This window comes from Cedecea sp. B1(4), from assembly GCF_059414925.1.
The window spans coordinates 626,977-684,403 of the sequence record NZ_JCAHMZ010000002.1 but is presented as its reverse complement, the minus strand read 5'-3'; the positions used below and the strand labels follow the sequence as shown (position 1 = coordinate 684,403).

Here is a 57,427-nt window from a genome sequence, read left to right as displayed (position 1 = left end):
TCTATCTCTGCCACTTCTGGCGTGCTGTTGTTTACCGTTGTGGCGGGCGGGATTGTCTGCATCGGCACTCACATGGTCGATATGTTTAACCGCGTGTTGTTCAGCGCCAAAATCATTCTGCTGGTAGTCATGCTGGCCCTGATGATGCCGCATATCCACCACACCAACCTGCTTACGCTGCCGATTGAGAAAGGCCTGGCGCTTTCCGCCATCCCGGTCATCTTTACCTCGTTTGGCTTCCACGGCAGCGTGCCGAGTATTGTCAGCTACATGAACGGTAATATTCGCAAGCTGCGCTGGGTGTTTATCGTCGGCAGCGCCATTCCGCTGGTGGCCTACATTTTCTGGCAGATCGCCACCCTCGGCGCCATTGACTCGCCAACCTTTACCGGGCTGATGGCGGAGCATTCCGGGCTGAACGGCTTCCTGCAGGTTGTTCGTCAGGTGGTGGCTACCCCTCACGTTGAGCTGGCGATTCATCTGTTCGCCGACTTCGCTCTGGCCACCTCGTTCCTGGGCGTTTCCCTGGGTCTATTCGACTACCTCGGCGATCTTTTTGCCCGCAGCCGGAAAGCCTCTGGCCGCCTGCAAACCGGGCTGATGACCTTCCTGCCGCCGCTGGTTTTTGCGTTGTTCTACCCGCAGGGGTTTGTGATGGCGCTGGGCTATGCGGGCGTTGCGCTGGCGGTGCTTGCCCTGCTGGTACCGTCGATGCTGGTGTGGCAAAGCCGCAAACAGCATGCGGAGGTGACGTGGCGCGTGGCGGGCGGTAAGCCGCTGCTGGGGCTGGTCTTTGCCTGCGGGATCGCCGTGATTGTTATTCAGTTCCTGATTACCGTCGGCCTGCTGCCGGAAGTCGGTTAACGCTCTTGATATTCACGCGGGGCATTCGTCCCGCGTTCTTCGTTTTTTCTGCTAATTCCCCGCTAACTCTTCAGGATTTTGGATATAAAACCAGTAATTATGTAAGCAGAGTTAATATTGTAAATGCTAATTGTTGTTATTATCATCTCAATTCCCATTATAAAATCGTTTCAGTTCAGATAAACAACATCATGAATCGCATTCCTTTTGGTTCCACTTTCGTTCGCCAGGCTCTTGTTAATTCAAAATTATTAATCATTTCAACCTTCATCGTTGGTGCTCCGGCTTTCGCCGCCGACAAACCGAAGGAAGACACCTTAACCGTGGTCGCTACCGCTAATCCGGACGGCTCACCAACCAGCTATACCCAGGATGACTCCTCCATCGCCTCCCGCAGCAAAACGCCGCGCAGCGAAATCCCTCAGTCCGTTAGCGTGGTCACGCCGCAGGTGATTGACGACTACGCGGTGACCTCGGTCAATGACGCGATGAAGTTCGTCAGCGGCGTCACGCAGAGTAATACCCTCGGCGGCATCGAGGACGGTTTTGTCAAACGCGGCTTTGGCTCGAACAGCGACGGCTCCGTGTTTATTGACGGGGTGCGAAGCAACCAGGGCCTGGCGATGGATTCCAGCATCGACCATGTTGAGGTGCTGAAAGGCTCGGCCTCCCTGCTCTATGGCATCCTGAATCCTGGCGGCGTGATTAACCTCGTTAGCAAGAAACCGCAGTACAGCTGGAACACCCACGTCAGCGGCACAAGTAGCAGCAACGGCGGCGGGTCCGGCATGGTTGACGTCACCGGCCCGCTCGGCAACGGCTTCGCCTTCCGCCTGGTGGCCGAACGCCAGCATGAGGATTACTGGCGGAATTTCGGCACCGACGAACACACGCTGATTGCCCCGTCGCTCAGCTGGTACGGTGACAAAGCCTCTTTCAATATCAGCTACGTAGAATATAAGTTTGATATTCCGTATGACCGCGGCACAGCGTTTATCAACGGCAAACCGCTCAACATTCCTTACGACCGCCGCATTGACGATTACGCCAACCATGCCTGGGGCAAAAACAAACGCCTGACGACCAACTACTCGTACAAGCTGGATGACACCTGGGAAACGAACCTGAACTACGCCTGGATGCAGCGCCGCTACGACAGTAACGAAGTGCGTGCCACGGCGGTCGATCCTAACAGCGGTCTGGTTTCCCGCCGCGCGGATGCTAACCGTGGCTTTAACCACCAGACGGATTACGCGTCCTGGGACATCAGCGGTAGCCCTGAACTGCTGGGCATGACCCACGACATCACGCTGGGCGCGGATTACGAGCAAAACGAAACCTACAAGAAGTATTCGTACCGTGGGAAGGTGACGAAAACCTTCAATATGTATAACCCGGTGTACGGCGTCTCGCCGGTCACAAACAGCAGCACCTATAGCGATTCCAACAGCAACCTGCGCACTAATCTCTACAGCCGCTCCGTGTTTGCGAAAGACAGCATTCATCTGACTGACCAGTGGATTGCCGTATTGGGTGGCCGCCTGCAGCGCTATACCCAGACCTCCAGCGCCGGTTGGGTAAACCCGCAAACCACGTTGGAGGACCGGGGCAATGCCTTCCTGCCGCAGCTGGGCCTGGTGTACAAAATCGTGCCTGACGTGTCGCTGTACGGCAGCTACAGCAAGTCGTTCACCCCTTCCACGCAAACGGACGACAACGGCAACGTAGCTTCCACCGAAAAAGGGACGACATGGGAAGTAGGCGCGAAATGGCAGATGGCACCTCGCCTGACCAGCAGCCTGGCGCTCTACCGCATTGATGAAAAAGACATGTCGGTCTTTATCAACGGCGTGACCCGCAACATCCCGAAAGCGCGCTCCACCGGTGCGGAATTAGAGCTTAACGGCGAAATTGCGCAGGACTGGAACCTGACGGCGAACTACAGCTATGACAAAACTGAGATCGTGGAAGATAACGTCAATCCGGTGAACGTCGGCAACCACCTGGTAAATGCCCCGACGACCATGGGCGGACTGTACCTCAGCCACACCCTGCGTTTCTCCTGGCTGCCGGGTGAATTACGCTTGGGCGGCGGCGGGCGCTATGTTGGCAGCCGCGCGGGTGACCCGGAAAACAGCTTCACCATGCCGGCTTACACCGTTGCGGATGCGTTTGTGGCCTGGGACAGCAAGCTGCTGGGCAAAAATACCGAGCTGAAGCTGAACGTCAAAAACCTGTTCGACCGCGAGTACTATGAATCCAGCGCCGGTAACCTACGCGTTATCGAAGGTGAACCGCGCACCGCTTATCTCTCAGCCAGCGTGGACTTCTGAGATGAAAAAGTCGCTGTTGCTCGCGGCCCTGCTGGCGCTTAGCGCCGGCAGTCAGGCCAAAACGATAACCGATATTCTGCAGCGTAAAGTTGAGGTGCCGGATAACCCGCAGCGCCTGGTCGTCGGCGAAAGCCGGATGATTTATACCCTCGCTCTGGTGGAGGACGGTAACCCGGCGAAGCGCGTCGTCGGCTGGCCTGCGGATCTGCAGCGTCTGGATCCGCAGACCTGGAACCGCTACACCGAAGCGTTCCCGGCAATCAAAGACATCCCGATTATCGGCAACAATAACTTCTCGCAGATAAGCGTCGAGAAGGTTATCGCCCTGCATCCAGACTTGGTGATTCTGCCGATCTACGCCAAAAAAGAGAGCAATCACGATAGCTTTCTTACCCAGCTGACGCAGGCGCATATTCCGGTGATTTACGTTGATTTCCGCGTCGATCAGCTGAATAACACCGTGCCCAGCCTGCGTATTCTGGGCGAAGCGCTAAACGACCAGGCAAAAACGGAAAAGTTTATCGCCTTCTATCAGCAGCACATGGCGAAAATTGCCCAACGCCTGGCTGAGGCTAAACCCGTGAAGCCGACGGTAATGTTGCAGCTGCATTTAGGGGATAAAAGCGACTGCTGCACCACCGTCGGGCGCGGCAACCTGGCGGATCTGCTGAACTTTGCCGGTGGGGATAACATTGCCGTGAGCCGCTTCCCCGGCGTGTATGGCAAGATTTCCCCGGAAGCGCTGCTCACGGTGAACCCGGATATTTACATCGCCACCGGCAGCGCCGGGCCGGATCAAACAGACCGGTTGAAATTAGGGTCGGAAGTCACAGCCGTTCAGGCGCAGCAAAGCTTTACGCAGGTGCTTAGCCAGCAGAAAGTGATTTCTAACCTGAACGCTATCCAGAACGACAAAGCCTGGGCGGTCTGGCATAACTTCTACCTCTCACCGTGGCATTTACTGGACGTTGAGTTCTTTGCCAAAACCTTCCACCCGCAGCTGTTTGCGGATATGGATCCGCAGCAAACGCTGGATGAGATGAACCAGCAGTTCCTGGTGGTGAAAGAAACGGGCACTTACTGGACGAAACTGAAGTAACCTGTGTGCGGGTCAGCCGCTCTGACCCGCCAATTTTACTAGTTGTATCTTTCATCCCTCAGGTAGACAGTAGTGAAAACCTGTTTCTTTACATGAGGTGTCAATGCCAAACTCGTCCCCCGCTCAGCCCACGCTTCATCTTCTCTGCGGCAAAATTGCCGCCGGTAAATCCACCCTAAGCGCAAAACTGATGGAAACGCCCGATACTATTCTGGTCAGCGAAGACAGCTGGCTCGCGGCGCTTTACGGCGAGCAAATGCAAAGCGTGGCGGATTATGTCGCCTGCTCAGGCAAACTGAAAAAAGCGCTAACGCCGCATCTTGTTTCCCTGCTGAGGAACGGGCTTTCGGTGGTGCTCGATTTCCCGGCGAATACGCTGGCGAACCGCCAGTGGATGAAGTCGATTGTGGATGAAGCCGGGGCAGATAATCGGCTGCACTATCTGGACGTGCCTGATGACGTTTGCCGGGAGAGATTACGCGCCCGCAACAGCAGCGGAACTCATGATTTTGCCGCTACGGACGCGCAGTTTGATTTGATTACCCGCTACTTCGTTGCGCCCGATGAGCGCGAAGGGTTGACGATAATCCGCTACTCATAAGGTGACATTGTCACCTTTTAAAATTGACTAAAGGCTGTAACCCGGTTTTTTCAGCAGCGAATCCATCTCTGGCGCAATCTGCGTATCCCACACTTCGGCTTTCCAGTTCGCCTGATCGATCATTTTCAGCGCCACGGACAGCGACTCGTCCTTCGAGCCGAAGTGCTTTTTCAGCACGTCACACATTTCGCTGGCCACGGCCTGCTTTTGCTCTTCGGTCAGCTCACGAGGGAAGCATTTGATTTCGATATGCGGCACGGTGATTCTCCTTTTTGTTGTTGAACAGTAGTTTTACTGCGTCACGAGGGGATCGGGCAAGAGGTGGGTAAAAGAAAGGCCAGTTTCACTGGCCTTGAAGGGTTACTGGATTTTTCTTGCCGGCGATTTTCTGACCGGCGACTGTTCCGCTGTGTAATAGCTGGCGGTACTGCGCGGCATCGGCGCTTTGCCGCGAATCGCATCGGCAATCTTTTCGCCGATCATAATGGTGGTGGCGTTCAGATTGCCAGTAATGATCTGCGGCATAATGGAAGCATCCACCACACGCAGCCCCTGCAGGCCGTGAACCCGGCCCTGCTCATCCACCACGGCCATGTCGTCGTGCCCCATTTTACAGCTGCCGCACGGGTGAAAAGCGGTTTCCGCATGGTTACGCACAAACTCATCCAGCTGTTCGTCCGTCTGGCAGTCAACGCCGGGGCTGATTTCGCGGCCACGGTATTTATCCAGGGCGGGCTGCTGCATGATCTCGCGAGTAATACGAATCGCATCACGGAACTCCTGCCAGTCCTGTTCATGAGACATATAGTTGAACAGTATGCTTGGGTGCTCGTGCGGGTCGCGCGATTTCAGCTTCACACGGCCCCGGCTTGGAGAACGCATAGAGCCGACGTGGCACTGGAAACCGTGCTCTTTCACCGCGTTTGAGCCGTTGTAGTTAATCGCCACCGGCAGGAAGTGATACTGAATATTCGGCCAGCTAAATTCTTCGCGGCTGCGGATAAAGCCCCCCGCTTCAAACTGGTTGCTCGCGCCTACGCCGGTGCCGTTGAACAGCCACTCTGCACCGATTTTTGGCTGGTTGTACCATTGCAGCGCCGGGTAAAGCGACACCGGTTCTTTGCATTCGTATTGCAGGTACATTTCTAGGTGATCCTGCAGATTTTCGCCCACGCCCGGCAGGTCATGAACAACAGGGATCTCAAGGCTTGCCAGGAATTCTGCATCGCCCACCCCAGAGCGCTGCAGAATTTGTGGCGAAGCAATCGCGCCAGCGCTCAACAAAACTTCTTTGCGCGCTTTGGCCACGGAATGCACCGGGCTATCGTTCACCAGGTATTCCACCCCAACCGCCCGCAAATTATCAAAGATAATGCGGTCAGTGGTTGCATGGGTCACGATGGTCAGGTTTTCCCGGCGCTTTGCCTCGTCGAGATAGCCACGAGCTGTGCTGGCGCGACGGCCTTTTGGCGTCACGGTGCGGTCCATCGGGCCAAAGCCTTCCTGCTGATAGCCGTTCAGATCGTCGGTACGCGGATAGCCCGCCTCAACGCCCGCTTCGATCATCGCGTGAAACAGCGAGTTGTTGCCCTGCTTAGGCGTCGTAACGGACACAGGGCCTTCGCCGCCGTGATAATCGTTGGGGCCGATATCGCGGGTTTCCGCTTTGCGGTAGTACGGCAGGCAGTCCAGATAGCTCCAGTTCTCCAGACCCGGCATCGATGCCCAGTTGTCGAGATCCATCGCGTTTCCACGGATGTAGCACATGCCGTTAATCAGGGATGATCCGCCCAGCCCTTTGCCTCGCCCGCACTCCATACGGCGGTTGTTCATATACGGCTCGGGCTCGGTCTCATAGGCCCAGTTGTAGCGCTTGCCCTGCAGCGGGAACGCCAGCGCCGCGGGCATTTGGGTGCGAAAATCAAAGCGGTAGTCCGGGCCGCCTGCCTCAAGCAACAGGACGGTGGTATCGGGATCTTCTGTTAAACGTGCAGCTAAAACATTACCTGCGGAACCAGCTCCAATAATGATGTAATCAAATTCCATTCATCCTCCTCAGGTGGGGTTAAAAGATTGAGTGATAGGTGCCCATCTCCAGTTGGATTGACTTAACTTGCGTATAGCTTTGCAGCGTCATCAGGCCATTTTCGCGACCAATGCCGGAATGCTTGTAGCCGCCCACCGGCATTTCTGCCGCAGACTCGCCCCAGGTATTAATCCAGCAAATCCCAGCCTCAAGCTGGTGAATTACGCGGTGCGCACGAGTGAGGTCGTTAGTGACTACGCCCGCCGCCAGGCCATAATCCGTGTCGTTAGCGCGGCGAATCACTTCCTCTTCTGATTCGTAGCTAAGGATCGACATTACCGGCCCGAAGATTTCTTCGCGGACGATAGTCATCTCATCCCGGCAGTCGGTGAACACCGTGGGCGCAACCCAGGCACCGTTATCAAACCCTTCTCCGCGCAGCTTGTCGCCGCCGCACAATAGCGTCGCGCCTTCTTCACGGCCGGATTCGATGTAGCGCAGGACGTTTTCGCGGTGCGGGAAGCTGACCAGCGGCCCAAAGTTGGTGTGCGGATCCATTACGTCACCGGCGCGAATGCGGCCCACGCGCGCCACAATTTTCTGCTCAAACTCGGCTTTCAGCGCCGCAGGGATGAAAACACGAGTACCGTTGGTGCAGACCTGGCCGGAGCTGTAGAAGTTGGCCATCATCGCGATGTCCGCCGCCAGGTTGAGATCGGCGTCATCAAAGATAACCAGCGGAGATTTACCGCCCAGCTCCATCGTGACCTGTTTCAGCGTCGTACCGGCGGCATTCGCCATTACCTTTTTGCCGCTGGCGACACCGCCGGTGAAGGAAACTTTGGCAATGCCCGGGTGTTCCGTCAGCAGTTGGCCCGTTTCTGCGCCAACGCCCGGTAGCACGCTAAAGACGCCGTCCGGCAGTCCGGCTTCGGTGTAGATTTCGGCAAGCTTAAGCGCGGTAAGCGGCGTCACTTCGCTTGGTTTGAAGATCATCGCGTTGCCAGCCGCCAGCGCAGGGGCAGACTTCCAAAGCGCAATCTGAATCGGGTAATTCCATGCGCCGATGCCGGCCACAACGCCCAACGGCTCCCGACGGGTGTATACGAATGAGGTATCCCGCAGCGGGATCTGTTGACCTTCGAGGGTGGTTGTCAGCCCGGCATAATATTCCAGCACGTCTGCGCCGGTGGCGATGTCCACGCTGGCGGTTTCGCTGAAGGCTTTGCCGGTGTCGAGCGTTTCCAGCTCGGCCAGCTCATCGTTACGCTCGCGCAGAATGTCGACCGCGCGGCGCAAAATGCGTGCACGCTCAACGGGCGTTTTTGCTGCCCATATTTTCTGCCCTTTCTTCGCCGCAGCCACGGCTCGGTCAACGTCTTCCCGGCCAGCGGCCTGAACGACCGCCAGCACTTCGCCGTTAGCCGGGTTGATGGTTTCGAACGTTTTACCGCTGAGCGCATTCACGTAAGCGCCGTCGATATAGAGCTTTTGTTCACCCAATCGGGACATGATTTCTCCTCGCTAAATTAGCTTTTCACCGCAGCAAGATGCTGGTTGATAAATTGCGTAGTCAGTACGCTCGCCGCTTTGCGGTCAAACGGTTTGCCGCTTAGGGCCGCCCGCAGCCAAAGGCCGTCTATCAGCGCCGCGAGGCCATAGCCCGCCAGCCGGGCTTCCTCCTGCGGCAGCTCGCGCCTGAACTCGGCGGTGAGCGTGGATAACAGGCGGCGGCTGCTCACCTGCTGTAGCCGGTAGAGCATCGGCTGGTGCATGCTGCTGGCCCAAAATGCCAGCCAGGCTTTCATCGCCGCGCTGTGCGTTTGTGTCTCGTCAAAATTTCCGTCCACGATGGCGCACAGCCGCCGTTCGGCAGAAGCGCCAGGTAAAGCTTTCAGTCGCCCCACCACCGCATCGCGGAGCTGGGCGGTGACGTCCCGCATGGTGGCCTCCAGCAGGCCGTTTTTATCCTCGAAGTAGTGGCTGATGATGCCGGTCGAGACCCCGGCCCGGCGGGCAATTTGCGCCACCGTGGCATCATGCATGCCGACCTCATTTATGGCGTTTAATGTGGCGTCGATCAGCTGTCTTCGCCTTATCGGCTGCATACCTTTTTTTGGCATCGCCCTGCTCCATTCATCAGTAATTGTTATCTATTTAAGCGTTTATTGATTGAACGTTCAATATAAAATGTGTATTAATTGTTACTCAATGGTGTGAAAACAGAGAAGCATTCGCGTCCCAAACAATAAAAAAGAGGATTTTATTTGAATAAATTCAATGAATTAATTTTAATCATCAATTTAAGACCATAAATTGATTATGGAATTGTTAAAAAGCAATCTCATCTGCATTCACAAGAAAAACTTAACTGCTCATCTGAGTAGTCACCGTTACTTAACCTGAGGTAATCGATGACGAATCCCGTTACTGCTCCTGCTACCAGTGAAAAAGACAAAATCAACCCGGTGGTGTTCTACACGTCCGCCGGGCTGATTTTGTGCTTTTCCCTGATGACCATTTTTTATAGCGATTTCTCCGCGAATCTGATTAGCCACACGCTAAGCTGGGTCTCCTCCCGCTTCGGCTGGTACTACCTGCTTGCCGCCACGCTCTACATCGTGTTTGTGGTGTTTATCGCCTGCTCGCGCTTCGGTTCTATAAAGCTCGGGCCGGAACAGTCCAAGCCCGAATTTAGCGTGCTGAGTTGGGCGGCGATGCTGTTTGCCGCCGGGATAGGCATTGACCTGATGTTCTTCTCCGTTGCCGAACCGGTGACGCAATATATGCAGCCGCCGGAAGGTGCCGGCCAAACCATTGAGGCGGCGCGCCAGGCGATGGTCTGGACGTTGTTCCACTACGGCCTGACCGGCTGGTCGATGTATGCGCTAATGGGCATTGCGCTGGGCTATTTCAGCTACCGCTATAATCTGCCGCTGACGATTCGCTCGGCGCTGTACCCGATCTTCGGCAAGAAAATTAATGGCCCGATTGGGCACACGGTGGATATCGCGGCGGTGATCGGCACGATTTTCGGCATTGCCACCACGCTGGGGATCGGCGTTGTGCAGCTGAACTACGGGCTGAGCGTGCTGTTTGACATCCCGGACAGCCTGGGGGCTAAAGCGGCATTGATCGTTCTGTCGGTGATTATCGCCACGATTTCGGTCACCTCCGGCGTGGATAAAGGTATTCGCGTGCTTTCCGAACTGAACGTGGCGCTGGCGCTGGGCCTGATCCTGTTCGTGCTGTTTATGGGCAATACCGAATTCCTGCTCAACGCGCTGGTGCTGAACGTCGGTGATTACATCAATCGCTTTATGGGCATGACGCTAAACAGTTTCGCGTTCGACCGCCCTGTGGAATGGATGAACAACTGGACCCTGTTCTTCTGGGCCTGGTGGGTGGCGTGGTCGCCGTTTGTCGGCCTGTTCCTGGCGCGTATTTCACGTGGCCGTACCATTCGTGAGTTCGTGTTAGGCACGCTGATTATTCCGTTTACCTTTACGCTGCTGTGGCTTTCGGTGTTCGGCAACAGCGCGCTGTACGAAATCATTCACGGCGACGGCACCTTTGCCCAGGAAGCGATGGCGCACCCGGAGCGCGGCTTCTACAGCCTGCTGGCGCAGTATCCCGGCTTCACCTTTAGCGCTTCGGTGGCGACGATCACCGGCCTGTTGTTCTACGTCACGTCGGCGGATTCCGGCGCGCTGGTGCTGGGGAACTTCACCTCTAAGCTGAAGGACATTAACAGCGATGCGCCCAACTGGCTGCGTATCTTCTGGTCCATTGCGATTGGCCTGCTGACAATGGGGATGCTGATGACCAACGGCATTTCCGCGCTGCAGAACATGACGGTGATTATGGGCCTGCCCTTCAGCTTCGTGATCTTCTTCGTGATGGCTGGGCTGTATAAATCGCTAAAAATTGAAGATTACCGCCGCGTTAGCGCCAGTCGAGACACCGCGCCGTATATGATGACCGCGCAGGATCGTCTTGGCTGGAAAAAACGCCTCTCCCGGCTGATGAACTACCCCGGCACGCGTTATACGCAGAAGATGATGGATACCGTTTGCTACCCGGCGATGGAAGAGGTTTCTCAGGAACTGGAACTGCGCGGCGCGAAGGTCGAACTTTCCGTTGAGCCACCTCTACCGGATGAGAAGCTGGGGCACCTTGAACTGCGGGTGCATATGGGCGACGAACAAAACTTTGTCTACCAGATTTGGCCGCAGAAGTATTCGGTGCCGGGCTTTACCTACCGCGCTCGCAGCGGGAAGTCGACCTATTACAGGCTGGAAACTTTCCTGCTGGAAGGCAGCCAGGGCAATGACCTGATGGACTACAGCAAAGAACAGGTGATCATCGACATTCTCGATCAGTACGAACGCCACCTGAACTTTATCCACCTGCACCGCGAGGCGCCGGGGAACAGCATTACGTTCCCGAATGTGTAGCGGTTAGCACATCTTCTTATACGCGGCGGGCGTAATGCCCATTCGACGCACGAAGGCCCGCCGCAGCGTATCCACTCCGGAAAACCCGCTGGCGGCGGGTATCGCTTTTACCGGCAGCTCGCCGGACTCCAGCAACTGCCTCGCCTTTGCCACTTTTTCGGCCTCCAGCCACTCGCCCGGCGTGATCTGTATTTCCTGATGAAACAGGCGCGTTAAATGCCGCACGCTGAGGTGAATATGTGCCGCCATCTGCTGGACCGTGGTCACCTCCGCTATGTTGGCGAGGGTCCAGCGCTGGAGATCCTGCAGCGCGCTGCGGCCGCTGAGCGAGGTCTTTTGCTCGCGGGTGAAGTGGTTCTGGTTTACTGGCCGCTTGAAGAACATCACCAGATTAGCCGCTACGTCCTGCGCGACTTCCCGGCCCAGATCCTCTTCCACCAGCCTTAACGCGAGATCCAGCCCGGATGTCACACCTGCCGCCGTGCGTAACGCCCCATCCATGATGTACAGCGCGTCGGCGCTGACTTCCGTTTCGGGGCAACGGGCGGCTAAAAGCGATGCAGCTGACCAGTGGGTAGTGACTTTCCTGCCTTTTAATAAGCCCGTTTGTGCCAATAAAAGTGCGCCGGTACAGACTGAGCCAAAGCGGCGGCTCTGGGTACAAAGCGCGATGATTTTTTTGCCCTGTTCGGCGCTAAGCGTTCTGTCTGCCGCATCCGGCGCACCGGCGACCAGAAATGTGGTTTCCCGCCCGCCCGCCGCGCTTTCCAGCACATCGTCAGCCAGCAGTTTAACCCCGGATGAAGCGACAATTGGCGGGGCTTCCAGCGCAACAATTCGTGAGTGATAAACCTCGCGGCACAGCACGCGGTTTGCTTCGGCAAACACGTCCAGCGGCCCGGAAACATCCAACAGTTGAACGCCCGGCACCGCCAGGATCAGGATTTGATGCGCCATTCTCTTCTCCACGTCGCGAACTGCGGTATAAGTCTTAAATCGTCGTTATGCGACTATTCAAGACATTTCAACGGAGGCCTATGCTACTCCAACACCAACATGAGGAGAAAGAGATGAGCTTAAAAATTAACGGCATCGCCATGCCTGACACCAAAATGGCGCGTGAAGCTACCCAACTGGTCCGCGACACCGAATCAGATTTACTGTTCCACCACTCCAGCCGGGTTTACTACTGGGCGGCGCTGGCCGGGCAGCGACGTGAACTTAAGGTTGATCATGAGCTGCTGTACATCGGCTGTATGTTCCACGATATGGGGCTGACCCACGAACACTGCAGCTGCGACAGGCGCTTTGAAGTGGACGGCGCGTTTGCCGCACAGGATTTTATGCGTCAGTACGGCGTTAGCCAGGCCGATATCGACAAAGTGTGGACGGCGATTGCCCTGCATACTACACCGGGTATTCCTGAGTTTATGGCGCCGGAAATTGCGCTGGTCACGGCTGGCGTGGAAATGGATGTGCTTGGGATTGATTACGACAAATTCAGCGCGGAACATCGCGAGCAGGTGGTGAAGCTACATCCTCGCCCTGCGGCATTCAAGGAAGAAATTATTCAGGCATTTTACGACGGGATTAAAAACAAACCAGCCACCACGTTTGGCAACGTGAAGGCCGATGTCATTCGGGATAAAGAGCCTGCGTTCGAGCCGCTGAACTTCTGCAGCATTATTCGCGCTTCCCGCTGGGCGGGTTAAGCAACGTCAGGCGGGTGGCTTAGGGGTCACCTGCCCTGCACGGCGGCAAGCGAATCAAGCCCGGTGCCAGGCTGCGGATCGTGAGCAAAAGCGCCAATAACCATAAGAGAAAGGATAATTGCCAGAAAGATGTTTTTCATAACCTGTATTAACCGCTGAGCCGCCTGATGAGAACCGCCGATATGCTAAAAGAAAAAGGCTCAAATTGATAAAGGAAATTTTCAAAGTAACGTCAATTTTTGAATATTCCTCATATTATTCGGCCTTTTACCCTTGCATTGGTTTTGAAACAAGATATATCCACTATCTACGCGCGTACCGTTGCTATTTTATATTGAGTTTTAGGATGTGATTTTACGATCCAGACGGATCGCCGCAGCGCGCTGGCACGAACTGCGGCGTTAAAGTGGAAAGGTCAGGCTGGTTTTATCACGCCAATCCGTACCAACATCTCTGAAAACTCTTCGAGGCTGATGCCATGGCGCGGATGGTCGAAGCGCAAATTGAAGTTTTTCTGCAGCAGGTCATAAACTTCTTGTGCACAGGTAAAGACCGGTGCGTTTTCCCCGGCGCTGTAGAGCGTATTTTTTTCGCCATTGGCCTTGTACAAACTCAACGTCATGCAGTGGCGGAAGTGCGAGTGCGGCCACGTTGCCACGTAGTGGTTCCCGGCTTCGTAATCAGAGTCGTACTGCGGTTCGAGGCTAAAGCGATACAGGTTAATCACCTTGTCGGCGTCATGGAATTTCAGCAGCCAGTCGTGGTCAACGCGTTCGAAACTGTACACGCCATGCGTCGTCTGCTGCATTTCACCGGCCACCAGACGAACCGGTTCAGGCAGCGTTTTACCGCCGAAGCCGACGTCAGCGATCCAGTCCTGACCCTCGACGGTCACCTTCGTGAGGCGATGCGTCCTCGCGGGCATTTGCGGCGGGTTGGCCAGCAGTACGCGGGCCGCTAAGTTTTCCACCTCAAAGCCAAGCTCGGCGAGAACATTGCGGAACAGGCCATTTTGCTCAAAACACCAGCCGCCGCGCCCGGCCACGACCAGCTTTTCAAAGACGCTTTCGTCGTCGATATGGAGCGTTCTGCCGAGCAAAACGTCCAGATTCTCAAACGGAATAGCGCAGGCGTGCGCCAGATGCAGCGCACGTAACGTTTCTACGGTGGCGCTGCGCGGCCCGTGATAGTTAATGCGGTCGAAATAAAGCCCCAGATCTAATGCCATTTTGCTGATTCCCTGCTGCGAATGAATGGCCTCACTATAAATGCGGTGGCCGGCAGGCAGATGATCGTTCGTGCTCTAAAGCATGCCGTTTCTGCCCAACACTTTATTGAGCTGCGGCAGCGCACGAACCTGATTCGCCACGGCGGCAAGCTTAGGCGTTTGTTGGTCAAACCAGGCCTGCCGGGGCCGCCAGCGGGTCATCGCCGGCAGATACAAATCCAGCAGCGTCAGCCGTTCGCCAAAAATATAGGGGCCAGCACCGAGCTGCGTTTCAAACCACAGCCACAGCGACTCGCGGTAGCGATAAAGGTTTTCGGTGAGAACCGTGGCCTCTTCTTCTACCCAGCGTTCGCCGTAATCGCCGTAGGTGAAGGTGGGATAAACGTTGGCGACAATCCAGATAAGCAGGCGGTAAAACTGCTGCCGCTCAGGCGTGCCAATGGACGGGGCATACTGTGGGTGGCGATCGAGGATCCAGAGCGCGATGGCCGCGCTTTCGGTCAGCACCTCTCCGTTTTCCAGCACAAGCGTTGGCACCTGCGCCAGCGGGTTAATCACCAGCAGCCGATCCCGCATTGGCCCCGCTGTATCAAACCCATCAACGTCGATGAATTTGTAAGGTTCCTCAACCAGCGTTAGCATCAATTCAGTAATGGCCGACCCAAAACTAGACACGCCATACAGTTTGTACATAAGTTTCTCCCGGCTTTCGCGTTATGTGTAGAATAGCCGCCCTACCAGCGTCTGCGAGAAGGAAGCCTGCAATGAAAGCGAAATCTGTGACACTGTACGATGTTGCCGAGCTGGCAGGCGTGTCGTATCAAACCGTTTCACGAGTGATCAACCAGGCTTCGCACGTTTCGGCGAAAACGCGGCAAAAAGTTGAAGCCGCGATGAAAGCGCTGAACTATGTGCCGAATCGCGTGGCGCAGCAGCTGGCGGGGAAACTCAGCCAGACGCTTGGCCTGGCGACCACCACCCTTTCCCTGCATGCCCCTTCGCAGATTGCCGCGGCGATAAAATCCAAAGCCGGTGAGCTGCAGTTCAACGTAATGATTTCGATGGTTGAACAGCCCGGTGTGGATGCGGCCTGCGCTTCCGTGAATAGCCTGCTTGCCCAGCGCGTTGACGGGCTGATTGTAAACATTCCGCTGGAAGCGGCGGAGGTGGCAGCCGTGCAGGCGGCCTGCGGCGATGTTCCCGTGTTGTTCCTTGATGTTTCGCCGGAGGTTCCGGCTAATCATATTGTTACCGACGCCGCTTCAGGAGCCGATCTTGCTGTGGAACATCTGGTCACACTGGGGCATCGCCATATTGCCTTGCTTGCTGGCCCTGAAAACTCGGTCTCAGCCCGGTTGCGGTTTGAAGGCTGGCAGCGAAAGCTAGCGGAGCATCAGCTTGCGCCTGCGGCCTTTCTGCGTGGGGACTGGAGTTCTCTGTCAGGCTACCAGCAGGTTAGCCAGCTTTTACGCGACGGGCAGAAGCCGACGGCAATTCTTGTGGCTAACGATCAAATGGCGCTGGGCACCCTGCGTGCCATTCACGAAGCCGGGTTCGTGGTGCCACAGGACATTTCCGTTATTGGTTTTGATGACACCGAAGATAGCGCCTGTTTTCTTCCCCCGCTGACGACCATCCGGCAGGACTTCCGGCTGCTAGGCGAAGCCAGCGTGAACGGCATGGTGGCGCTTATTCATCGGGGCGGCGAATTAACGGCGCTGCAGCCTGTCAGCCTCGTAGAACGCAAAACGACAGCCGCACCGGGTAGCCTGATGCAGCCCACGGCAATGCAGCTGGCCGACGAGCTTTCCCGCCTCGCGCAGCAGATTTCGCGCCTGAAATAAAACCGGGGTTCTTTGTGAGGCCCATCACCGAATACGGCGTGATGGCTTTACTCCTGAACAACTCACGCTAAATTGTGAGCGAATAACAATTCTATCGCAGGTGCATCACTATGACCAATATTTCACCTTCGCTCCACGCTACGCTGGCCCGCCGCGACTGGGAATCCCCCGGCGTGACCCAGCTTAACTCGCTGGCGGCTCATCCCCCGTTTTCCAGTTGGCGTTCGCTGGAAGATGCCAGGGATGATAAGTGCTCACCGTCGCGGCAATCTCTTAACGGTGAATGGGCGTTTAGCTATTTTCCTCGCCCCGAAGCGGTGCCGGAGAGCTGGCTCAGGGAGGATCTTCCGGAAGCCGACGCTATTCTCGTCCCGTCGAACTGGCAAATGCTGGGCTACGATGCGCCTATCTATACCAACATCACCTACCCGATTCCGGTCAACCCGCCTTTTGTACCGCAGGACAATCCCACCGGTTGTTACTCGCTCACATTTGAAGTCGATAAAACCTGGCTGACGAGCGGGCAAACGAGGATTATTTTTGATGGCGTAAACTCCGCCTTTCATCTGTGGTGCAACGGCATCTGGATCGGCTACGCCCAGGACAGCCGTCTGCCCTCCGAATTTGATCTCAGCGCCGGGCTAAAACCCGGCTGCAACCGTATTGCGGTGATGGTGCTTCGCTGGAGCGACGGCACTTATCTGGAAGATCAGGATATGTGGCGCATGAGCGGTATTTTCCGCGATGTTTCGCTGCTGCATAAGCCGGAAACTCGCCTTGCCGACGTGCAGTTACAGACCGATATTAACGAAGATTTTTCACGCGGCGAGCTGCGCGCTTTAGTGAAGATCGAGGGTCAGAACATCAGCGCCTGCGAAGTGCTGGTACAGCTCTGGCGCGGAGAAACATTGCTGGCGGAGAAACAGCAGGCCATCGGCAGTGAGATTATTGACGAACGCGGGGCTTATCACGACCGCACTAGCCTACATCTGCCGGTTGAACAGCCGCTGTTGTGGAGCGCGGAAGTGCCGAATCTCTATCGCGCCGTGGTTGTCCTGCAGCAAGGCAATGCGCTTATCGAAGCTGAAAGCTATGATGTTGGCTTCCGTAAAGTGGAGATTACCGGCGGGCTGCTGAAGCTCAACGGCAAACCGCTGCTTTTGCGCGGCACCAACCGGCACGAGCATCACCCGGTCAACGGCCAGGTGATGGAGGAAGAAACAATGCGGCGCGATATCCTGCTGATGAAGCAGAATAACTTCAACGCCGTGCGCTGCTCTCATTATCCCAATCATCCGCTGTGGTACAGGCTGTGCGACTTTTACGGCCTTTATGTCGTGGATGAAGCCAATATTGAAACCCACGGCATGGTGCCGATGAACCGCCTGAGCGACGATCCGACGTGGCTGCCAGCAATGGTCGAGCGCGTGACGCGCATGGTGCAGCGCGATCGCAATCATCCGTCCATTATCATTTGGTCGCTCGGCAACGAGTCCGGGCACGGCAGCAATCACGATGCCCTCTACCGCTGGATAAAATCCAACGATCCCACCCGACCAGTGCAGTATGAAGGCGGCGGCGCGGACACGGCGGCCACCGACATTATCTGCCCGATGTATGCCCGGGTGGATCAGGATCAGCCCTTCCCGCAGGTGCCAAAGTGGTCGATAAAGAAATGGCTGGGGCTGCCTGAAGAAAGTCGCCCGCTGATTCTGTGCGAATACGCCCACGCGATGGGCAACAGCCTGGGCGGGTTCACTAAATACTGGGAGGCATTTCGCCATCACTCCCGGCTGCAGGGCGGTTTTGTCTGGGACTGGGTCGATCAGTCGCTGGTGAAACATGATGAAAACGGGCAGTCCTGGGCTGCCTACGGCGGCGATTTTGGCGACACGCCAAACGATCGGCAGTTCTGCATGAACGGCCTGGTCTTCGCCGACCGCACGCCGCATCCAGCGTTACATGAAGCGAAATATGCGCAGCAGTTCTTCCAGTTCCGCCTGTTGCCGGACAACACGCTGGAAGTCACCAGCGAGTACCTGTTCCGCCCCAGCGATAACGAACGGCTGGTCTGGACGCTGAAACTCGAGGGTGAAGTGCTCGCCAGCGGTGAACTGGCGCTGGACCTGGCCCCAGAACAAACCCGCGTGCTTCATCTGCCGCTGCCGGAGATTACGCGCCCCGGGGCTGTCTGGCTCAGTGTCGACGTCCGGCAGGTACAAGCCACCTCATGGAGTGAGGCCGGGCATTGTTGCGCTAGGGCGCAGTGGCAGTTGCCGTCCACGTTAGTCCGGCCCACAACCCTCCCCGGCGGTTCAGCGCCACTGCTGCAAATGGACGACAGACACGCCGATGTGTTCCACGGCGATCAGCACTGGCGCTTTGAGCGTAGAAGCGGCCTGCTTTGCCAGTGGTTTAGCCATCAGCAGCCTACGCTCCTCCAGCCGCTACAGGATAATTTCACACGGGCACCGCTGGATAATGACATCGGCATCAGCGAGGCCGCGCATATCGACCCTAATGCCTGGGTAGAGCGCTGGAAGGCCGCAGGCATGTACGACCTGACGCCGGAACTGCTGAGTTTCGACGTTGACAGGCTGGGCAACGCGGTGCTGGTTCGCACCGTCCACAGCTGGCAGGGCAACGGTAAAACGCTGTTTATCAGCCACAAAAACTATCTCATCGACAGCGAGGGCGTGCTGCATATTACGGTGGATGTGGATATTGCCTTCGGCACGCCAGCCCCGGCGCGCATTGGCCTTTGCTGTCAGCTTGCGGATATTGAAGCTGAGGTGAACTGGTTTGGCCGCGGCCCGCATGAAAACTACCCCGACCGCAAAAGCTCAGCGCTGATGGATCGATGGACGCTGCCGCTGGCGGACATGTACACCCCCTACGTTTTCCCGAGTGAAAATGGCCTGCGCTGCGACACCTCGTCGCTTGAATACGGCAGCCACCGCTGGCGTGGGGCGTTTCACTTCAATCTCAGCCGCTACGGCCAGAAACAGTTGCGGGAAGCCACGCACCGGCATTTATTGAAAGAAGAAGAAGGCTGTTGGCTGAATATCGACGGCTATCATATGGGCGTGGGCGGGGACGATTCCTGGAGCCCGAGCGTCTCGCCGGAGTTTCTGCTCTCCGGCTCGCATTATCACTACGCGGTTAGCTGGCAGAAAAAGTAGTCGAAAAGGCCGCCTGTTGTTCAGGCGGCGTTCAGTGAGAGAGTTAACGTGCCATCGCCGCCGCCGAGAAATTTATCCTAAATAATCAGTAGGATCTCGGTGACAATAATAACCGCGAGACCCAGCAGGATCCCGGCAAGGCCGGTTTCGAAAATGACCTGCAGCTTAATAGCAATGCCGCTCCAGTCAAAAAAACGGTCATTAAAATAGCGAAAAATTATTTGTAATATGCCCCCGGGCATTCTGTTCCATACAATGTTCGGGGGTGAATCAAATTAACGCGTCAGGCCGAAACTTTCGTCGATCAGCCCCAGGATTAATTCATCCGGCACCTTGTCAATTAATACCGTGACCCAATGCTCTTTATTCATATGATAAGCAGGTAAAATACCCGGCTGCATTCTCAGCGAGCCAACGGCGCCAGGCATCACTTTGACGTTGAGAATATCGATGACTTCATCGCTTTCCAGCCCCAGTTTTGTGGCGGAAATACTCAGCACCACGCCAAACCATTTGCGCTTGTAGCGATGGCGCAGCACGGCGTAGTCCTTAAACTTGTCCCACGGATAGTCGGGCTCGACCTGATACCGGTCAAATACCGCAGTGAACAGCGCTTCTCGTTGCATCGTTTTTCCTTCACAGCGTAGCCCGGAAACCTTATCCGGGCTCGCGGCTAGTATAACCACAATTATTCGCAGCCGGTGCCCGGGTTAACTTTTTGCGGTGTGCGTTTTCTTGTCCGGGCTTATGACCAGCCAGACAGAGAAACAAACAATGGCTGCCCCGATGATAAACGCTTCGCTAATGGTTTCGTGCAAAATGAGGTAGCCCCACAACACACCGAACGGTGGAATGAGAAAAGTCACCGTGAGGCTGCGTAACGGCCCGATATCAGCAATTAAGCGGAAGTAAAAAATATAGGCCACGGCGGTACAGAGGATCCCCAGGCCCAGCACGCTGAGCCAGACATCACCCTGCAGCCAGTTTATTTCCGGGCCGGTCGCCACACTCCAGGCAAAAAATGGAAACAGGAAAAGCGTGGCCCCGACCTGGCTGCCGAAGGCGACGATTTTAGGGTCAAGCCCGCCTTTATTGGAGATCCAGCGGCGGGTTAAAAAGCCTGCCACACCGTAGCAACTCGTGGCCACCAGGCAGGCGATAATTCCGGCGATCTTCTCCTCGCTGGAGTGCGCGTCGCCGACCGAAGTAATCACCATTATCCCCGCCAGGCCCAGCACTACGCCCAGCCATTTTCGCGGCGTTAATTTCTCACTAAAGAAGGAGAAGCCAATAATGGCGCCCATTAGCGGCGTGGTGGCGTTTAAAATGGCGGAGTATCCGGCAGGTAACCATTTTGCGGCGAGACAATACATAAAAAAGGGCAGCCCGGAGTTAATTGCGCCCAGAATAAGCGCCGAACGGAATTTCCCTTCAAAGCGGAAGGATGATCTCAGAGTGAACAGAATCACCGCCAGCCCTGTAAAGCCAAAAAACACCCTTAAAAAGGCCGTATTTACCGCCCCGAACTCTGGCGCCGCTATTTTCATAAAAAGGAAGCTGGCTCCCCACACCGCGGCAAGAAATAACAGCCGGATATAATCTGACACACGCATGCCTTCACCCTTCCCTATAAAATATACGGTTGTTTATTATTTTCTGGCTGAACCCCGTTCAGCCAGCAAGAATTTAAACGAGCATCCGCGAAAGAAAAACCGTTTTCTATTTGGGGAGAATTAGTTAGCAAGATTTAGGGGAAAGCAGACGACCCGCCAAACTCGAGATAAATTTTTGCCAGATTCTGGAACTGATTAAAGCGATTTTCATCCAGCAATAGCTCTGCCTGGCGGCGTTTCTCCTGGCCATCTAGCCAGAATGAGATACGCGCGGCGCCCTGCCGGTAACGTACCTCATTCAACCGCTCAGACTTACGCGCAAGATCCAGCCCCTCCTGGAGTCTTATCTCCTGAGCCAGGAGCTGATCGCGCAAGGAGAGTTCATCTTCAAGGCTGCTCATCGCCTTATAAAGCGACTGTTTAAACTCAAGCACTCGCTGCTCGTAATCGTTGCGGGCAATTTTTACCTCCACGCCCCGCTGCCGCCAGTCCAGGAACGGCAACGTCAAGCCAGCCCCAACGGAAGCAATCGGATTATGCAGCACCGTAAGTAACGAGCTGCTGCCGGTGCCGAGAGAGCCTGTCAGGCTAAAGGCGGGATAGTATTCAGTGCGCCGGATATCAACGGTGGCCAGAGCTTCACGAACCCGCCACTCTTTAGCGCTGATATCGGGCCGATGCATCAGCACGCTGGCAGGGATATTCGCATTAACCTGCGGCATCCTGCCTGTGGGTAACGTAGTGGGTTCAACCCTCGGACTGCCCGGCGCGGTACCCAGCAACACGGCCTGCTGATTTAGAACCTGCAGGCGATCGCGCTGCAGGGCGGTGAGTCGGTTTTCCTGTGCCAGCAAACTTTGTTGCGCATCAACCACATCGAGTGAAGAGGCTCCGCCTGCCTGATAGCGTGCGTTGGCCAGGCGGAGCGTCTCTGTCGCATAGCCAATGCTCTGCTGGAGGACGGCAATCTGCTGGTTCACAAAGCCAATATGCCAGTAATTATTACTGGCTTCGGAAAGCAGCGTCAGTTTTGCGGAGCGCAAATCCTCTGCGCTGGCGCGGCTTGCCCACTCTGCCGCATCGCGCTGGCGAGCAATTTTTCCCCAGAGATCCAGCTCGTAGCTGGTGCTAAGACTGGTGGAACTGCTTTTTGTCCAGCCGGATGCGTTGCTCAGCTGATTTTTTCCGTCCACGCCCAGCGAGCCTTTTAGCCCAGGATCGTTAATGATGCCGACTCTTTCCGCATCAAGTCGCGCCCGGTACAGGCGCAACACGGCGAGAGCCACATCGGTGTTGCTGGCCATGACCTGACGCAGCCAGTTATCCAGGTGGGGATCGTTAAACGCTTGCCAGTCAAACGGGGCCAGGTCGCGGGTAGCATCGCTCTTGTCCCAACTGGCGGGATAGCGTACTTCCGGAGCGTGATAGTCGCTTTTAAGCGTATTTGCGCAGCCTGCGCTCAGCGCGGTAGCCAGGCACAAAGCCAAAGGTGATAAAAATTTCATAGGTTACTCGCTGGCCAGTGAAACGACCGGGTCCATCCTTGCCGCCTTGCGGGCGGGGAGATAACCGAAGATCATGCCGATTAATGTTGAACAGAAAAACGCGGCGGCGGCGGCCTGCCACGAATAAATAGCCGTGAACATCCCGCCGGCCAGGGCGGTAAATAGCGCCCCGGCGGCATACGACAGCGCAATACCTAACGCGCCGCCAATCAGGCAGACCAATACGGCCTCAATCATAAACTGCTGCATGATGTCGCTCCGCCGGGCGCCTACCGCCATACGTACGCCGATTTCATGGGTTCGTTCGGTGACCGACACCAGCATGATGTTCATCACGCCGATACTGCCGATCATCAGCGAGATGCAGGCAACCATCAGAATTAAAATGCTGAAGGTCATCGAGGTACGCTCGATAGATTTTCTGATCTGTTCGAAGTTATAGAGCTGGAAATCTTTTACGCCGTGGCGCTGAGTAAGTAGCTGGGAGATAGCGCTCACCGCCGCTTCGTTTGCCACATTGTCTTTCAGACGGACGCTGATGCTGGTCAGCACCGGTTTGCCTACCATGCGGTACATCACCGTGCTGTAGGGCATCCACACGGTAATGCGATTTGGCGCGTAGCTCCGGTTATTGCTTTGGGCAATGCCCACCACCCGTGCCGGCACGGAACCAAGAAAAACAATTTGCCCCAGCGCCTGTAATCCGGCGGCGTCGAACAGCGCTTTGCGGGCATTTTCATCAATGATGACCTCCTGCAGGGCGGTACGGTCGTCCCTGAAGGTGGTTCCTTCCAGAAGCTGAATGCCATTAACGCGGAAGTGATCTCGCCCTACGCCGTTGATAGACGCGGTTGCAGACTTACCCAGAAAACGAATGTTGTCTGAGGCACTTACCTCCGGGCTTACGCTATCGACAAATCCCTGTTTTGCCAGCGCCTCCGCGTCAGCCGGCACCAGAGTACGAATGCCCTCAATACTATCATCAAAGAAATCTCGTCCGGGATAGATACTCACCACGTTGGTGCCCAGATCTTTAATATTCTCCAGCGTCTTTTGCTTCGCGCCCTCGCCCAGTGCCACAACGGTCACAACGGCGGCAATACCAAAAATGATCCCGGTCATGGTGAGCGTGGTGCGTAAACGATGCGCATTCATCGCTTTGAGCGCCATTTGCAGCGATTCACGCGTGCGGTCGAGCATACTTTGCCAGCGGCTTTGGCGGGTACGGTTAGGCGGCGGCAAAGTTTGCGTGGCGGTGACCTTGCTGCCGCTATCGGCGATAATTTCACCGTCCCGCAGTTCGATAATGCGCTGAGCGTGCTGGGCCACCTTCATATCGTGGGTCACCATCACGACCGTATGACCACGCTGGTTAAGTTCGCTCAGGATGGCTAAGACCTCCTGGCCTGACTGAGAATCCAGCGCGCCGGTTGGCTCATCGGCCAGAATAATTTCCCCGCCGTTGATCAACGACCGGGCAATACTCACGCGCTGCTGCTGGCCACCAGACAGTTCGCCGGGCTTATGGTGCTCACGCCCTTCCAGGCCCAGCCTGCCAAGCAGTGCAGCGGCACGCAGTCGGCGCTTGTCACGCTCGCTGTTGGCGTAAATAGCCGGGATCTCAACGTTGCCCAGCGCGCTAAGGTCGGGCATCAGATGGTAGCGCTGGAAGATAAAGCCGATATGCTCCCTCCGAATCCGGGCCAGTTCATCCGGCGAAAGCTGAGCGGCATTTTGCCCGCCAATGTAATAATCGCCGCTGTCGGGTACGTCGAGACAGCCCATGATATTCATCAGGGTCGACTTACCCGATCCTGATGCACCAATGATCGCCACCATTTCTCCGGCGGCGATGGTCAGATCGATATTTTTCAGCACGGTCAGCGCCTGGCCGCCGTTACCGTAGGTCCGGCTAATGCCCTTCAGCTCGATGATGTTACTCACAGAACAAACCCTTCCCCAGGCGCTTTCTCACCCGGCTGTGACAGCACGACATTTTCCCCGACGTTTAGTCCTTCGAGGATCTGAATATCCACGCTGTTGGTGATCCCGGTTTTCACCTTTCGGGCCTCCAGCTTGCCGTCAGCCAGCAGCACCTGCACCTCCTGCTTATTCCCTTCAACTTTATGCACGGCCTGAATCGGGACCAGCAGCGCATCTTTGGCTTCACCGGCCAGCAGCGTGACCTGTGCCGTCATCGCGATACGCAGGCGATTTTCTGGATTAGGCACGTCGAGCAGAGCGTTGTAGTAAACGGAAGCATTTGAGGTGCCAGACCCTGATGCCGAACTGCTCCCGGCAAGAGAGTCATCTTTCATTACCGACTCTGGCGCCAGTTCAACGGTGCGCAGCGTCGCGTCATAGTGCTTGTCCGGCTCAGAGAAAATCGTGAAACGGGCCTTTTGTCCTGGAGAAATACGGGTGATATCGGCCTCAGAGATCTGTGCTTTGATGGTCATCACATCGAGACGAGCCAGCTTGATAATCGTCGGCGCACTCTGGCTGGAGTTCACCGTCTGCCCCTGCTGCGTGACCACGGCAATAACTACTCCGTCCATTGGCGCAACGACTCGGGTATAGCCCAGATCGACTGTTTTCTTATCTACTTCGATTTGCGCCTGGACAAGCTTGGCATTCAGAGAGAGCAATTCCGCCCGTGTTGTGGCGAGCGTAGCCTCCGCAGACTCATAATCCTCGCGCGAACTGGCGTCTTCTCTCAGCATTTGCCGCTGACGTTTGAACCGCAATTCAGACTGTTTCAGTAGCGCTTGTTTAGCCTGCAGATCGGCTTTGACTACATTGAGTGCGGCTTCGGCGTTACGCAGGTCGTTACGCTGCGGCACATCATCAATGTCGGCAATGGACTGCCCTTTGGTGACATGGTCGCCCAACTTCACTTTGAGCGACTTGACCTGGCCTGAAACCTGCGCCCCGACGTTAACGCGTTCGATAGCGTCGATTCGCCCGGTTGCCAGGACAGCGTTTTCGATATCGCCCTTGCGTACAGGAGCCGTGACATAATCAGGTATATCGGGGCTTCTGAGGAAGAAGAACAGAGCGATGGTAAGGGCAATTATCAGCGCCACGGCCACGGCAATGGCACGGCGAGAAAAGTATTTCAATAGCATTGGGCAGGTTTTCCATAACAATAAAAGCGATGATCCCAGAAACTCATAGTGAACGCCCCAGTCTCTACTGGAGCTAAACACGTTTCATCTGTTTGGATTTTATTCAGGTCGGCACAAAAGGCTACCTGTTTACCTCACTGAGACTCATTCCGCTTAGTATTGTTCCTGCGAGCAGAGATTATTCTGCCGTTTTTAAACCGTTTCATGCCGCGGCAAAGATAATGTGAAGGTACTACCTCGCCCAGGCTCGCTGACCGCGCTGATTTTGCCACCGTGCAGTTCCGCAATGGTTTTCACAATCGCCAGCCCCAGTCCGGTGTTTTCCGTGGCGCTGCGGGAGGCTTCTCCCCGGAAAAAGCGATCAAAAATCAGCGGCAGATGTTCGGGTTTGATGCCTTCGCCATCATCACTCACGCTCAATATCACCCGTTCATCGGCAATTTTTGCGCTGAGCGTGATATGCCCTTTTTCAGGCGTGTGGCGCAGGGCGTTAGAGAGCAAATTTGAGAGCGCCCGCTGGATAAGCTGCTGGTCAGCATAGAATGAAACGTCCCCCCGGCTTTCGAGGGTGATCTCTTTTTCTTCTGCCAGAATGTCGTAGAAACCAATCAGTTTTTCGAATTCATGGGGGCTGCTTAGCCATTCGGCATTCAGCACTCCCCGGCTGTTATCTGCCCTGGCAAGGAACAGCATGGAGGAGATCATCCGCGACAGCCGCTCGCCCTCTTCCACAATGGCGGCCAGCGTTTCCTGGTACTCTTCGACGCTGCGATCTTTGGTCTGAATGACGCTGGCGGCAGAGATCAGGTTATTGATCGGCCCGCGCAGCTCGTGGGCAATGTCCGAGGAAAAGCGATTTAGCTGATGGAACGAGGCCTCAAGCCGCATCATCATGCGGTCAAACGACGCCGCCAGCGCGTGCAGCTCTGGCGGCCAGCGCTGATCCAGGATTCGGGTGTGCAAATCGTTGGCGTGAATTTTCTCAATTTCAGTGGTGATCGTGCGCAGCGGCGCTAATCCCCTTCGGGCAAGCCACCAGCCAAAGGCGGCAAACAGCAGAATCGCCAGCGCGGCGAAAAACTGCATTCGCTTGTAATAGGTGTTGATAATTTCGTTGTTGCCGGAGACGTTGAGCGCCGCCTGCACCAGCCATTTCTGGTTATTTTTCAGGGTGAACAGCGTGGACGTAATTAAGTATTTTTGCCGGATATTCTCCGCACGATAATGCCATTCCCGGTAGCTAAACCCGGGGCCCGGCAGCGGAAAATCCTGCTCAGGAATAACCATATTGTTGGATTGCGCGTACACCTTACCTTCCGGGCTGAAGATGCGCAGCGACAGGCGCTCCTGCCGTACCACGGACTCCAGCAGCTCGGTTTGCCACTCTTCCCCGTTGTCCTGCCGCTCGCCAATCGCCGTAGCAATTTCCTGCTGGAACTGAATGGAACTTTGTAGCTCCAGCTCATCTTTATGGTTGAGCTGCTGGCGCATGGTCGAATAAAGCACGCCGGATACGCTGTAAAGCACGATGGCCATCGTGACGGAGAAGTAGAGCGTCAGGCGCGCCGTGATCGACAAATGCGACAGTTTTATCATCCGCGTAATTCCAGCACGTACCCCGCGCCGCGCAGGGTGTGGAGTAATTTATCCTCAAAACCATCGTCAATTTTGTTGCGCAAGCGGCGGATGGCGACGTCTATGACGTTCGTTTCCGGATCAAAATTCATGTCCCACACCTGCTCTGCAATCACCGTGCGGGAGAGCACTTCGCCCGAGCGGCGCATCAGCAGGCTTAGCAGCAAAAATTCTTTTTGCGTCAGCTCTATTCGCACCCCGGCGCGGGACACTTTGTGCCGCAGAAAATCAAGCTTCAGATCGCCCACCTGCAGCAGATTTTCTTCAAGAATGGCGGTGGGCGGCGCGGAACGGCGCAGAATCACCCGCGCACGCGCCAGCAGCTCGCTAAAGGAAAAGGGCTTGATCAGATAATCTTCCGCGCCCAGTTCGAGGCCGTGAACTCTGTCCTCCACATCATCCCTCGCTGTCAGAAACATGATGGGCGTCTGTTTTCCGGCCTGACGCGCCATTTCGATGATTTTCCAGCCGTCAATACCGGGCAGCATCACGTCCAGGATCGCCAGGTCATAGTCCGTAGTCAGGAGATAATGCAGGCCGTCGATACCGTTCCCGGCGACGTCGACCACGAAATCGTTCTCGCGCAGCCCTTTGGCAATGTACTCCGAGGCCATTTTCTGATCTTCCACCAGCAGAATTTTCATCGTCACTCCTTCGTTCCTTGTGGGTTGCCGTCAAACAGCAGGAACAGCACCGGCGTAATAAACAAGGTGATCAGCTGCGAGAACAACAGCCCCCCGACAATCGCCACGCCCATCGGCTGGCGCAGCTCGGCCCCGGCCCCCAGGCCAAGCGCAATGGGGATCGCCCCCATGATGGCGCAAAGCGTGGTCATCATAATCGGGCGGAACCGCTGCAAGCAGGCCTGCATAATCGCATCATGCGGCGTCATGCCGTGTTCACGCTGCGCCACTAACGCGAAATCTATCATCATGATAGCGTTCTTTTTGACAATACCTATCAGCAGCAGAATACCAATCATCGCGATAAACGTAAGATCGAGATTAAACAGCCTGAGCGCCAGCAGCGCGCCCACTGCCGCCGACGGCAGGCCAAGCAGAATGGTCAGCGGGTGGATCCAGCTTTCATACAGCACGCCGAGAATCACGTAAATCACCGCCAGCGCCAGCACAATCAGCCAGATCTGACTGCTCTGGGACTGCTGGAACAGCGCCGCCTGCCCGGCGTAGGTGCCAAACACCGAAGACGGCAGATGAATCGCCTGCTGGGCCTGGGCAATGGCCGCCGTCGCATCCGACAGCGATTTCCCCGGCGCAAGGTCGAACGAAAGCGTAATCGCCGGCAACTGTCCCTGGTGGTTGACCGCCGTCACGCCCTGGGCGCGCGAAATCGTCGTAAAGGTGGTGATCGGCAGCAGCGCCCCACTTGATGACCGGACATAGATTTTCGACAAGTCGCTTTCGTCCTGCCGGAACGGCTCCTGCACTTCCATGATCACTTCATAGCTGTCTTCCGGGGCATAAATCGTGGAGACCTGGTAAGTGCCGAAGGCGTCATACAGCGTGTCGCGAATCTGCTGAATATCCACGCCCATCAGCGAAGCTTTGTTTCTGTCGATGACCAACTGCGCCTGTAGCCCGTTGAGCTGGGCGTCGGTATTCAGGCCGACAAACACCCCGCTTTTTTGCATCTCTGCCATCAGCCGGTTGGCCCAGTCGTTGAGGCTGGTATCGCCGCTGCTGACCGCCTGCAGCGTGTACTGGTAGCTGCTTTTCGCACTGCGGCCTCCCACGCGCAGGTTTTGCACCGGGCTGAAGTAAACTTTTATGCCCGGTAAATAGCCGGTTTCAGAGCGCAGTTGTTTGAGCACTGCATCCAGCGGCGGGCGCTGACCTTGATCTTTTAACGTCAGGCTTAACTGCGTGGTGTCGTGGTCAACGCGGGTCAGTACGTCGCTGACGGCCGGATCTTTCATCAGCGTTTTACCCAACTGCTGCGCCACGCCCAGCCGACCGAGATAGGACATATCCTGCGGCGCATCAATGCTGGCGGTGATCTGCCCGATATCTTCCTGCGGGAAGAAGCCCTTCGGTGAAAACCAGTACAGGCCGATGGTCAGCGCAATCGTGCTGAGCGCGACGCCGATCATAATCACGCGGTGAGACACGGCCCATTCCAGCCCGTTCCCGTACTGGCGGCGCAGCGCTTCGAACCCACGCTCAAAGACCTGGCTCCAGCGCGGTTCAGGTTTGTCTTCCGGCGTGTGCTCGCGAATAAGTTTAGGGACCAGCAAAGGAATAATGGTCAACGATGCTGCAGCCGAAACCAGAATCGTCAGCGACACCACATAGGCAAACTCGTGGAACAGCAGACCTATTGTCCCCGGCATAAAGAAGATCGGAATAAACACCGCCACCAGGGAAAGCGAAATGGAGATAACAGTGAACGCTACCTCTTTCACCCCTTTCAGCGCGGCGCGATACGGCGTTTCCCCTTCTTCCATGTAGCGCATGATGTTCTCCAGCACCACAATCGCGTCGTCCACCACCAGGCCTACAGCAATGGTCAACCCCATTAGCGAGATATTGTCGAGGCTCAGGCCAAAGGCGTACATCAGGCCGAATGCGCCGAGCAGAGAAATTGGCAGGCTGAGCGCCGGAATGATTGTCGCCCGAATATGGCGCAGGAACATCAGGATCACCATCACCACCAGGGCGATGGTCAACAGCAGAGTTAACGTCACGTCATGAATCGCCGCGCGGATCGACAGCGAACGGTCATTCAGAAACTTCACGCTCACCGACGACGGCATTTGCGCCTGCAGTTTAGGCATCAGTTGGCGAATGGCATCGATGGTAGAAACAATGTTCGCACCAGGCTGACGCTGCACGCTGAGTACAATCGCGCGGTTACCGTTCACGGCGCTGTAGCTCAGCGTATTCTCGATGCTGTCCTGCACGGTGGCCACATCTGATAGCCTGACCGGCTGGCCGTTTCGCGTGGCGACAATAACTTTGGCGAAGTCTGCCGCGTTGCGCAGATCGCCGCTGGTTTGCAGCATCACCATCTGGCGTTTACCGTCCAGTTCACCGATCGGCGAGTTGTTATTGGCGTTTGCCAGAGCGGTATGCACATCTTCCAGCGTCAGATTTGTCGCCGCCAGCTTGTCCGGGTTCACCTCCACGCGCACGGCATAGCGTTTCTGCCCCAGCACCGTCACCTGCGCCACGCCGTTCAGTGTGGAAAGCGCCGGTGAGATCAGGTCATCCGAGAAGCGGTTCAGGTCAGACAGCTCCATCGACGGGGAATCGATGCCAATTTGAATGATCGGCGCATCTGCCGGGTTAATTTTTCGAAATGACGGCGGCGTGGTCATCTGCGACGGCAGCTGTTTTAACGCCTGGTACAGCGCGGACTGCACGTCCACCGCTGCCGAATCAATATCCCGGGACGGATCGAACTCAATGACGATAGTCGTGGCGCCCTCGAGGCTGTTGGAGGTCATGTTCACCACGCCGGGAATGGTCGACAGCTTTTTCTCCAGCGGCGTCGCTACCGACGAAGCCATGGTTTCAGGGCTGGCACCGGAAAGCGAAGCGCTGACCTGAATCGTCGGCGTGTCGTAGTTGGGCAGCGCGGCAATGGGCAGTTTAAACCAGCACACCGCGCCGGCGACCATCACCGCCAGCCACAGCAGCATCACGGCAATCGGCCGTTTCAGGCATTGTTCGGCAAATGTCATGATGCAGACCCCGCTGGCGCGTTAACCACCTTCACGGCCATTCCCGGGCGCAGGGCGTTGGCCCCTTCCAGCACCACTTTCATGCCGGGCTGAATGCCGCTCACCACCGCCATTTGCTGCTGGATGCGCAACAATGTGACCGGTTGCGTTGTGGCGTGCATTTGGGCGTCGATAACGTAGACAAAATGCCCGTCGGGGCCGTCCTGTACGGCCTGAGGCGGTAAAACAACGACATTCGGCGTACTCCCTGCGCTCACCGTAATGTTCTGGTAGGCCCCAGGCCAGAGCTGGTTTTCACCATTGGCAAAGCGGGCTTTAAAGTTCACCGTGCCGCTGTCCTGGCTGACGGTGTTATCAATGAAGCTAAGCGTGCCGGTCACCGGTTTTCCGCTGGCGTCGGTCACCTGCACTTCTACCGGCCCCTGATGCTGCGCGGCGACCACCGCGTTGAGATCCTGCTCCGGCAGGGTAAATTCTGCGCCAATCGGGTCAAACTGATTAATACTGATCATCGGTAACGTACTGCCCGGCTGTGCAAGGCTGCCGATGTGCACGTTCAATGCGCCTGTTTTGCCGCTAACTGGCGCGTAAATGCGGGTATAGGCGAGCTGCGCCTGGGCGGTGTGAATATCATCCTGGGCGGACTTGTACTGCGCCGCCGCCTGCTGTTGCGAGCTAACCAGCGCATCCCAGTCTGAAGACGAAATGTAGTGGGTTTTCAGCAGCGGCTGGCCACGGCTGAGGTCGCGAGCGGCTTTATCCAGCTCGGCTTTAATTACCCCCAACTGGGCCTGGGCGTGACCCAGCGCGGCCTGCTCTTCGGCATCATCCAGCACAAACAACAGTTGCCCTTGCTTAACAAAATCCCCTTCGTGGAAGGCAACCTGGCTCACCGGGCTGGTGATTTGCGCGCGAATATCCACCTCATTGAGCGACACGAGATGCCCCTGGGTGGAGAACGTTAGCGGCAGCGTTTGGCTGGCCGCGGCTATCAGGCTAACTTTCGGCAGCGCCGTTTTCTTTTGTGTTGCTGGCGATGAAGCCTGGGAGTACAGCCAAAGTCCCGCCACCCCCGCCAGCACGCAGGCCATCGCCAGCCCTTTTTTTGACCATTTTATGTTCATGATGCAGCGCTTCTCTGAGTCCCGGTATAGCAGGAATGTTACGCCCGTCACACCAACAGAACGCCGCCACTAAAATGACAAGTTTGTAATTTTGCTTCTCATTCAATTTTCTGCCAGGATTCCTCGCCCTCTTTTTCACGGCCTCCGCAGCCAGAATTAACGGGCGGAAAAGGACGGCGCTTTTTAACTCAAAGGCAGACAGGAATCTCAATGAAAACAAAGACTGAAGCGGAACACCGCGCCGCCAAACGACGCTGGTTGAATTCTCAGGACTCGGGGTATCACCAGGCGATGAGCAATCGCCACGTGCAGATGATTGCTATCGGCGGTGCCATCGGTACCGGCCTGTTCCTCGGCGCAGGTGCGCGCCTGCAGGCAGCAGGGCCCGCGCTGGCGTTAATTTATCTGGTTTGCGGCATTTTCTCTTTCTTCATCCTCCGCGCTTTGGGCGAGCTGGTTATCCATCGCCCGTCCAGCGGAAGTTTCGTCTCCTACACCCGTGAATTCCTCGGTGAAAAAGCCGCCTACGTTTGCGGCTGGATGTATTTCGTCAACTGGGCGATGACCGGTATCGTGGACATCACCGCCGTGGCGCTCTACATGCATTACTGGGGCGCGTTCGGCGATGTGCCGCAGTGGGTCTTCGCCCTCGGCGCGCTGGCCGTGGTCGCGGCGATGAACATGATTGGCGTGAAATGGTTCGCCGAGATGGAGTTCTGGTTTGCGCTGGTCAAAGTGTTGGCTATCGTTGCCTTCCTGATCGTCGGCACCATTTTCCTCGGCACCGGGAAACCGATTGACGGTAACAGCACCGGGTTCCATCTGATAACCGATAACGGCGGTCTCTTCCCCCACGGTCTGCTGCCTGCGCTGGTACTGATTCAGGGCGTAGTGTTCGCCTTCGCCTCTATCGAATTAGTGGGTACCGCCGCCGGGGAATGTAAAGACCCGAAAACCATGGTGCCGAAGGCTATTAACAGCGTTATCTGGCGTATCGGCCTGTTCTATGTTGGTTCCGTGGTGCTGCTGGTTCTGCTGCTGCCTTGGAACGCCTATCAGGCAGGGCAAAGTCCGTTCGTGACCTTCTTTTCGAAGCTCGGCGTGCCTTACATCGGCGACGTGATGAATATCGTGGTGTTAACCGCCGCGCTCTCCAGCCTGAACTCCGGCCTGTACTGCACCGGGCGTATTCTGCGCTCGATGTCGATGGGCGGTTCCGCGCCACAGTTCATGTCGAAAATGAGCAAGAATCAGGTGCCGTATGCCGGGATTCTGGTCACCAGCGGCGTGTACGTGCTTGGCGTGTTCCTCAACTATCTGGTGCCTTCGCAGGTGTTTGAGATCGTGCTGAATATGGCGTCTCTGGGCATCATCACCTCCTGGGCGTTTATCGTGCTGTGCCAGATTCGCCTGCGCAAGGCGATTAAAGAAGGGAAAGCGGACGACGTTAGCTTCAAGCTGCCGGGCGCGCCGTTTACTTCCTGGCTGACGCTGCTGTTCCTGCTTGGCGTGCTGGTCTTGATGGCGATGGATTACCCGAACGGGACGTTCACGATTGCTTCTATTCCGGTGCTGGCGATTCTGCTGACGCTGGGCTGGTTTGGCGCTCGTAAGCGCGTGCATGAAGTGGCTCAGCAGGTTCACGATCACCACGAGTAGTGCCCCTCACCCTAACCCTCTCCCGACCGGGGAGAGGGAATACGTGTCCCCGCTATCGCCTTCATCGCCATCACATTCGCAGTAAACTTATTCACAACACCCCGCTGTAGACGACCGGCCCCGTTGGCTGCCCGGTTGGCGAACCGCCCTGCGGCTCCAGGCTGATGGCGATCGTCATACCTCGTGACAATGTCACGTTTCCGTTACTCACCTGGGTCACCGATTTACTGTCCAAAAGTCCAAGCGAGACGGGCTTCGCGCCAACCGGGATAGCCCACAGCTGCAGGCTATTGCTGGCGGAGACGGAGGCCAGCTGCAACGGCGTCAGGCGCAGCGTTTTACGGTCGCTGTCGGCACTAACCAGCCACTGCCCCTGCTGGCTGGCACCGTTAAGCACCATAAGCGGTGCCAGCTCCGGTGCTTTGCTACTGAAGTATGGCACCAGCGCAACCGCAGCAAGCCCGGCGGCGAGCGCCCAGCCAAGATAGTTCCAGTTCCAACGCGAGCGCACAACGGCATTACGTTCGGGCGGCAGGCTAAGCTGAATTTTCTTCCACACCGTTTCCGGCGGAAGCTGCGGCTGAGTCTGGCTTTCCAGCCCACCAAGCAGGGTTTGCCAGCGGCCCACGAGCGCGGCGAGATCCGGCTCGGCATGGAGACGTTCTTCGAAGCGCAACCGGGCACTTCCGCGCAGCGTGCCCAGCGCGTATTCAGAGGCCAGTGCGTTATCTATTTCTTGGCTGCTGTTCATAGTCCGACGCAATCCTTAAGGTGATCCAGCGCCCGGCGGATCCAACTTTTCACCGTGCCGAGCGGCTGCTGTAGCCAGTCGGCAATATCGCCGTGGGACATCCCCTGATAGTAGGCCAGCACCACGCTCTGCCGCTGCTCGCTGGTCAAATTGTCCAGGCAACCGCGCAGACGACCTGCCTGCTGTTCATCGCACCAGCCGTTGTCTCCTTCATTTTCAATGTCGGCCGCGTTGTCGCCGAGTTCGTCTTCCTGATTTGCCGCGCGGGACTGGCCGCTGCGCAGCCAGTCGATACAGCGGTTGCGAACGATGTGGGTCAGCCAGGTTACGGGGGCGCTGATGGACGGATCGTAGCCTGAGGCTTTATTCCATACCGTGAGAAAAGCATCGTGCAGAATCTCTTCGGCCCACGCCCGGCGCTGCACGGTACGCAGCGCCACGGCAAACAAGTGGGGGGACGTGAGGCGATAGAGTTGTTCAAATGCGCGGCGGTCGCCTTCAGCAACCGCCCGCATCAGTTTTACCTGCTGTTCTACCAGAGTTTTATCCATAATTTTCTCGACCAGGCGACGGGCCTGGATCGAGTATAGACACTCACTTCGGCATCAGTACGGTATCAATCACGTCTATCACGCCATTTTTCTGGTTCACGTCATAGGTGCTGATATTGGCGATGTTGCCTTTCCCGTCTTTAATCTGAATATTGTGCGGGCCATTGTTCATGATCCACAGCGGCTGGCCGTTCACCGTTTTTAATTCTGCGCTGCCGCCACCCTGCTGGATTTTTTTCTCCAGCGCTTTCATGTCGTATTTCCCTGCCACCACGTGGTATGTCAGGATGCTGGTCAACGTGGCTTTATTTTCAGGTTTCACCAGGTTGCTGACCGTGCCCGCCGGCAGTTTGGCAAACGCGGCATCAGTTGGGGCAAAGACGGTAAACGGCCCTTTGCTCTCCAGCGTATCCACTAAACCTGCGGCCTTCACCGCCGCAACCAGCGTGGTGTGATCTTTAGAATTCACAGCGTTCTCAACAATATTCTTTGACGGGTACATCGCTGCCCCGCCGACCATTACGGAATCGTTCGTCATTGAGGCAATGCTCAGCGTACTGAAGAAAGCAGAGGCGCACACGGCGGAAGCAAAATACTTGTTCATGTTGAATTCCTCAATTGTAGGGAGCAAGAGAGTTGCTCACAGTCTGATATACGGCTGAGGGTGTGCCGCTGGATGCAGTAAAAATAAAAAATATTTCGCCGTTAATTTCATCAGTCATAACTTATTGTTAACGTTACGTGCGCTAATAATTTTCAAAACTTAAACACAGGAACTAACATATACAGTTCACAATCCTGACAATTGCGCATACCGTAAAACACTCCCCGATGAAGAAACCCCAGAAAAAAACACGTCACACGCATAAAACCGTCCTTTCCCTTCTTCTGATCCCGGCTGTCACTCCCGGTTTTACGCAAGCCGCTGAAACACAGCCCAAAGACGAATCTACGCTGCTGGTCACCGCTAAACCGACAACCGTTTCTGAGCTCGATACGCCAGCTGCGGTCAGCGTGGTGTATGGCGATGATTTGCGCCAGGCCGCCCCACGGATAAACCTGTCGGAAAACCTCGGCAGCATACCGGGCCTGCAAATTCAAAACCGCCAAAACTATGCTCAGGATTTGCAGCTTTCCGTGCGTGGTTTTGGTTCACGCTCGACGTACGGCGTGCGCGGCGTGCGCATGTATGTGGATGGCATTCCCGCCACGATGCCCGATGGCCAGGGGCAAACGTCCAATATTGACTTGAACAGCGTGGACAGCGTGGAAGTGCTTCGCGGCCCGTTTTCCGCGCTCTACGGTAACTCTTCCGGCGGCGTGGTTAACGTCATAACGGAAACAGGCCGCCAGCCGCCGACGATCGAGGCCAGTAGTTACTACGGCAGCTTTGGCAGCTGGCGCAACAGCGTGAAAGCCACCGGCTCCACCGGCGACGGCACGCAGGCCGGGGATGTGGACTATGCGATTTCCGCCTCGCGCTTTACCACTCACGGCTACCGCGATCGCAGTAGCGCGCAGAAGAATCTAGGGAATGCGAAGCTCGGCGTTCGTCTGAATGACGTCAGCAAGCTGACATTGCTGTTCAACAGCGTGGATATTGACGCCAACGATCCCGGCGGCCTGACCGAGCAAGAGTGGCGCGCCAACCCGAGGCAGGCGCCCCGCGCCGATCAGTTCAATACGCGAAAAACAACGAAGCAAACCCAGGGGGGACTGCGCTACGACCGCCAGCTCAGCGAGCACGATGACCTGAGCGTGATGATGTACGCGGGCGTGCGCGAAACAACGCAGTATCAGTCCATTCCCGTGTCAGTGCAAAAAAACGCAAACCATCCAGGCGGCGTGATTCAGTTGGCAAGGCATTATCAGGGCATCGATACCCGCTGGACGCACAACGGCGAACTCGGCAGCGTGCCGGTCAGCTTCACCACCGGGCTCGACTACGAGACGATGACCGAGAAGCGTAAAGGCTACGAGAATTTTGTGACGGTGAACGGCGCCACGGTGCTCGGCGAACAGGGCAATCTGCGCCGCAACGAACGCAATCTGATGTGGAACCTCGACCCGTACCTGCAAACCACGTGGCAGCTCACCGACAAACTCAGCCTGGATGCGGGCGTGCGCTACAGCTCGGTCTATTTTGATTCCAACGATTATTACATCGTCGGGACAAACGGAGACGACAGCGGCAGCGCCAGCTATCACAAGTGGCTGCCTGCGGCCTCGCTGAAATATGCCGTCACCGACGGCTGGAATATTTACACTTCCGCTGGCCGTGGGTTTGAAACGCCGACCATTAACGAGCTTTCTTACCGCAGTGACGGCAAGCCGGGGCTTAACTTCGCCCTGCAGCCCTCCACCAGCACGACGGTTGAAGTGGGCAGCAAAAACCGTATTGGCAATGGCCTGTTCACCGCCGCCCTGTTCCAGACCAACACCGATAACGAGATAGTATCCGATAAAAACGATGGTGGCCGCGCTACCTATAAAAATGCCGGTAAAACTCGCCGCCAGGGGGTAGAGCTCGCCTTAGACCAACAGTTTGCCGCCGACTGGCGGCTGAAAATGGCCTGGACGTACCTGGACGCGACCTACCGCACCAATGTTTGCAAAACAGGCGACTGCAGCGGCAACCGAATGCCGGGCATCGCCCGCAACATGGGTTACGCGTCGTTTGGCTACGCGCCTGAAGACGGCTGGTATGCGGGCGCGGATGTTCGCTACATGAGCGATATCCAGGCGAATGACCAGAACAGCGCCAAAGCCCCGACCTACACCACCGTGGGATTGAACACCGGCTACAAGCTTCACGTGCGGCAAAACTGGTTGTTTGACATCTGGGGACGAGTTGATAATCTGTTCGACCGCGATTATGTCGGCTCGGTGATTGTCAATGAAGGCAATGGCCGCTATTTTGAGCCAGCGCCGGGCCGCAACTATGGCGTGGGCGTCAACGTCAGCTACAGCTTCCAGTAAGCTTTTTCCCTCCGGCTTTTGTCGGGGGGGATTAAAAAGGAATTTTATGTCACCCAACCTGACCCTCCGGGATGCCACCCTGGCAGACATCGAGACCATTTTCACCATCCGAACCAGCGTCAAAGAGAATCATCTGTCGCGCGAAGAAATGGCCGAAATGGGCATCACACCGCAGGCTATTGCCGAGATTATTGCCGAATCGCCATGTATTTGGCTGGCAGACGTGGACGGTGAACCCGCGGGGTTTGCAATGGCAATTGCCGAAGAAGCCTGCCTGTTTGCCATGTTCGTTCTGCCTCAGTTTGAAGGCCAGGGCGTCGGCAGACTGTTGCTGGAAAAAGCCGAGGCGTTCCTGTTTGCCCCACAGTCCATTATCTGGCTTGAAACGGCGGCAGGCAGCCGCGCCGCCGCATTCTATCAGCGTCACGGCTGGCGGCCTGTGGGTGAACAAGACGGCGAAGATATTCGCCTGGAAAAATCACGCCCCGCAGCTGCGAAATAACAACTCCCTTACCCATCGGTGCGCACTGTCGTGATGCGTGCGCTCATGCCAGGCGGCGACTTTGGTAAAACCAGGGATCGCCAGCGGCGGCTGATGGCCGACGATATTCGCTTGTCCGGCAATAAGCCTCGCGGGTACCACGGCCATCAGATCGCTGGTTTTTAAAATCTCGGTTAAAAATAAGAAGCTCTGCACTGACAGGCTAACCCGCCGCGAACGCTTTATTTTTTGCAAAGCGCTGTCGGTAACGCCGCTAAACTCCCCGCCGCTCCACGACACCAGCGCATGATCGCAGGCGCAAAACTGATCCAGGGTGATCCGCTGCTGCCTCGCCAGACTATGCTGCAGCCCCAGCGCACAAACGTATTGCTCCTCGTACAGCGTATGAACGTGGAGGTCAGCCGGCAGCGAAAAAGTCGTCATGATGGAAAGGTCCAGCTCGCCGCTTTCCAGCATCGGCTGAAGCTGGCCGTCAACCGGCGGGCGCACCGAGACGCGCATATTCGGCGCTTCACGCCGGAGTGCATTAATAAAAGGCAGCACGATGGCCTGTAATGCGTAGTCCGTGGCCGCGAGGGTAAACGTCAGCGTAGAAGTTTTAGGGTCGAACTCAGCCGGGCGCAGCAGCAGTTCAACTTCGTGCAGGATGCGTTTCACTTGCTGCTCGAGCTGTAATGCTCGTTCCGTAGGCACAATGCCCCGCTGGCTGCGGATAAACAGCGGATCGTCGAAGCTTTCGCGCAGCCTCGTCAACATCCCGCTGACGGCAGGCTGTGTCAGAGACAGGCGCGAGGCAGCCCGCGTCACGCTGCGTTCCTGCAGCAGAGCGTCGAAGGTTTTCAGTAAGTTAAGATCCAGACTGCGTAAATCGCGCATCGCTTGCCTCCAGATATAAAATTACATTATATCTGAGATTAAATTTGACGATTGGTTTTATATCCAGGGTGTCGATATTCTCGCTTCACAGCAACGAAACGAGAGGAATCAAACATGCATTCAATTCATTGGCCGCAGGGCTTTATCCCCGGTTTTAGCGACAACTTCGCTTCTAACGAAATCATTATGACCGGGCTGGACGCCAGCGAAGTCTGGCGCTGGCTGACGCAAACCTCGGCCTGGGAACGCTATTACAGCAACGTGTCCGATATTGTGTTTCATGATGCCAGCGGGCCGACGTTAACGGCAGGTTCGCGCTTCCGCTTTACGACCTTTAGTTTCCCGGTTGAAGCCGAAGTGGTGGAGTTTGTCGCCCCGCTGGGGGAAATCCCAGGCCGTCTCGCCTGGCACGGCTGGGTTGGCAGTGCAGAGTCTCCCGATCTGGACGTGCATCACGCCTGGCTGATTGAGAATCTATCATCTGGCCGGGTACGCATCTTGACTCAGGAAACGCAAAACGGGCAGCCCGCGCGTGACCTGGCGAGCACGTTGCCTAACCCTATGCTAAACGCACATCAGGAGTGGATTTGCGGCCTGGCAAATTATGCGCTGAGCCAGAAGAAATAGCGTTAAGGTTTTTGCCCCGTCATTTGCGAAGTCAGCCAGCGGTATACAATACCCACCACGTAGCGCTGTTCCTCATCGGTCAGCGCTCTCCCCGGCCGTATCGCGTGCTAATTTCCTCAGAGGAAAAGAGTGTTGTCCAGATGGCAATTCGTATCTGCAGGATTCTCCCCTTATGCTGAGCGTCGCTATTACACTGAGGACGCCATGACACGCTTTCTAATCTGCAGTTTTGCCCTGATTTTGCTCTACCCTGCGGGCATTGATATGTATCTGGTTGGTTTACCGCGTATTGCGTCCGATCTTAACGCCAGCGAGGCGCAGCTGCATATTGCCTTCTCCGTTTATCTTGCCGGAATGGCCTGTTCCATGCTTTTTGCCGGCCGTGTGGCGGACCGCTCGGGGCGTAAGCCGGTGGCAATATTCGGTTCGGTAATTTTTATTGCCGCCTCCCTGATATGCGCCTCGGCGCAGCACAGTACGCTGTTTCTGGCGGGCCGGCTGGGTCAGGGGATCGGGGCGGGAGCCTGCTACGTGGTTGCTTTCGCAATTCTGCGGGATGCCCTGGATGAGCGACGCAGAACCAAAGTGCTCTCGTTAATGAACGGAATCACCTGCATCGTGCCGGTGATGGCGCCGGTGCTGGGGCATTTGATTATGCTTATTTTCCCGTGGCAAAGTTTGTTCTATACCCTGACCGGAATGGGGCTCGCGGTATTGCTGCTTTCCCTGCTGGTACTGAAAGAGACGAGGCCAGCAGCCAACGGCGCCAGCTCATTGGTTTCTTTGCCGAAAGCCGAATCGCTGATAAACCGTTTCTTCCTCAGTCGGCTGGCCATAACAACCCTCAGCGTAACGGTCATCCTCACCTTCGTTAACACCTCCCCCGTGTTATTGATGGAGGGGCTGGGCTTAGCCCGCGGGGAATACGCCACAACAATGGCGTTAACGGCCGTCGTCAGCATGAGCGTTTCATTCTCTACTCCGTTTGCCCTGAGCGTATTTCAGCCCCGCACAATGATGATAACGTCTCAGACGCTGTTTCTGGCGGCGGGTCTGCTCCTGAGCATGGCCGATTCAAACTTGCTCACGCTGGTCGGACTCACGCTTGTGTGCGCCGGTTTCTCCGTCGGATTTGGCGTAGCCATGAGCCAGGCACTGGGGCCATTTTCACTTCGGGCAGGGGTAGCCAGCTCAACGCTCGGAGTGGCACAAGTGTGTGGTTCATCATTGTGGATATGGCTGGCCGCCATTTTTCGTATCGATGCGCTGAATATGCTGATCGGAATTCTGATTGGCTGTAGCATTGTCAGCCTTTTACTGATTTTCCTTGTCGCCTCTCCCAGAGCCGTAATTGAGTATGAAGAAAACAATCAACAGCCTCGATCTTAACTTGCTGCTCTGCCTGCAGTTGCTGATGCAGGAACGCAGCGTCACACGCACGGCAAAACGGCTGAGCGTCACGCCTTCGGCGATCAGCAAATCGCTGGCAAAACTGCGCGCTTGGTTTGATGATTCATTATTTGTAAATACTCCTCAGGGACTCGTCCCTACGCCACTGATGGTGAGCATGGCGCAGGAACTGGCGGACTGGATGCAAATGAGCCATCAGCTGCTGGATAACGCTCACCATGAGACGCCGAGCGGACTGAAGTTTGAGCTTGTGGTTGAATTACCGCTGATGATGATCATGTTCAACGCCCTGTCGCAGCAGATTTATCAGCGTTATCCCCAGGCGACTATCAGGCTGCATCACTGGGATTACGACGCGCTGGACGCCATTACGAGTGGAAGTGTCGATGTTGGTTTCACCGGCCGTGAGAGCTATCCGCGTTCTCAAGGACAGCTGAATCTGCCGTTGTCTATCGACTGTGAAGTGCTCTTTTATGACTCTCCCTTTGTCTGGCTGAGGGAAGATCATCCGGCTCTCGAGGAAGAGTGGAACCTGGACACTTTTTTGCGCTATCCCCATATCAGCATTTACTGGGAACAAAGCGATACCTGGGCGCTGGATGATATCCTGAGAGAAATGGGGCGCAAGCGGGATATTGCGTTGAGCCTGCCGGGATTCGAGCAGTCTCTGTTTATGGCCGCTCAGCCCGGGCACTCTCTGCTGACGACCGCTCCGGGCTACTGCCGGCATTACGGCCAGCTTCACCACCTGCCGCTGGTCTCCCGCCCGCTGCCGTTTGATGCCGAGCTTCTGCAAAAATTCCGGGCACCCTATATGATGATCTGGCACAAACGTAACCGCCATAACCCGAAAATTATCTGGCTCAGGCAGGCGATTAAGGCGCTTTATGCCGATCTCGTTATCGCCGGTAAAACAGCAAATGTCTAAACGTTTTCCAGACAAGCAAGGCCGATAGAAGCCCGGCGCGAGTGAATGTTTCTTCTCCCGCGCCAGGGCAGGCTCTAGCTGCGTTCGATGTCTTTTGCCGCCTGATCCAGCGTGTCGATAATCTTATACAGCGTCTCTTTCGACAGCTCGGCGCTGCCGAGTTTGGCGTGCAGCGCCGTTTTAAAATTATGAATAGCCCGCTGTACTTCGGGCAAACGGCGGTTGTCGCCGAGAACGCCAAGGGTAGCGAGTCGATTGGTTACCGCTTCCAGTTCGAGCTGCTGCTCTTCAAGCGAGGTTTGTCCTTCCGCCGTCAGCGTGAAGGATTTTTTCCCGCTTTGCCCTTCGCCCACCGTAATAAAGCCCATCTCCTCCATCAGCGTCAGGTTCGGGTAAATAATACCGGGGCTCGGCACATATTCCCCTTTCGCCATCCCTTCGATGGATTTGATCAGTTCGTAGCCGTGGGCCGGGCCATTTGCCAGCAGATGCAGGATCAGCAGGCGGATATCGTTGGCGTCAAACAGACGTTCGCGCCGATGGCGGGCGCGCCCCTCCGGGTGGCTTTGCTCAAGGCGGCCATGACCGCCCCTGCCGCGATGCTGTTCATGGCGCTCGCATTTGTGCTGTCTCAGATGATGAATACGCATAGTTTGTGACCTTATTTGACATGCCAGTAGGCGACGGCGCGCACCAGGTCGGCGTCCAGGACGCGGACGTCCAGCAGGTAATCTCCCAGCGCTTTAGCCTCTTTGCCTTCGCCAACAATCCAGATGTAATAGTCGTCGGCAGGGATCTCAATCTGCTTCAGGTACCCGACGATCTCCACGTGAGTTAACGCCCGCACATTTACCGCAGGGAATTCGCTCAGATAGCCGAGGCTGTCGGAATGGTGGCAATTAACCAGGACTTCGACCTGAACATCCTGACTCAGCGACTGCAGACGGCGGCGCACCGCAGGCAGCCCGCTTTCATCGGTCACGTACAGCTGCCAGTGATAATCTGTTGGGGTGACCAGAGAACCGCGTGGGCCACCGATGAACAGCTTGTCGCCCGGCTGTGCTTCTTTCGCCCAACTGCTGGCTACGCCGCCGTCGTGCAAATAGAAATCCAGGGTTAATTCACCGCGTTCGGCATTGAAATCCAGCGGCGTATAGTCACGCGACTGTGGGCGAGCACCCTCTCCCCAGACAATGCCCTCGCTGGTGACCTGCGGCGGAGTGAATTCGCCATTTTCAGCCGGGAAGAAGACTTTGATGTGGTCATCAAATCCCTGGGAAGCGAAATCCGCCAACTGCGGGCTGGTGAAGACCAGACGGTAAAACGTATTGGCAATCAGCGTTTTCGTTTTAACCGTTAATTCACGAAACTTCAGTTCGTTACGAACCCGAACCGGCACTTTTTTAGCGTTATTTTGCGTTGTCATAGCGTACCTTTTAGGTGTGTAAGATATATCATAGACATATCTTAGTGCACGACACCGCGGCTGTCTTTATCATTTTGCGGCGTTATCACCAGGTTTAAACAATGAGAATGACATCCATTCCGGCCAGGTGCTGCCGGGATCGCAAATTGACAAAACGATGCTTTTTTGTACTTTCCCTTATCGCAAATTCGGTTCTAAACTGAAGTTGGCGTCAGCCAGTTGTTAATCCACTCACCAACCTACTGACCAGGGAGGCCTGACATGTTTCCTGAGTACCGTGATTTGATTACCCACCTGAAGTCCGAAAACCCCCGCTTTCTCAGCCTGTTTAATAAGCACAACCGTCTTGATAGCGAGATTTTACGCAAGGAGGGGCCGCAAGGGACGGGATACAACGATGAAGTTGTGCAGATGAAGAAAGAAAAACTGAGGGTAAAACAAGAGCTTTACCAGATGTTGAAACAGGCGAGCCAACCGGCCTGATAGCATTGAAACCGGGGAAGGGTTTGCCCTTCCCTTGTTGTCTCCAGAGATTACAGCGCCACACCCAGCGCCCGCAGTATGCTAATCATTTTCCCAGCCCCCAAATAGTTCAGGTGATCGCCGTCGCGGAAATCTTCGCACACAAAAGCGGGATGTTCTGAGAGATCGATAAAACGCGAATGCGCCCCTTCAAGGTCTGCAAAATATTGGCGATGCGTCTGTTTCATCTCAGCATCAAGATTGTCCACGTAGTCTGACGGGAAAGACGGCGTTAGCCAGATAACCTTTTTGCCTTTTGTCGCCAACTGAACGCTCATCTCAGCCACGCGGGGTTTATTCTCTGCAAGCGTTGTCTGGTGCTTCACTGATTTCGAGTGAGAGATCCCCCGCTTTTGGGCTTCCTCTTTCTGCTGCATGGCAGGGAGTGAGTCGCTGCGGGCAAAAACAAGGCGTGCGGACTCACAAATTTGCGCCCTGGCATTATTATCCTCGAGTCCATTTATCGCTTGCCCTTGCACCGGCGTAGGCATCACCAGCCGGCTAAACGCCTGCATGCCGTCGGCGGTTATCCCTTCTTCCGGCTTTATCCTGTAATGGCTATTGAGCTGGCTCCAGGCGTGGATGATTTGCTGGTTAAAGTCATCTTTTGTTTTTAACAGGTCGCTATACAGATCAAAGAAGCCCAGGCAATACACAAAGTTTTGCACGTGCGGATAACGCTCAATAATATGCGCCGTTAATTGCTGGGCCTGCTTCAGCCCCAGGCTGTGGGTAGAAAGATTTATGCTGCGTTCAAACAGCGCGTCAGGGAAGCCATAAAAACTGTAGGAGTTACCTATAATAACTGTTCTGACGTTTGGATTAGCCAGCGCGGTATATTGCTGCGCCAGCAAATGCGTGTACTGAGTAGCTGTTGTGCTTAAGGGAATGAAATTATCAATCAGCAAATCGTACAACGAAATGCAGCCTATAGCCTGAGGATGTTCAACCGCAAAGGCCAGCTTTAGTCCCTGCGGATCGTAGAGAATAAAAGGGGCCGTGCTGGCGGCAATTTTGTTATGAAAAGCGGTGATTTCCTGCTGATTTGTCTCTTCATAACTGAGGTAATAGAGGTTGTTGATGGCCGAATCTCTGAAGCGCGATCCGAGCATTTGCAGCTTGTTCAGCTCGCCAAAATAAAAAATATCGATACCGTTGCGCGCCAGCGCGCTCAGCCAGAAAAGATAGAGTGACAGGTAGAGTTGATTCAGGTTTTGCTGTTTACCTTCCAGCCAGTCACTCAGGGCATTAATCAAATCGAGCGTAATATTGCTTTCATCCAGGCACGCCTGGTTTGAGAAAAGATAATCGGCGAGCCTCTGAGGAACCTGAGTCGCCTGCTCAGCGTTTTCTATGTCCCTCAGAAAATGCTGGAGCTGTTTTAAAAAGTGATTTTGCATAATGTCTTGTTGTATTCGCGCAAGAAGTATCGCTGATACTACCAGCCACCAATACAAGCAAACGCACGATTACCCCCCCTTCCATCATGCTAATCTCGGGCGAAGGATTAGCGCACCACACGGAATGAAATTTCGTACAACGCATTCAATCCCGGATAGATTTCACCAATCAACTGTTTAAGCTCTGCCAGCGTCATGTTCTCCTGGCGGGCGTGTTCCTCGTCCAAATCATCAAGCAGCACCGGCGTCACGCTGGTCACGTCGATCGTACAGAAATAGACGTCATCTTCGTAGCGGCCCACGCGCAAACGCTGGCCGGGCTGAAAATGGGATTCGCTGCTGTCGCGCAGCGTAATCGTTTTTAGCCCGGCGATAATGTCGTGCTCAAAACGGCGGAAAAAAGTGATGTCGTTAGCCATGCTGCCTCCTGATATACATTCGGCAGCATGATAAATCCCTTAGACGAACGGCGCTAACGGATCCGCCGTTTCAAAGGCGATTTTTCTGTCTGCCACCGGCGGGTAAATGAGTTCCTGAGTAATCGACAACTTAATTTTCTTCGCTTCCTCGCGCACGTGCGTCACTTTTTGCTCCCAGCCTTCGGTAAACACCGCGCCCCAGCCGCCTAGATCGAGACAGGTGACATAGTTAATCTGGCGGTATGGCAGTGGCGCGACGTCCAGCAGGCTTGCCGCCACGTTATAGCCCACAAAGCGGCCCAGCATGATGGCGTGCTGGCAGGTCATTAGCGCGAGGTTGCCCTGTTCATCCGTCTCGGCACGCGCCACATCCCCCGTCGCAAAAATAGCTGGCTGCCCTTCCACCCGCAAAAAGGCATCCACGTGCAGACGGCCTTGTTGATCACGCGGGGCATTAATCTGCGCGGTTAGCGGGCTGGCCTGTACACCTGCGGTCAGTATTACCGTGCTGGAGGCGATGCGTTCGCCGTCGGCCAGTACAATGCCGTTCGCATCAATTTCGCGGACGTCGGTATTCAGTCGCCACTCCACGCCCAGGTCTTCGCTGGCAGTAGCAATCACATCCCGCAGCTCGCGGCTGTAGCGACCGCCGATTTTATCGCCCCGTTCCACCACAATAACGCGAGCATTTGTTTCTTGGCCCAGTACCGCGCGCAATCTGCCCGGCAGTTCGGTCGCCATTTCAATGCCTGTAAAGCCGCCGCCACAGACAATGACCGTGTTGCGGGCTTCGCTTTCCGGCTGCTGCGCTAAGTCTGAAATATGCTGCTCCAGGCGGAGGGCGCTCTCGAGCTGGTCGAGGTCGAAAGCATGCTCTGCCGCGCCGTCGATCAGGTCGCGCTTGAGGTTGCTGCCGGTAGCCAGAACAAGCCGATCGTACTGTCGCGGTGTGCTGTTGCCCTGCTCGTCACGGTACCAGACGCACTGATTGACGCTGTCGATACGCTGCGCCTCGCCTTTCACAAAGGTCACGCCGGTGACGTCGAACAGCGGCTGAAGAGGAGCGACCAGCGAAGCCACCTCGGTTTCGTAAAAACGTGGGCGAACGCGCAGCTCAGGCTGGGGAGCCAGCACGGCGATCTCAATGTCGTCACGGTTATGCATCGCCGCCAGTCTGGCCGCGCTCAGGGCCGCCCACATACCGGCAAAGCCGGCGCCAAGGATCAGGATCTTCTGTTGCATGGTTCTACTCCGGTAAAGGCCCTCAGTGGCCAACGACTGCGACTATACTTGTCGCAGTTAACTACGACAAGATCTTTCGGAGTTTATTTTTAATCCGCTGTTTTCGGGGTTACAGATTGCATCGCGTGAGTAAAATCCCTACATTACCTGGATTAAATGAGTCGGAGGCAGCATGGCGTTTTACAGTTCGGGCGTGGAGTACGGCATTCATAGCCTGATATGCATGGTGGATGGCAAAGGCGAAGGCCGCGAAATGAACGTGCGCGAAATCGCCGAACTGCAGGGCGTGCCCTACGACTATCTCGGTAAAATTTTCACCAAACTTTCCAGGGCTGGGCTGGTCATCAGCAGCGAAGGTAAAGGCGGGGGGTTTATCCTTTCTCGCCCGCCGGACCAAATCAGCGTGCTGGACATTGTGGCAGCCATCGACGGTGAGAAAAGCATTTTCGACTGCAAAGAGATTCGCCAGCGGCTGGCCGTGTTTGAAACAACGCCGCCCGAATGGGCCTGCGAAGGGATTTGTGGCGTGCGCGCGGTAATGAACATTGCCCAGCAGCGTATGGAAGAAGCGCTAGCCCAGCATACCGTGCTGGATCTGGCCCGCCGCATGTACCGCAAGGCACCGGATGAATTTGTTATCGAAGTCCAGGACTGGATCCGCGACCGGCGGAGCAATTAGCCTTTCGCTTAGTACAATTTCGCAGATTCAAAGCCAGCCAGCGCATAAGCCGCTGGCTTTTTTGTTTAAAAAAAAGGCGCAAACCAGCAAAAGATGGCTCGTTTAGCCATCCCCCATTCCAGACATCCGAACGGCTTTCCTTCCCCACCGCCAGAACAGCACATTATATTACTTTCCGATCTAAACCACGGGTTTATGTTCTTTAGAGGCGTCAATTCGCCGTCCTATCATTCCATACATGAACACTTTTCATGTTGAGAGAACGATGATTGCCGATTCCGTCCTGGACCTGATAGGCCACACCCCGCTGCTGCGGCTCAATCACCTTGATACCGGCCGCTGCGAGCTGCTGCTTAAGCTGGAAAATCAAAACCCCGGCGGTTCAATTAAAGACCGCGTTGCCCTGTCGATGATCGAACATGCCGAGCGCAGCGGTAAGCTGCAGCCCGGGGGCACGATTATTGAAGCCACGGCGGGCAACACCGGGCTGGGGCTGGCGCTGATTGCCACGCAAAAAGGCTACCCGCTGATTCTTGTGGTGCCGGACAAAATGAGTCAGGAAAAGATTTTCCATCTTCGCGCGCTGGGCGTGGACGTACGCCTGACCCGTTCGGACGTCACTAAAGGCCACCCGGAATATTACCAGGATTACGCCCTGCGGCTGGCGGCAGATATCCCGGGCAGTTATTACATCGATCAATTTTCTAACGCCGCAAATCCGCTGGCCCACACCAGCGGCACGGCCGTTGAGCTTTGGGAGCAAACCGGGGGCCACATTGACGCTATCGTCGTAGGCGTCGGCTCCGGTGGCACGCTGGGCGGCCTGCAGCAGTTTTTCCACCAGCATTCCCCGCAAACCGAGTTTGTGCTGGCCGATCCCTGCGGATCCATTCTTGCCGATGTGGTTGAGCACGGTAGATATGGCGAAGTGGGCAGTTGGCTGGTGGAAGGCATCGGTGAAGACTTTGTGCCATCGCTTGCCGACTTTGAGCGCGTCCAGCACGCATACCGGATCAGCGACCGCGAAGCGTTTTCCACGGCACGCGAATTGCTAACCCACGAAGGCATCCTGGCGGGTTCTTCTACTGGCACCCTGCTCGCCGCCGCCTTGCGCTATTGCCAGGCACAGAACACGCCCAAACGCGTGGTCACCTTCGCCTGCGATAGCGGTAACAAATATTTATCGAAAATGTTTAACGATCAATGGCTCAGCCAGCAAAACCTGGCGTAACTATTAAGGAAAATTCATGAATAAATTTGCTACCCAGAGTGTGCACAGCGGTACTTTCGAGGATGCACACGGCGCGGTGATGCCACCGATTTATGCCACATCGACTTTTGCCCAACCGGCACCTGGCCAGCACACCGGTTTTGAATACTCTCGCAGCGGCAACCCCACCCGCCAGGCGCTGGAAACGGCGATTGCCGAACTCGAAGGCGGCCAGCGGGGTTACGCGTTTGCTTCTGGACTCGCGGCTATCTCAACCGTGCTCGAGCTGCTGGACAGCGGTAGCCATATCATCGCCGTTGACGATGTGTACGGCGGCACCTGGCGACTGATTGAAAACGTGCGCAAACGCAGCGCCGCGCTCCAGGTAAGCTGGGTAAAGCCTGACGATCTCGACGAGCTGCAGGCGGCCATTCGGCCTGAAACACGCATGATTTGGGTGGAAACCCCCACCAATCCGCTGCTCAAGCTGGCAGACCTGGCGGCGATTGCGGATATCGCCAAACGCCATCGCCTGATAAGCGTGGCCGACAATACCTTCGCTTCGCCTGCGCTTCAGCGCCCGCTGGAGTCCGGGTTCGATATCGTGGTGCACTCGGCCACCAAATACCTGAACGGCCATTCTGATGTTGTCGCCGGGCTGGCGGTGGTCGGCGCGAATGACGACCTGGCGCAGCAGCTTGGTTATTTGCAAAATGCGGTCGGCGGCGTGCTCGACCCGTTCAGCAGTTTCCTGACGCTACGGGGCATTCGTACTCTGGCGCTGCGCATGGAACGCCACAGCAGCAACGCGCTCCAGCTGGCAGAGTGGCTCCAGACGCATCCTGAGGTAGAAAAAGTCTATTTCCCATGGCTGGAGACTCACCCTCAGCATCAGCTTGCGCGCCAGCAAATGTCGCAGCCTGGCGGCATGATTTCTATTGTGGTTCGCGGGAATGAAAGGCGGGCCGAGGAAGTGATCAGCAAGCTGAAGCTGTTTACGCTCGCCGAAAGTCTGGGCGGCGTGGAAAGCCTGGTCAGCCAGCCATTCAGCATGACCCACGCTTCTATTCCGCTAGAACAGCGTTTGAGTAACGGCATTGTGCCGCAGCTGATTCGTTTGTCGGTCGGGATTGAAGACGCGGAAGATTTGCGCGCGGATCTGGCGCAGGCGCTGAGTTAGCAAATAATTCGCTAAAGCGCGGGAAGAAATACCGCCATAAATATAAATAATGGCCTTTTGTTACAAGCCTGGAGCACATCCAGAGTAAGACAAAAGGCCATTTATTTGCTGTGCGTTAATAAATTAAAGATGCTTAGTCTTTAACCAAAGTACTGTCGGCGCAAAATATCTGCCCCGTCGTCTATCGCTTTATGAATTGCTTTCACGCTGCGCTTTTCATCTTTTTCAGCCAATGCTTCCAGCAGATCGTCATAATTATGGTGCCCCTGCGTCATTTCTTCCGACTGCGGGTAGAGATAATTAAAGCATGGCCCAATGCGCACCCAAAGCTGCTCAATTAACACGGTGAGCGTTGGCATCTCTGCATACTCAAACAGCTGGAAACGAAACTCCCGATTGGCCTGCAGCGCCGCCTCAACGCTGATATGTTTCGCTTCAAGAAACGCATCGCAAAGCTGCTGCAAACGGGCGAGTTTGGTTTTATCCATGTAACGTGCCGCCTGCTCTACCGCCATACCCTCCAGATTTTTACGGATGGTTGTAATTTCGTGGTAGCGCCCCAGAGAAATTTCAGGCACCAAAAATGCCTGCGCCGGCGTTGCGTCAAGTGCGCCAGAAGAAACAAGACGCAAAAGCGCTTCACGCACAGGTGTAATACTGGTGCCAAGCTGCTCTGCAATCTCTTTGGTCACTAATCTCGCGCCGGGTTTTAAGGTTCCCACGATCAACGCACTCTTTAACCTGCCCTCAACTTGCATGGTTAAACTCATTCTTTGCGCTTTTTCTAACTCAAGCATGTTTATTTCCTATAGCAAAATAACTACTTTGTATTTGCAGTTTAATAACTGGCTTGTCATCAATGGAGTATATAGGATATATCATGTACTCTTACCACAAATTTATACCACCATGCGAATTAACCTGACGAAACATTCGATATCCGTCAATAATTTAGACGGTAACGTATAGGGATTGACTACAATGAAAGCATCTGGCCGTAAGCTCGCAACTCTGGCTGTATTAATTAGCCTGGTAACCCCCTTTAGCTACGCAAGTGAATTAGTTATAGCCCAACCTGCTTCCGCCACCGCGATGGATCCCGGTTTTCTTAAAGAAGCCGCCACCCTGGTGGACAATATTTTCGATACGCTGGTCCTGCGCGATAAAAACATGCAGCTTCAGCCCGGCCTTGCCACCTCCTGGAAAGCGCTGAATGACACGACCTGGCAATTCGATCTGCGCCCTGGCGTTACGTTCACCAACGGTGAACCGGTTAACGCGGCGGCGGTGAAATTCTCTATTGACCGTATTCTGGACCCGGCCAACCACGCGCCAACCATCTCTTACATCCGCACCATTAAGTCGGTAGAAGTGACCGGCGACTATCAGGTTCGTATTCACACGGATGGCCCGGACCCGCTGCTGCCAACCCGTATGAGCCGTTATCCGACCTACATCGTGCCGCCTGCCTATGTAAGTAAAGTCGGTGCTGCGGAATTTGCACGAAAACCTATTGGTAGTGGAGCATATACATTAAAAGAATTTATACCAGATGAACGTGTGGTTATGCAGGCTAATCCACATTATTGGCGTGGAAAACCTACAATTGACCAGGTGACATGGCGCCCAATCCCGGAAGCAACTGCCCGCATTACCGCCCTGTTAACAGGGGAAGTACAGCTGGTTGACAGCGTCCCTGCTGACCTCGTTTCTACGCTGAAAAATAAACCGGGCATTCATCTTGAGCAGGTGAAAGGCGGCGGATTGACTATTTACCTCGGCCTGAAGAATGGTGAGAAACCTTTAAGTGATGCCCGCGTTCGACAGGCGCTGTCGCTGGCGCTGAATCGTCAAGCCTATACCACCCAGCTGCTGCACGGTTTTGGTACGCCAACCGGCACCATGGCTGGCGCCAAGGACTTTGGTTACCTCAATGTTCCGGCCCCTGAGCAGGACATCGCCAAAGCTAAAGCCTTGCTTAAGGAAGCGGGTTACCCGGACGGCTTCACGCTGAAATTCCAGGCGCCGCGTCGCTATATCGCCAGCGCCGAAGTGGCTCAGGCGATTGTGCAGGACTTGGCCGCCATCGGCGTGAAGGCGCAGCTTGAAGTGCCTGAGTGGTCCGTCTATACCCAGCAGGTGGCTTCCGGTAAACAGGCGGAAATGTACATGCTGGCGTGGGGTTCAACCCAAACCCTGGATGCCGATGCCGCGCTGTACCCTATCCTGCACTCCGGCGAGCCGTACTCCACGGTCAGCAACCCTGAACTGGATAAACTGCTGAACGCTAGCCGCTCAACGGTAGATGCGAAAAAGCGTGAAGTTATCCTGCAGGACATCCAGAAAGTTGTCGCCAAAGAGCAGCCGCTGATCCCGCTGTACCGTGAGGATTCGCTGTATGCCAACAGCGACAGCCTGAACTTTACCGGTCGCGCCGACGCGCGTATCCCGCTGTATGATTTGAGGCTGAAATGATTTTTCCCGGACGCGCCCTGGCCCGCCGCCCGCGTCGCCTGATTTCAGGTGACGGGGCGCTGGGGGGATTATTGCTTGGCATCGTGATCCTGCTGGCAGTGGTGGCCCCGTGGCTGCCCTTGCCCGACCCGTTAACCAACAACCTGGCGGATACCTTCCTGCCGCCGGGCAGCGAAACGGCAAGCGGGATGCACTGGCTCGGCACCGATCAGCTCGGGCGCGATTTGCTGGCAAGGATCCTGGCGGGTACCCGCCTATCCCTGACGGTGGTGTTACTGGCGGCGGCAATTGCCGCCGTTATCGGCACCCTGCTGGGCATGCTGGCAGGCTACGTTGGCGGCTGGCTGGATGCCGTTATCATGCGCCTGATGGACATCCAGCTGGCGGTGCCCTTTATTCTGCTGATTTTGCTGGTGATGGCGCTGTTCGGCACTTCACTGGAAAACATTATCCTGATCATGGGCGTGACCAGTTGGGCGATTTACGCCCGCGTGGCGCGCGCCAAAACGCTCGAGTTACGCGAACTGGAATACATCGAAGCCGTTCGCGCCATGGGCTTTTCCACGCCGCGTATTCTGCTGCGACATATTCTGCCTAACCTCGCCACGCCGCTGGTTGTTCTGCTGACGCTGGATATTCCAAGGCTGATTGTCCTCGAAGCCTCCATTGGCTTTCTCGGGATGGGGATCCAGCCGCCAACGCCTACGCTCGGCAACCTGATTGGTGAGGGACGTTCCTACATGCTGCTGGCGGAATGGCTGGTGCTGTGGCCGGGGCTGATTATCGCGGCGCTGGTGATCGGCTGTAACCTGCTCGGCGACAGCCTGCTGCGTAAAACCCACACGAGGCTCGACTGATGCTGCGCTACATTCTTTCCCGCTTCGCGCAGGCCGTGCTGGTGATGTTTGGCGTCTCACTGCTGATCTTTTACAGCCTGCACCTGACCGGCGATCCTGCCGCGGTGATGATGCCGCCCGGCTCTTCCCAGCAAGAAATAGACAACTTCCGCCACGCAATGGGTTTTGACCGTCCGCTGCTCTGGCAATACGGCCATTACCTGACCGGCCTGCTGCACGGCGACCTTGGCCTTTCGCTGCGCTATGACCAGCCGGTGACCGAGCTTATCGCCCAGCGCGTGCCTGCCACGCTGCTGCTGGCCGTTTCTGCCCTGGCCTGGAGCACCGTAGTTGGCCTGCTGCTTGGCCTGGTGAGCGCGGTCTGGCGCAACAGCGTTTGGGACTTACTCGCCCGCCTGTTTGCCTTCAGCGGGCAGGCCGTGCCGGTATTCTGGCTGGGTCTGTTGATGATTATCGGGTTCAGCCTGCATCTACGCTGGCTGCCCTCCAGCGGCTACGGCACCTTCAGTCATCTGATCATGCCCGCCATCAGCCTTGGGGCCTATTACATGAGCGCCATTGCGCGCCTGGTGCGTGCCAGCCTAATCGACGTTCTGGCTCAGGATTACATCCGCACGGCGCAGGCCAAGGGGCTAAGTTCGTGGCGGATCCTGATTCGCCACGGCCTGCGCAATGCGCTGATCCCGGTCGTCACCGTGCAGGGAATGTATTTCGCTTCCCTGCTGGGCGGCGCGCTGGTCACCGAAATTATTTTTGCCTGGCCCGGCATTGGCCGCCTTGCGGTGCAGGCCATTCAAAACCGTGACTTCCCGCTGGTGCAGGCGATTGTCCTGCTGGCCGCGCTGGTGTTTGTGGTGGTGAACCTAATCATTGATTTGCTCTACGTGGTACTGAACCCGAGGATCCGGCTATGAAGTCACTCGATGCAACGCTGGATCTCCTGCACCAGTTGACGCCTTTCCGAAGCGTGGCGGGCAATATCGACCAGCAGCGCGACATGGCGCAGTGGCTTGAGCGTTGGTTAATTGAAGAAACTGACGCTGAAGTGCTCTACCCGGTCAGCCAGCAGCTTCAGGACGACGCACCGCCGCTGGTACATGTGCGAATTAATACCGGCTCGCCACGAACCCTCGTGCTGTACAACATGTACGACGTGATGCCCGCCGAAGAAGACGGCTGGGAGGTCGACCCGTTCGTGGGCGGCCTCAAACACTGGTCGGATAAAGGCGATGTGTTTATTTCTCGCGGGGCAGAGAACAACAAAGGCCCGCTGGCAGGCATGCTGATGGTGGTGCGCGATCTCTATCACTCGGGCCGCCTGCATACCAACATTGAAATCCTGCTAGAAGGCGAAGAAGAGATTGGCAGTGGCAACCTGCGCCGCTACCTCGCCCAGCAGCCTTGCCCGGTTGCCCCGGCAGAAGCGGTGCTTTTCCCTTCCCTGTGCGAATACGGTGGCGGCGCACCGCGCATTTACCTCGGCTTCACCGGCCGCAGCGGTGGCCGCCTGGTAGTCAAAGGCGGCAGCTGGGGCGGCCCGAAAGCGGCGATTCACGCCAGCAACGCTGCATGGATTGATAACCCGGTCTGGCGGCTGGTGCAGGCGTTAAGCACTCTTGCCCCGCCTCACGCCAACGGCGTGCTCGAAACGGGCGAGCTGGACGAAGAAGCAAGCTCAATTTTGGACGACCTCGCGCTGGAATTTAATTTGACGGACGAACTGACCTTCCGCCGCAGCGAAAAATACGCCATCACTGGCGACAGTTTCAGCAACCTGGCATACCTGCTGGGCAGCGCGGTGCTAAGCGTGTCGGAGATAGCCAGCCTGCCGCGCGGCGCTCAGGGCGTGATCCCTCCGGAAGCCTTCGCCGATGTGGTGCTAAGAACACCGCCCGTCGTCGATGGCGAACGCCTGATGCGGCGCATAAAAGAACAGCTTGCCAGCCCGGCACTTGCCGGAGCGGTGCTCGAGCCCGGGGACAGCTACCCCGGCTACCGCTTCAGCATTGATGACGCTGGCGTGCTTGAGCTGATGGCGAGCTATCACCAACAGCAGGCAAAACCGCAAATCTGGCCCTGGGCGCCAGGCTGCGCCCCGGCCTACGCCTTCGCCCCTGTGGCACCAGCCTTCCTGATTGGCGGCCTGGGCTACGGCGGCAACGCCCACGGCGTGAACGAATTCGTCACGCTCAGGGGCTTACAACGCTACCAACAATCGCTTAATGACTGGCTACTTGCCTTTTAAATACGGCCAGCACCCGGGAACCAGACAGGATAATGCATGAAAAACGTCAATGATTTTGAACGTGTTACGCTCGGATTTTTCCCCACGCCGCTGGAATCTTTACCTCGTCTGAGCGAAACGCTAGGCGTTAACGTAAAAATTAAGCGCGACGACTACAGCGGTTTTGGCGGCGGCGGCAACAAAGTCCGCAAGCTGGAGTACCTGATGGCCGAAGCCTGCCGTGAAGGGGTAAAAGTGGTGATAACCACCGGCGGCCACCAGTCTAACCACGCGCGCATGGTCGCGGCGGCCGCCCGTAAATTTGGCATGAAGCCGGTGCTGGTTTTACGCGGCGATGAGCCACAGACTTATCAGGGTAATCTCCTGCTGGACAAACTGTTTGGGGCAGAGCTGCAGTTCCTCGACCCGGAAGGCTATTTCACCCAGATTGAAGGCGCGATGCAGGCCCATGCCGATGCGGCCACGGCTCGCGGCGAAAAGCCGATGATCATTCCACTGGGTGGTGCCACGGCGCTAGGTGCGCTGGGCTATGTTCGCGCCGTTGAAGAGATGGATGCCCAGCTTCGTGCCGCGGGCGAATCTGCCCCGGACGTGATTATCGCCCCCACCGGCTCCGGCGGCACGCTGGCCGGGCTGTATGTCGGGGCCCGTCGATACTGGCCGAAAACGCAAATTATCGGCGTCAGCGTCAGCGCCAAAGCCGACTGGTTCCAGACCCGAATCTCCGCCATGGCCGAGGACTGTGTTCGCCTGCTCGACTGGGATCAAACCTGGCAGCCGCAGGATATCCTGATCGAAGACGGATTTGTTGGCAGCGCCTACGGCGTGCCTTCTGACGGCGGCATTGAGGCGATTTATCAGGTCGCGCAGCAGGAAGGCGTGCTGCTGGATCCGGTTTACACTGGTAAAGCAATGCACGGTTTAATCACCCTCGCGAAAGAAGGCCGTATTGCCGCCGGCAGCAGCGTAGTGTTCATGCACTGCGGGGGCTCTCCGGCGCTTTACCCGTTCGCTCAAAAACTTCTGGAGCACTGATCATGCAGATAGTGAGCCGTCAGCAGGTGGCCGACCTTGGGGGGAATGACCCGGTGCAGGCTCTGCAGGACATCGAGGACACCGTGCGGTTGCTGAGGCGCGGCGAGGCGGCGATGCCCGCCGAAACCCACGTCAACCTCGATACGCCGCTGGGGAAGGTTTACGCTCTCCCGGCCAGGGTCGGCGGGCGGTTCAATGCGACGGGCGTAAAATGGACGGCGCATCGACCTCGCGCCAACGACGGCTATCCACAGGCGATGGCCACCACGCTGGTTAATCGCGCAGACAACGGTTTGCCGATAGGCCTGGTCGAAAGTGGCAGCCTGACCGCGACCCGAACCGCCGCAGTGTCGGCCCTCGCCTTGAAGCTGGCGGCTCCCCGCCGCCCTTCACGTGTTTT

General features: G+C 56.2%; 49 protein-coding genes and 1 pseudogene (2 of these 50 running past the window's edge). 24 read left to right on the top strand and 26 right to left on the bottom strand.

Translation table 11 applies throughout. The features are described 5' to 3' along the window. The 4 genes from tyrP to ACR6JA_RS06540 all read left to right on the top strand — a co-directional run. Positions 1–864, top strand: partial view of a tyrosine transporter TyrP gene (gene tyrP, locus ACR6JA_RS06555; RefSeq protein WP_494493135.1) — the 3' portion only. It extends 348 nt beyond the left edge of the window; 864 of the gene's 1,212 nt are visible here — the last part of the coding sequence; the start codon falls outside the window, past its left edge; its stop codon occupies positions 862–864. Between the two features lie 191 nt (positions 865–1,055). Beyond that, positions 1,056–3,197 carry a TonB-dependent siderophore receptor gene (locus tag ACR6JA_RS06550; RefSeq protein WP_494493134.1) on the top strand — a complete coding sequence of 714 codons (2,142 nt, stop codon included), beginning with the start codon at positions 1,056–1,058 and terminating at the stop codon, positions 3,195–3,197. 1 nt (position 3,198) lies between these two features. After that, on the top strand, positions 3,199–4,296 hold the full coding sequence (locus ACR6JA_RS06545; RefSeq protein WP_494493133.1) for an ABC transporter substrate-binding protein: 1,098 nt from the start codon (positions 3,199–3,201) through the stop codon (positions 4,294–4,296). A gap of 103 nt (positions 4,297–4,399) precedes the next feature. Continuing rightward, on the top strand, positions 4,400–4,897 hold the full coding sequence (locus ACR6JA_RS06540; protein ID WP_213714297.1) for a P-loop nucleotide/nucleoside kinase family protein: 498 nt from the start codon (positions 4,400–4,402) through the stop codon (positions 4,895–4,897). 27 nt (positions 4,898–4,924) lie between these two features. Here ACR6JA_RS06540 and pptA read toward each other — a convergent pair whose 3' ends face one another. From pptA to betI, 4 genes are all read right to left on the bottom strand, one after another. Continuing rightward, on the bottom strand, positions 4,925–5,155 hold the full coding sequence (pptA, locus tag ACR6JA_RS06535) for a tautomerase PptA (RefSeq protein ID WP_039293536.1): 231 nt from the start codon (positions 5,153–5,155) through the stop codon (positions 4,925–4,927). Positions 5,156–5,257: 102 nt separating this feature from the next. Continuing rightward, positions 5,258–6,943 carry a choline dehydrogenase gene (gene betA, locus ACR6JA_RS06530; RefSeq protein ID WP_494493132.1) on the bottom strand — a complete coding sequence of 562 codons (1,686 nt, stop codon included), beginning with the start codon at positions 6,941–6,943 and terminating at the stop codon, positions 5,258–5,260. Between the two features lie 19 nt (positions 6,944–6,962). Then, positions 6,963–8,435 carry a betaine-aldehyde dehydrogenase gene (gene betB / locus ACR6JA_RS06525; RefSeq protein WP_213714301.1) on the bottom strand — a complete coding sequence of 491 codons (1,473 nt, stop codon included), beginning with the start codon at positions 8,433–8,435 and terminating at the stop codon, positions 6,963–6,965. Positions 8,436–8,452: 17 nt separating this feature from the next. Continuing rightward, positions 8,453–9,046: a transcriptional regulator BetI gene (gene betI / locus ACR6JA_RS06520; protein ID WP_213714304.1), complete on the bottom strand. Its 594-nt coding sequence runs from the start codon at positions 9,044–9,046 to the stop codon at positions 8,453–8,455. A 291-nt stretch (positions 9,047–9,337) separates the two neighbouring features. Between betI and ACR6JA_RS06515 the strand changes: the two genes are divergently transcribed. Then, positions 9,338–11,380, top strand: a complete 2,043-nt coding sequence (locus ACR6JA_RS06515; RefSeq protein ID WP_312740120.1) for a choline transporter — start codon at positions 9,338–9,340, stop codon at positions 11,378–11,380. Between the two features lie 3 nt (positions 11,381–11,383). On the opposite strand, the gene ACR6JA_RS06510 is transcribed toward ACR6JA_RS06515, so the two are convergent. Then, positions 11,384–12,337, bottom strand: coding sequence for a GlxA family transcriptional regulator (locus tag ACR6JA_RS06510; protein ID WP_494493131.1), 954 nt, complete (start codon positions 12,335–12,337; stop codon positions 11,384–11,386). Positions 12,338–12,450: 113 nt separating this feature from the next. Here ACR6JA_RS06510 and ACR6JA_RS06505 point away from each other — a divergent pair, with 113 nt between their 5' ends. Beyond that, a complete protein-coding gene (locus ACR6JA_RS06505; RefSeq protein ID WP_166992397.1) occupies positions 12,451–13,092 on the top strand; it encodes an HD domain-containing protein in 642 nt (213 codons plus the stop codon). Between the two features lie 415 nt (positions 13,093–13,507). On the opposite strand, the gene ACR6JA_RS06500 is transcribed toward ACR6JA_RS06505, so the two are convergent. Continuing rightward, the gene (locus ACR6JA_RS06500; protein ID WP_494493130.1) at positions 13,508–14,320 is read right to left on the bottom strand and encodes an arylamine N-acetyltransferase family protein; all 813 of its coding nucleotides are present in this window, start codon (positions 14,318–14,320) and stop codon (positions 13,508–13,510) included. Between the two features lie 75 nt (positions 14,321–14,395). Beyond that, entirely contained in the window at positions 14,396–15,013 is a 618-nt protein-coding gene (locus ACR6JA_RS06495; RefSeq protein ID WP_494493129.1) for a glutathione S-transferase family protein, read from the bottom strand. Between the two features lie 71 nt (positions 15,014–15,084). On the opposite strand from ACR6JA_RS06495, the gene ACR6JA_RS06490 reads away from it, so the two are divergent. Next, on the top strand, positions 15,085–16,164 hold the full coding sequence (locus ACR6JA_RS06490; RefSeq protein WP_213714317.1) for a LacI family DNA-binding transcriptional regulator: 1,080 nt from the start codon (positions 15,085–15,087) through the stop codon (positions 16,162–16,164). A gap of 110 nt (positions 16,165–16,274) precedes the next feature. Continuing rightward, positions 16,275–19,346: a beta-galactosidase gene (locus tag ACR6JA_RS06485; RefSeq protein ID WP_494493128.1), complete on the top strand. Its 3,072-nt coding sequence runs from the start codon at positions 16,275–16,277 to the stop codon at positions 19,344–19,346. Positions 19,347–19,621: 275 nt separating this feature from the next. Here the strand turns inward: ACR6JA_RS06485 and ACR6JA_RS06480 are convergent, their stop codons facing one another. The 9 genes from ACR6JA_RS06480 to ACR6JA_RS06440 form a co-directional block, all read right to left on the bottom strand. Continuing rightward, positions 19,622–19,972, bottom strand: coding sequence for an MmcQ/YjbR family DNA-binding protein (locus tag ACR6JA_RS06480; protein WP_494493127.1), 351 nt, complete (start codon positions 19,970–19,972; stop codon positions 19,622–19,624). 84 nt (positions 19,973–20,056) lie between these two features. Next, positions 20,057–20,959 (bottom strand): DMT family transporter, encoded by a 903-nt coding sequence (locus ACR6JA_RS06475; RefSeq protein ID WP_494493126.1) that lies wholly within the window; start codon positions 20,957–20,959, stop codon positions 20,057–20,059. A gap of 134 nt (positions 20,960–21,093) precedes the next feature. Further along, positions 21,094–22,464: a macrolide efflux RND transporter outer membrane subunit EtsC gene (etsC, locus tag ACR6JA_RS06470; RefSeq protein WP_494493125.1), complete on the bottom strand. Its 1,371-nt coding sequence runs from the start codon at positions 22,462–22,464 to the stop codon at positions 21,094–21,096. A 3-nt stretch (positions 22,465–22,467) separates the two neighbouring features. Then, positions 22,468–24,408, bottom strand: coding sequence for a MacB family efflux pump subunit (locus ACR6JA_RS06465; RefSeq protein ID WP_213714332.1), 1,941 nt, complete (start codon positions 24,406–24,408; stop codon positions 22,468–22,470). Next, a complete protein-coding gene (gene etsA, locus ACR6JA_RS06460; RefSeq protein ID WP_494493124.1) occupies positions 24,405–25,592 on the bottom strand; it encodes a macrolide efflux RND transporter periplasmic adaptor subunit EtsA in 1,188 nt (395 codons plus the stop codon). The genes ACR6JA_RS06465 and etsA overlap by 4 nt, the downstream gene beginning before the upstream one ends. Positions 25,593–25,784: 192 nt before the next feature. Then, positions 25,785–27,188, bottom strand: a complete 1,404-nt coding sequence (locus ACR6JA_RS06455) for a heavy metal sensor histidine kinase (protein WP_494493123.1) — start codon at positions 27,186–27,188, stop codon at positions 25,785–25,787. Continuing rightward, positions 27,185–27,871 (bottom strand): heavy metal response regulator transcription factor, encoded by a 687-nt coding sequence (locus ACR6JA_RS06450; protein ID WP_008458831.1) that lies wholly within the window; start codon positions 27,869–27,871, stop codon positions 27,185–27,187. Before ACR6JA_RS06450 ends, ACR6JA_RS06455 begins: the two co-directional genes overlap by 4 nt. 2 nt (positions 27,872–27,873) lie before the next feature. Next, positions 27,874–30,930 (bottom strand): efflux RND transporter permease subunit, encoded by a 3,057-nt coding sequence (locus tag ACR6JA_RS06445; RefSeq protein WP_494493122.1) that lies wholly within the window; start codon positions 30,928–30,930, stop codon positions 27,874–27,876. Then, on the bottom strand, positions 30,927–32,054 hold the full coding sequence (locus ACR6JA_RS06440; RefSeq protein ID WP_494493121.1) for an efflux RND transporter periplasmic adaptor subunit: 1,128 nt from the start codon (positions 32,052–32,054) through the stop codon (positions 30,927–30,929). Before ACR6JA_RS06440 ends, ACR6JA_RS06445 begins: the two co-directional genes overlap by 4 nt. A 210-nt stretch (positions 32,055–32,264) precedes the next feature. Between ACR6JA_RS06440 and ansP the strand changes: the two genes are divergently transcribed. Continuing rightward, positions 32,265–33,713, top strand: a complete 1,449-nt coding sequence (gene ansP / locus ACR6JA_RS06435; RefSeq protein WP_039303133.1) for an L-asparagine permease — start codon at positions 32,265–32,267, stop codon at positions 33,711–33,713. Positions 33,714–33,804: 91 nt separating this feature from the next. Here ansP and ACR6JA_RS06430 read toward each other — a convergent pair whose 3' ends face one another. The 3 genes from ACR6JA_RS06430 to ACR6JA_RS06420 are packed head-to-tail and all read right to left on the bottom strand — an operon-like array spanning position 33,805 to position 35,619. Further along, on the bottom strand, positions 33,805–34,464 hold the full coding sequence (locus ACR6JA_RS06430; RefSeq protein WP_494493120.1) for an anti-sigma factor: 660 nt from the start codon (positions 34,462–34,464) through the stop codon (positions 33,805–33,807). After that, on the bottom strand, positions 34,461–35,015 hold the full coding sequence (locus tag ACR6JA_RS06425) for an RNA polymerase sigma factor (RefSeq protein ID WP_213714344.1): 555 nt from the start codon (positions 35,013–35,015) through the stop codon (positions 34,461–34,463). The genes ACR6JA_RS06430 and ACR6JA_RS06425 overlap by 4 nt, the downstream gene beginning before the upstream one ends. A gap of 43 nt (positions 35,016–35,058) precedes the next feature. After that, positions 35,059–35,619 (bottom strand): fasciclin domain-containing protein, encoded by a 561-nt coding sequence (locus tag ACR6JA_RS06420; protein ID WP_166863824.1) that lies wholly within the window; start codon positions 35,617–35,619, stop codon positions 35,059–35,061. Between the two features lie 227 nt (positions 35,620–35,846). On the opposite strand from ACR6JA_RS06420, the gene pqqU reads away from it, so the two are divergent. After that, complete coding sequence (gene pqqU / locus ACR6JA_RS06415; RefSeq protein ID WP_494493119.1) at positions 35,847–37,994, top strand: TonB-dependent receptor PqqU; 2,148 nt, start codon at positions 35,847–35,849, stop codon at positions 37,992–37,994. Positions 37,995–38,040: 46 nt separating this feature from the next. Continuing rightward, entirely contained in the window at positions 38,041–38,496 is a 456-nt protein-coding gene (locus tag ACR6JA_RS06410; RefSeq protein WP_494493118.1) for a GNAT family N-acetyltransferase, read from the top strand. Here ACR6JA_RS06410 and ACR6JA_RS06405 read toward each other — a convergent pair. Beyond that, entirely contained in the window at positions 38,473–39,372 is a 900-nt protein-coding gene (locus ACR6JA_RS06405; protein WP_213714350.1) for a LysR family transcriptional regulator, read from the bottom strand. The genes ACR6JA_RS06410 and ACR6JA_RS06405 overlap by 24 nt on opposite strands. Before the next feature lie 114 nt (positions 39,373–39,486). On the opposite strand from ACR6JA_RS06405, the gene ACR6JA_RS06400 reads away from it, so the two are divergent. The 3 genes from ACR6JA_RS06400 to yidZ all read left to right on the top strand — a co-directional run bounded on the left by ACR6JA_RS06400 (position 39,487) and on the right by yidZ (position 42,337). Beyond that, positions 39,487–39,999: an SRPBCC family protein gene (locus tag ACR6JA_RS06400; RefSeq protein ID WP_494493117.1), complete on the top strand. Its 513-nt coding sequence runs from the start codon at positions 39,487–39,489 to the stop codon at positions 39,997–39,999. A gap of 204 nt (positions 40,000–40,203) precedes the next feature. Then, on the top strand, positions 40,204–41,388 hold the full coding sequence (locus ACR6JA_RS06395) for an MFS transporter (RefSeq protein ID WP_494493116.1): 1,185 nt from the start codon (positions 40,204–40,206) through the stop codon (positions 41,386–41,388). After that, positions 41,357–42,337 carry an HTH-type transcriptional regulator YidZ gene (gene yidZ, locus ACR6JA_RS06390; RefSeq protein WP_494493115.1) on the top strand — a complete coding sequence of 327 codons (981 nt, stop codon included), beginning with the start codon at positions 41,357–41,359 and terminating at the stop codon, positions 42,335–42,337. Before ACR6JA_RS06395 ends, yidZ begins: the two co-directional genes overlap by 32 nt. A 74-nt stretch (positions 42,338–42,411) precedes the next feature. Here the strand turns inward: yidZ and ACR6JA_RS06385 are convergent, their stop codons facing one another. Beyond that, complete coding sequence (locus ACR6JA_RS06385) at positions 42,412–42,987, bottom strand: PadR family transcriptional regulator (RefSeq protein WP_213714358.1); 576 nt, start codon at positions 42,985–42,987, stop codon at positions 42,412–42,414. Positions 42,988–42,998: 11 nt separating this feature from the next. Further along, entirely contained in the window at positions 42,999–43,763 is a 765-nt protein-coding gene (locus tag ACR6JA_RS06380; protein WP_494493114.1) for a siderophore-interacting protein, read from the bottom strand. A 261-nt stretch (positions 43,764–44,024) separates the two neighbouring features. Between ACR6JA_RS06380 and ACR6JA_RS06375 the strand changes: the two genes are divergently transcribed. Then, a complete protein-coding gene (locus ACR6JA_RS06375) occupies positions 44,025–44,246 on the top strand; it encodes an HP1242/YdcH family protein (protein ID WP_008458803.1) in 222 nt (73 codons plus the stop codon). Between the two features lie 50 nt (positions 44,247–44,296). Here ACR6JA_RS06375 and ACR6JA_RS06370 read toward each other — a convergent pair whose 3' ends face one another. The 3 genes from ACR6JA_RS06370 to ACR6JA_RS06360 form a co-directional block, all read right to left on the bottom strand. Next, a complete protein-coding gene (locus tag ACR6JA_RS06370; RefSeq protein ID WP_494493113.1) occupies positions 44,297–45,685 on the bottom strand; it encodes a hypothetical protein in 1,389 nt (462 codons plus the stop codon). 107 nt (positions 45,686–45,792) lie between these two features. Beyond that, positions 45,793–46,104, bottom strand: coding sequence for a N(4)-acetylcytidine aminohydrolase (gene yqfB, locus ACR6JA_RS06365; protein ID WP_494493112.1), 312 nt, complete (start codon positions 46,102–46,104; stop codon positions 45,793–45,795). A gap of 39 nt (positions 46,105–46,143) precedes the next feature. Next, entirely contained in the window at positions 46,144–47,346 is a 1,203-nt protein-coding gene (locus tag ACR6JA_RS06360) for an NAD(P)/FAD-dependent oxidoreductase (protein ID WP_494493111.1), read from the bottom strand. A gap of 172 nt (positions 47,347–47,518) precedes the next feature. On the opposite strand from ACR6JA_RS06360, the gene ACR6JA_RS06355 reads away from it, so the two are divergent. The 3 genes and pseudogenes from ACR6JA_RS06355 to ACR6JA_RS06345 all read left to right on the top strand — a co-directional run bounded on the left by ACR6JA_RS06355 (position 47,519) and on the right by ACR6JA_RS06345 (position 50,415). Continuing rightward, positions 47,519–48,025, top strand: coding sequence for an RrF2 family transcriptional regulator (locus tag ACR6JA_RS06355; RefSeq protein ID WP_494493110.1), 507 nt, complete (start codon positions 47,519–47,521; stop codon positions 48,023–48,025). Positions 48,026–48,290: 265 nt separating this feature from the next. Next, positions 48,291–49,250 (top strand): annotated as a pseudogene (locus tag ACR6JA_RS06350) (PLP-dependent cysteine synthase family protein); the annotation flags it as partial. Positions 49,251–49,272: 22 nt separating this feature from the next. Beyond that, positions 49,273–50,415 carry a trans-sulfuration enzyme family protein gene (locus tag ACR6JA_RS06345; protein WP_494493109.1) on the top strand — a complete coding sequence of 381 codons (1,143 nt, stop codon included), beginning with the start codon at positions 49,273–49,275 and terminating at the stop codon, positions 50,413–50,415. A gap of 140 nt (positions 50,416–50,555) precedes the next feature. Here the strand turns inward: ACR6JA_RS06345 and ACR6JA_RS06340 are convergent, their stop codons facing one another. Next, a complete protein-coding gene (locus tag ACR6JA_RS06340; RefSeq protein ID WP_213714372.1) occupies positions 50,556–51,212 on the bottom strand; it encodes a GntR family transcriptional regulator in 657 nt (218 codons plus the stop codon). A gap of 184 nt (positions 51,213–51,396) precedes the next feature. Here ACR6JA_RS06340 and ACR6JA_RS06335 point away from each other — a divergent pair, with 184 nt between their 5' ends. The 6 genes in view from ACR6JA_RS06335 to ACR6JA_RS06310 are tightly spaced (at most 36 nt apart) and all read left to right on the top strand, a layout consistent with a single transcriptional unit that may run on beyond the window. Continuing rightward, complete coding sequence (locus ACR6JA_RS06335) at positions 51,397–52,890, top strand: ABC transporter substrate-binding protein (RefSeq protein ID WP_213714374.1); 1,494 nt, start codon at positions 51,397–51,399, stop codon at positions 52,888–52,890. Then, positions 52,887–53,747, top strand: coding sequence for an ABC transporter permease (locus tag ACR6JA_RS06330; protein WP_494493108.1), 861 nt, complete (start codon positions 52,887–52,889; stop codon positions 53,745–53,747). The genes ACR6JA_RS06335 and ACR6JA_RS06330 overlap by 4 nt, the downstream gene beginning before the upstream one ends. Further along, a complete protein-coding gene (locus ACR6JA_RS06325; protein WP_494493107.1) occupies positions 53,747–54,661 on the top strand; it encodes an ABC transporter permease in 915 nt (304 codons plus the stop codon). Before ACR6JA_RS06330 ends, ACR6JA_RS06325 begins: the two co-directional genes overlap by 1 nt. Then, the gene (locus ACR6JA_RS06320; RefSeq protein ID WP_494493106.1) at positions 54,658–55,992 is read left to right on the top strand and encodes a M20 family metallopeptidase; all 1,335 of its coding nucleotides are present in this window, start codon (positions 54,658–54,660) and stop codon (positions 55,990–55,992) included. Before ACR6JA_RS06325 ends, ACR6JA_RS06320 begins: the two co-directional genes overlap by 4 nt. 36 nt (positions 55,993–56,028) lie before the next feature. Further along, positions 56,029–57,027, top strand: a complete 999-nt coding sequence (locus tag ACR6JA_RS06315) for a 1-aminocyclopropane-1-carboxylate deaminase/D-cysteine desulfhydrase (protein WP_494493105.1) — start codon at positions 56,029–56,031, stop codon at positions 57,025–57,027. Positions 57,028–57,029: 2 nt separating this feature from the next. Beyond that, on the top strand, positions 57,030–57,427 hold the 5' portion of the coding sequence (locus ACR6JA_RS06310; protein ID WP_494493104.1) for an ornithine cyclodeaminase. The gene runs 598 nt beyond the window's last position; 398 of the gene's 996 nt are visible here — the first part of the coding sequence; it begins with the start codon at positions 57,030–57,032; the stop codon falls past the right edge of the window.

What these genes read in the sequence shown, in the direction of transcription:
- ACR6JA_RS06550 (WP_494493134.1), top strand. Translation starts at nt 1,056, where the DNA reads ATGAATCGCATTCCTTTTGGTTCCACTTTCGTTCGCCAGGCTCTTGTT.
- ACR6JA_RS06545 (WP_494493133.1), top strand. Translation starts at nt 3,199, where the DNA reads ATGAAAAAGTCGCTGTTGCTCGCGGCCCTGCTGGCGCTTAGCGCCGGC.
- ACR6JA_RS06540 (WP_213714297.1), top strand. Translation starts at nt 4,400, where the DNA reads ATGCCAAACTCGTCCCCCGCTCAGCCCACGCTTCATCTTCTCTGCGGC.
- betA (WP_494493132.1), bottom strand. Translation starts at nt 6,943, where the DNA reads ATGGAATTTGATTACATCATTATTGGAGCTGGTTCCGCAGGTAATGTT.
- betB (WP_213714301.1), bottom strand. Translation starts at nt 8,435, where the DNA reads ATGTCCCGATTGGGTGAACAAAAGCTCTATATCGACGGCGCTTACGTG.
- betI (WP_213714304.1), bottom strand. Translation starts at nt 9,046, where the DNA reads ATGCCAAAAAAAGGTATGCAGCCGATAAGGCGAAGACAGCTGATCGAC.
- ACR6JA_RS06515 (WP_312740120.1), top strand. Translation starts at nt 9,338, where the DNA reads ATGACGAATCCCGTTACTGCTCCTGCTACCAGTGAAAAAGACAAAATC.
- ACR6JA_RS06510 (WP_494493131.1), bottom strand. Translation starts at nt 12,337, where the DNA reads ATGGCGCATCAAATCCTGATCCTGGCGGTGCCGGGCGTTCAACTGTTG.
- ACR6JA_RS06505 (WP_166992397.1), top strand. Translation starts at nt 12,451, where the DNA reads ATGAGCTTAAAAATTAACGGCATCGCCATGCCTGACACCAAAATGGCG.
- ACR6JA_RS06500 (WP_494493130.1), bottom strand. Translation starts at nt 14,320, where the DNA reads ATGGCATTAGATCTGGGGCTTTATTTCGACCGCATTAACTATCACGGG.
- ACR6JA_RS06495 (WP_494493129.1), bottom strand. Translation starts at nt 15,013, where the DNA reads ATGTACAAACTGTATGGCGTGTCTAGTTTTGGGTCGGCCATTACTGAA.
- ACR6JA_RS06490 (WP_213714317.1), top strand. Translation starts at nt 15,085, where the DNA reads ATGAAAGCGAAATCTGTGACACTGTACGATGTTGCCGAGCTGGCAGGC.
- ACR6JA_RS06485 (WP_494493128.1), top strand. Translation starts at nt 16,275, where the DNA reads ATGACCAATATTTCACCTTCGCTCCACGCTACGCTGGCCCGCCGCGAC.
- ACR6JA_RS06480 (WP_494493127.1), bottom strand. Translation starts at nt 19,972, where the DNA reads ATGCAACGAGAAGCGCTGTTCACTGCGGTATTTGACCGGTATCAGGTC.
- ACR6JA_RS06475 (WP_494493126.1), bottom strand. Translation starts at nt 20,959, where the DNA reads ATGCGTGTGTCAGATTATATCCGGCTGTTATTTCTTGCCGCGGTGTGG.
- etsC (WP_494493125.1), bottom strand. Translation starts at nt 22,464, where the DNA reads ATGAAATTTTTATCACCTTTGGCTTTGTGCCTGGCTACCGCGCTGAGC.
- etsA (WP_494493124.1), bottom strand. Translation starts at nt 25,592, where the DNA reads ATGCTATTGAAATACTTTTCTCGCCGTGCCATTGCCGTGGCCGTGGCG.
- ACR6JA_RS06455 (WP_494493123.1), bottom strand. Translation starts at nt 27,188, where the DNA reads ATGATAAAACTGTCGCATTTGTCGATCACGGCGCGCCTGACGCTCTAC.
- ACR6JA_RS06450 (WP_008458831.1), bottom strand. Translation starts at nt 27,871, where the DNA reads ATGAAAATTCTGCTGGTGGAAGATCAGAAAATGGCCTCGGAGTACATT.
- ACR6JA_RS06445 (WP_494493122.1), bottom strand. Translation starts at nt 30,930, where the DNA reads ATGACATTTGCCGAACAATGCCTGAAACGGCCGATTGCCGTGATGCTG.
- ACR6JA_RS06440 (WP_494493121.1), bottom strand. Translation starts at nt 32,054, where the DNA reads ATGAACATAAAATGGTCAAAAAAAGGGCTGGCGATGGCCTGCGTGCTG.
- ansP (WP_039303133.1), top strand. Translation starts at nt 32,265, where the DNA reads ATGAAAACAAAGACTGAAGCGGAACACCGCGCCGCCAAACGACGCTGG.
- ACR6JA_RS06430 (WP_494493120.1), bottom strand. Translation starts at nt 34,464, where the DNA reads ATGAACAGCAGCCAAGAAATAGATAACGCACTGGCCTCTGAATACGCG.
- ACR6JA_RS06425 (WP_213714344.1), bottom strand. Translation starts at nt 35,015, where the DNA reads ATGGATAAAACTCTGGTAGAACAGCAGGTAAAACTGATGCGGGCGGTT.
- ACR6JA_RS06420 (WP_166863824.1), bottom strand. Translation starts at nt 35,619, where the DNA reads ATGAACAAGTATTTTGCTTCCGCCGTGTGCGCCTCTGCTTTCTTCAGT.
- pqqU (WP_494493119.1), top strand. Translation starts at nt 35,847, where the DNA reads ATGAAGAAACCCCAGAAAAAAACACGTCACACGCATAAAACCGTCCTT.
- ACR6JA_RS06410 (WP_494493118.1), top strand. Translation starts at nt 38,041, where the DNA reads ATGTCACCCAACCTGACCCTCCGGGATGCCACCCTGGCAGACATCGAG.
- ACR6JA_RS06405 (WP_213714350.1), bottom strand. Translation starts at nt 39,372, where the DNA reads ATGCGCGATTTACGCAGTCTGGATCTTAACTTACTGAAAACCTTCGAC.
- ACR6JA_RS06400 (WP_494493117.1), top strand. Translation starts at nt 39,487, where the DNA reads ATGCATTCAATTCATTGGCCGCAGGGCTTTATCCCCGGTTTTAGCGAC.
- ACR6JA_RS06395 (WP_494493116.1), top strand. Translation starts at nt 40,204, where the DNA reads ATGACACGCTTTCTAATCTGCAGTTTTGCCCTGATTTTGCTCTACCCT.
- yidZ (WP_494493115.1), top strand. Translation starts at nt 41,357, where the DNA reads ATGAAGAAAACAATCAACAGCCTCGATCTTAACTTGCTGCTCTGCCTG.
- ACR6JA_RS06385 (WP_213714358.1), bottom strand. Translation starts at nt 42,987, where the DNA reads ATGCGTATTCATCATCTGAGACAGCACAAATGCGAGCGCCATGAACAG.
- ACR6JA_RS06380 (WP_494493114.1), bottom strand. Translation starts at nt 43,763, where the DNA reads ATGACAACGCAAAATAACGCTAAAAAAGTGCCGGTTCGGGTTCGTAAC.
- ACR6JA_RS06375 (WP_008458803.1), top strand. Translation starts at nt 44,025, where the DNA reads ATGTTTCCTGAGTACCGTGATTTGATTACCCACCTGAAGTCCGAAAAC.
- ACR6JA_RS06370 (WP_494493113.1), bottom strand. Translation starts at nt 45,685, where the DNA reads ATGCAAAATCACTTTTTAAAACAGCTCCAGCATTTTCTGAGGGACATA.
- yqfB (WP_494493112.1), bottom strand. Translation starts at nt 46,104, where the DNA reads ATGGCTAACGACATCACTTTTTTCCGCCGTTTTGAGCACGACATTATC.
- ACR6JA_RS06360 (WP_494493111.1), bottom strand. Translation starts at nt 47,346, where the DNA reads ATGCAACAGAAGATCCTGATCCTTGGCGCCGGCTTTGCCGGTATGTGG.
- ACR6JA_RS06355 (WP_494493110.1), top strand. Translation starts at nt 47,519, where the DNA reads ATGGCGTTTTACAGTTCGGGCGTGGAGTACGGCATTCATAGCCTGATA.
- ACR6JA_RS06345 (WP_494493109.1), top strand. Translation starts at nt 49,273, where the DNA reads ATGAATAAATTTGCTACCCAGAGTGTGCACAGCGGTACTTTCGAGGAT.
- ACR6JA_RS06340 (WP_213714372.1), bottom strand. Translation starts at nt 51,212, where the DNA reads ATGCTTGAGTTAGAAAAAGCGCAAAGAATGAGTTTAACCATGCAAGTT.
- ACR6JA_RS06335 (WP_213714374.1), top strand. Translation starts at nt 51,397, where the DNA reads ATGAAAGCATCTGGCCGTAAGCTCGCAACTCTGGCTGTATTAATTAGC.
- ACR6JA_RS06330 (WP_494493108.1), top strand. Translation starts at nt 52,887, where the DNA reads ATGATTTTTCCCGGACGCGCCCTGGCCCGCCGCCCGCGTCGCCTGATT.
- ACR6JA_RS06325 (WP_494493107.1), top strand. Translation starts at nt 53,747, where the DNA reads ATGCTGCGCTACATTCTTTCCCGCTTCGCGCAGGCCGTGCTGGTGATG.
- ACR6JA_RS06320 (WP_494493106.1), top strand. Translation starts at nt 54,658, where the DNA reads ATGAAGTCACTCGATGCAACGCTGGATCTCCTGCACCAGTTGACGCCT.
- ACR6JA_RS06315 (WP_494493105.1), top strand. Translation starts at nt 56,029, where the DNA reads ATGAAAAACGTCAATGATTTTGAACGTGTTACGCTCGGATTTTTCCCC.